The 57,671-nt window shown below is 71.4% G+C and carries 45 protein-coding genes and 1 pseudogene (2 of these 46 running past the window's edge); 17 read left to right on the forward strand and 29 right to left on the reverse strand.

Translation table 11 applies throughout. The annotated features are described in order from the left end of the window. Positions 1-435: the start of a hypothetical protein gene (locus ACFC96_RS18675; RefSeq protein WP_376613177.1), read on the reverse strand. It extends 936 nt beyond the left edge of the window; 435 of the gene's 1,371 nt are visible here — the first part of the coding sequence; its start codon is at positions 433-435; its stop codon lies beyond the left edge, outside the window. 91 nt (positions 436-526) lie between these two features. Then, positions 527-3,553, reverse strand: coding sequence for a glycoside hydrolase family 3 N-terminal domain-containing protein (locus ACFC96_RS18680; protein ID WP_376613179.1), 3,027 nt, complete (start codon positions 3,551-3,553; stop codon positions 527-529). Positions 3,554-3,831: 278 nt separating this feature from the next. On the opposite strand from ACFC96_RS18680, the pseudogene ACFC96_RS18685 reads away from it, so the two are divergent. Then, positions 3,832-5,310 (forward strand): annotated as a pseudogene (locus tag ACFC96_RS18685) (glycoside hydrolase family 30 beta sandwich domain-containing protein); the annotation flags it as partial. Positions 5,311-5,378: 68 nt separating this feature from the next. Here the strand turns inward: ACFC96_RS18685 and cimA are convergent. From cimA to ACFC96_RS18715, 6 genes are all read right to left on the reverse strand, one after another. Beyond that, positions 5,379-7,004 carry a citramalate synthase gene (gene cimA / locus ACFC96_RS18690; protein WP_376259255.1) on the reverse strand — a complete coding sequence of 542 codons (1,626 nt, stop codon included), beginning with the start codon at positions 7,002-7,004 and terminating at the stop codon, positions 5,379-5,381. A 294-nt stretch (positions 7,005-7,298) separates the two neighbouring features. Next, the gene (locus ACFC96_RS18695) at positions 7,299-8,615 is read right to left on the reverse strand and encodes an MFS transporter (RefSeq protein ID WP_376259256.1); all 1,317 of its coding nucleotides are present in this window, start codon (positions 8,613-8,615) and stop codon (positions 7,299-7,301) included. Positions 8,616-8,696: 81 nt separating this feature from the next. Beyond that, positions 8,697-9,695, reverse strand: coding sequence for a DUF2891 domain-containing protein (locus ACFC96_RS18700; protein WP_376227113.1), 999 nt, complete (start codon positions 9,693-9,695; stop codon positions 8,697-8,699). 98 nt (positions 9,696-9,793) lie between these two features. Next, positions 9,794-10,438: a pyroglutamyl-peptidase I gene (pcp, locus tag ACFC96_RS18705; RefSeq protein ID WP_376227114.1), complete on the reverse strand. Its 645-nt coding sequence runs from the start codon at positions 10,436-10,438 to the stop codon at positions 9,794-9,796. An 87-nt stretch (positions 10,439-10,525) separates the two neighbouring features. Then, positions 10,526-11,515, reverse strand: a complete 990-nt coding sequence (locus ACFC96_RS18710) for a DUF979 domain-containing protein (RefSeq protein WP_376259260.1) — start codon at positions 11,513-11,515, stop codon at positions 10,526-10,528. Next, complete coding sequence (locus ACFC96_RS18715) at positions 11,512-12,267, reverse strand: DUF969 domain-containing protein (RefSeq protein ID WP_376226666.1); 756 nt, start codon at positions 12,265-12,267, stop codon at positions 11,512-11,514. Before ACFC96_RS18715 ends, ACFC96_RS18710 begins: the two co-directional genes overlap by 4 nt. Positions 12,268-12,441: 174 nt before the next feature. Here ACFC96_RS18715 and ACFC96_RS18720 point away from each other — a divergent pair, with 174 nt between their 5' ends. Genes ACFC96_RS18720 through ACFC96_RS18730 form a run of 3 tightly spaced genes read left to right on the forward strand, consistent with a single transcriptional unit; the run spans position 12,442 to position 14,719 of the window. Then, the gene (locus tag ACFC96_RS18720; RefSeq protein ID WP_376613274.1) at positions 12,442-13,203 is read left to right on the forward strand and encodes a LamB/YcsF family protein; all 762 of its coding nucleotides are present in this window, start codon (positions 12,442-12,444) and stop codon (positions 13,201-13,203) included. Then, on the forward strand, positions 13,200-13,850 hold the full coding sequence (locus ACFC96_RS18725) for an allophanate hydrolase subunit 1 (RefSeq protein WP_376613181.1): 651 nt from the start codon (positions 13,200-13,202) through the stop codon (positions 13,848-13,850). Before ACFC96_RS18720 ends, ACFC96_RS18725 begins: the two co-directional genes overlap by 4 nt. After that, positions 13,847-14,719: a biotin-dependent carboxyltransferase family protein gene (locus tag ACFC96_RS18730; RefSeq protein WP_376613183.1), complete on the forward strand. Its 873-nt coding sequence runs from the start codon at positions 13,847-13,849 to the stop codon at positions 14,717-14,719. Before ACFC96_RS18725 ends, ACFC96_RS18730 begins: the two co-directional genes overlap by 4 nt. 48 nt (positions 14,720-14,767) lie before the next feature. On the opposite strand, the gene ACFC96_RS18735 is transcribed toward ACFC96_RS18730, so the two are convergent. From ACFC96_RS18735 to ureA, 4 genes are all read right to left on the reverse strand, one after another. Beyond that, positions 14,768-15,322 (reverse strand): TetR/AcrR family transcriptional regulator, encoded by a 555-nt coding sequence (locus tag ACFC96_RS18735; RefSeq protein WP_366119842.1) that lies wholly within the window; start codon positions 15,320-15,322, stop codon positions 14,768-14,770. Between the two features lie 76 nt (positions 15,323-15,398). Further along, a complete protein-coding gene (locus tag ACFC96_RS18740; protein ID WP_376259261.1) occupies positions 15,399-16,427 on the reverse strand; it encodes an agmatine/peptidylarginine deiminase in 1,029 nt (342 codons plus the stop codon). A gap of 10 nt (positions 16,428-16,437) precedes the next feature. Further along, positions 16,438-18,189 carry an urease subunit alpha gene (locus ACFC96_RS18745; RefSeq protein WP_376259263.1) on the reverse strand — a complete coding sequence of 584 codons (1,752 nt, stop codon included), beginning with the start codon at positions 18,187-18,189 and terminating at the stop codon, positions 16,438-16,440. Next, on the reverse strand, positions 18,186-18,875 hold the full coding sequence (gene ureA, locus ACFC96_RS18750) for an urease subunit gamma (protein ID WP_326711006.1): 690 nt from the start codon (positions 18,873-18,875) through the stop codon (positions 18,186-18,188). The genes ACFC96_RS18745 and ureA overlap by 4 nt, the downstream gene beginning before the upstream one ends. Before the next feature lie 157 nt (positions 18,876-19,032). Here ureA and ACFC96_RS18755 point away from each other — a divergent pair, with 157 nt between their 5' ends. Then, a complete protein-coding gene (locus ACFC96_RS18755) occupies positions 19,033-20,484 on the forward strand; it encodes a cytosine permease (protein ID WP_376613185.1) in 1,452 nt (483 codons plus the stop codon). Between the two features lie 61 nt (positions 20,485-20,545). On the opposite strand, the gene ACFC96_RS18760 is transcribed toward ACFC96_RS18755, so the two are convergent. Beyond that, positions 20,546-21,634 (reverse strand): branched-chain amino acid aminotransferase, encoded by a 1,089-nt coding sequence (locus ACFC96_RS18760; protein WP_376259266.1) that lies wholly within the window; start codon positions 21,632-21,634, stop codon positions 20,546-20,548. Between the two features lie 278 nt (positions 21,635-21,912). Further along, positions 21,913-22,962: a 3-isopropylmalate dehydrogenase gene (locus ACFC96_RS18765; protein ID WP_376259268.1), complete on the reverse strand. Its 1,050-nt coding sequence runs from the start codon at positions 22,960-22,962 to the stop codon at positions 21,913-21,915. A gap of 166 nt (positions 22,963-23,128) precedes the next feature. On the opposite strand from ACFC96_RS18765, the gene ACFC96_RS18770 reads away from it, so the two are divergent. After that, positions 23,129-24,715: a purple acid phosphatase family protein gene (locus tag ACFC96_RS18770; protein ID WP_376259270.1), complete on the forward strand. Its 1,587-nt coding sequence runs from the start codon at positions 23,129-23,131 to the stop codon at positions 24,713-24,715. 10 nt (positions 24,716-24,725) lie between these two features. On the opposite strand, the gene ACFC96_RS18775 is transcribed toward ACFC96_RS18770, so the two are convergent. Next, positions 24,726-24,866, reverse strand: a complete 141-nt coding sequence (locus ACFC96_RS18775; RefSeq protein ID WP_356285772.1) for a hypothetical protein — start codon at positions 24,864-24,866, stop codon at positions 24,726-24,728. Positions 24,867-25,118: 252 nt separating this feature from the next. Continuing rightward, positions 25,119-25,679, reverse strand: coding sequence for a GNAT family N-acetyltransferase (locus ACFC96_RS18780; RefSeq protein ID WP_376613187.1), 561 nt, complete (start codon positions 25,677-25,679; stop codon positions 25,119-25,121). Positions 25,680-25,731: 52 nt separating this feature from the next. Here ACFC96_RS18780 and ACFC96_RS18785 point away from each other — a divergent pair, with 52 nt between their 5' ends. From ACFC96_RS18785 to bla, 4 genes are all read left to right on the forward strand, one after another. Then, positions 25,732-26,637, forward strand: coding sequence for a CDP-alcohol phosphatidyltransferase family protein (locus tag ACFC96_RS18785; protein ID WP_376613189.1), 906 nt, complete (start codon positions 25,732-25,734; stop codon positions 26,635-26,637). Continuing rightward, positions 26,634-27,488 (forward strand): phosphatidate cytidylyltransferase, encoded by an 855-nt coding sequence (locus tag ACFC96_RS18790; protein ID WP_376613191.1) that lies wholly within the window; start codon positions 26,634-26,636, stop codon positions 27,486-27,488. The genes ACFC96_RS18785 and ACFC96_RS18790 overlap by 4 nt, the downstream gene beginning before the upstream one ends. Then, positions 27,485-28,681, forward strand: a complete 1,197-nt coding sequence (locus ACFC96_RS18795; protein ID WP_376613192.1) for a lysophospholipid acyltransferase family protein — start codon at positions 27,485-27,487, stop codon at positions 28,679-28,681. The genes ACFC96_RS18790 and ACFC96_RS18795 overlap by 4 nt, the downstream gene beginning before the upstream one ends. Before the next feature lie 86 nt (positions 28,682-28,767). Further along, entirely contained in the window at positions 28,768-29,670 is a 903-nt protein-coding gene (gene bla / locus ACFC96_RS18800; protein ID WP_376259279.1) for a class A beta-lactamase, read from the forward strand. A 93-nt stretch (positions 29,671-29,763) separates the two neighbouring features. On the opposite strand, the gene pruA is transcribed toward bla, so the two are convergent. Further along, entirely contained in the window at positions 29,764-31,395 is a 1,632-nt protein-coding gene (pruA, locus tag ACFC96_RS18805) for an L-glutamate gamma-semialdehyde dehydrogenase (protein ID WP_376259281.1), read from the reverse strand. Positions 31,396-31,427: 32 nt separating this feature from the next. Then, positions 31,428-32,354 (reverse strand): proline dehydrogenase family protein, encoded by a 927-nt coding sequence (locus ACFC96_RS18810; protein ID WP_376259283.1) that lies wholly within the window; start codon positions 32,352-32,354, stop codon positions 31,428-31,430. Positions 32,355-32,537: 183 nt separating this feature from the next. Here ACFC96_RS18810 and ACFC96_RS18815 point away from each other — a divergent pair, with 183 nt between their 5' ends. Beyond that, complete coding sequence (locus tag ACFC96_RS18815) at positions 32,538-33,755, forward strand: PucR family transcriptional regulator (RefSeq protein WP_376259284.1); 1,218 nt, start codon at positions 32,538-32,540, stop codon at positions 33,753-33,755. On the opposite strand, the gene ACFC96_RS18820 is transcribed toward ACFC96_RS18815, so the two are convergent. Continuing rightward, positions 33,744-34,334, reverse strand: a complete 591-nt coding sequence (locus ACFC96_RS18820; protein WP_376259286.1) for a TetR/AcrR family transcriptional regulator — start codon at positions 34,332-34,334, stop codon at positions 33,744-33,746. The two genes, ACFC96_RS18815 and ACFC96_RS18820, sit on opposite strands and share 12 nt — an antisense overlap. Positions 34,335-34,456: 122 nt before the next feature. Between ACFC96_RS18820 and ACFC96_RS18825 the strand changes: the two genes are divergently transcribed. Beyond that, complete coding sequence (locus ACFC96_RS18825; protein ID WP_376259287.1) at positions 34,457-35,992, forward strand: MFS transporter; 1,536 nt, start codon at positions 34,457-34,459, stop codon at positions 35,990-35,992. Between the two features lie 97 nt (positions 35,993-36,089). Here the strand turns inward: ACFC96_RS18825 and serA are convergent, their stop codons facing one another. The 6 genes from serA to ACFC96_RS18855 all read right to left on the reverse strand — a co-directional run bounded on the left by serA (position 36,090) and on the right by ACFC96_RS18855 (position 46,091). Continuing rightward, positions 36,090-37,715, reverse strand: coding sequence for a phosphoglycerate dehydrogenase (gene serA / locus ACFC96_RS18830; RefSeq protein WP_376259288.1), 1,626 nt, complete (start codon positions 37,713-37,715; stop codon positions 36,090-36,092). Positions 37,716-38,131: 416 nt separating this feature from the next. Further along, complete coding sequence (gene ilvC / locus ACFC96_RS18835) at positions 38,132-39,133, reverse strand: ketol-acid reductoisomerase (protein ID WP_376259290.1); 1,002 nt, start codon at positions 39,131-39,133, stop codon at positions 38,132-38,134. Between the two features lie 109 nt (positions 39,134-39,242). Then, entirely contained in the window at positions 39,243-39,767 is a 525-nt protein-coding gene (gene ilvN, locus ACFC96_RS18840; protein WP_100594986.1) for an acetolactate synthase small subunit, read from the reverse strand. A gap of 29 nt (positions 39,768-39,796) precedes the next feature. Beyond that, positions 39,797-41,638, reverse strand: a complete 1,842-nt coding sequence (locus ACFC96_RS18845; protein ID WP_376259291.1) for an acetolactate synthase large subunit — start codon at positions 41,636-41,638, stop codon at positions 39,797-39,799. Positions 41,639-41,881: 243 nt separating this feature from the next. Then, positions 41,882-44,710 (reverse strand): putative bifunctional diguanylate cyclase/phosphodiesterase, encoded by a 2,829-nt coding sequence (locus ACFC96_RS18850; RefSeq protein WP_376613194.1) that lies wholly within the window; start codon positions 44,708-44,710, stop codon positions 41,882-41,884. Between the two features lie 430 nt (positions 44,711-45,140). Continuing rightward, entirely contained in the window at positions 45,141-46,091 is a 951-nt protein-coding gene (locus ACFC96_RS18855; protein ID WP_376259295.1) for a 2-hydroxyacid dehydrogenase, read from the reverse strand. A gap of 98 nt (positions 46,092-46,189) precedes the next feature. Between ACFC96_RS18855 and ACFC96_RS18860 the strand changes: the two genes are divergently transcribed. Then, positions 46,190-47,188, forward strand: a complete 999-nt coding sequence (locus ACFC96_RS18860; protein WP_376259438.1) for an aldo/keto reductase — start codon at positions 46,190-46,192, stop codon at positions 47,186-47,188. A gap of 306 nt (positions 47,189-47,494) precedes the next feature. Next, the gene (locus tag ACFC96_RS18865) at positions 47,495-48,658 is read left to right on the forward strand and encodes a PQQ-dependent sugar dehydrogenase (RefSeq protein ID WP_376613196.1); all 1,164 of its coding nucleotides are present in this window, start codon (positions 47,495-47,497) and stop codon (positions 48,656-48,658) included. Positions 48,659-48,701: 43 nt separating this feature from the next. On the opposite strand, the gene ACFC96_RS18870 is transcribed toward ACFC96_RS18865, so the two are convergent. The 4 genes from ACFC96_RS18870 to ACFC96_RS18885 form a co-directional block, all read right to left on the reverse strand. Continuing rightward, complete coding sequence (locus tag ACFC96_RS18870) at positions 48,702-48,992, reverse strand: DUF6191 domain-containing protein (RefSeq protein ID WP_376613276.1); 291 nt, start codon at positions 48,990-48,992, stop codon at positions 48,702-48,704. Positions 48,993-49,087: 95 nt separating this feature from the next. Further along, positions 49,088-52,147, reverse strand: coding sequence for an AAA family ATPase (locus ACFC96_RS18875; protein WP_376613198.1), 3,060 nt, complete (start codon positions 52,145-52,147; stop codon positions 49,088-49,090). A 158-nt stretch (positions 52,148-52,305) separates the two neighbouring features. Then, positions 52,306-52,503, reverse strand: a complete 198-nt coding sequence (locus ACFC96_RS18880) for a hypothetical protein (RefSeq protein ID WP_376259301.1) — start codon at positions 52,501-52,503, stop codon at positions 52,306-52,308. Positions 52,504-52,710: 207 nt separating this feature from the next. After that, the gene (locus ACFC96_RS18885) at positions 52,711-53,316 is read right to left on the reverse strand and encodes a hypothetical protein (RefSeq protein WP_376259302.1); all 606 of its coding nucleotides are present in this window, start codon (positions 53,314-53,316) and stop codon (positions 52,711-52,713) included. A gap of 140 nt (positions 53,317-53,456) precedes the next feature. On the opposite strand from ACFC96_RS18885, the gene ACFC96_RS18890 reads away from it, so the two are divergent. The 3 genes in view from ACFC96_RS18890 to ACFC96_RS18900 are tightly spaced (at most 13 nt apart) and all read left to right on the forward strand, a layout consistent with a single transcriptional unit that may run on beyond the window. Next, positions 53,457-55,892, forward strand: a complete 2,436-nt coding sequence (locus ACFC96_RS18890) for an FHA domain-containing protein (RefSeq protein ID WP_376613199.1) — start codon at positions 53,457-53,459, stop codon at positions 55,890-55,892. Positions 55,893-55,905: 13 nt separating this feature from the next. Continuing rightward, positions 55,906-56,787, forward strand: coding sequence for a hypothetical protein (locus ACFC96_RS18895; protein ID WP_376613201.1), 882 nt, complete (start codon positions 55,906-55,908; stop codon positions 56,785-56,787). Beyond that, positions 56,784-57,671 carry the 5' portion of a serine/threonine-protein kinase gene (locus tag ACFC96_RS18900; RefSeq protein ID WP_376613203.1) on the forward strand. It continues 114 nt past the right edge of the window, so 888 of the gene's 1,002 nt are visible here — the first part of the coding sequence; its start codon is at positions 56,784-56,786; the stop codon falls past the right edge of the window. Before ACFC96_RS18895 ends, ACFC96_RS18900 begins: the two co-directional genes overlap by 4 nt.

Raw genomic sequence — 57,671 nt, forward strand, 5'->3', positions numbered from 1 at the left:
GAGCTGGCGGGTGGCGTTCTCGCCCTGGACGCTGGTCGTCAGGTTTCTGACCGCGTCCTGGGACATGACCCGGCTGTCGGCCCTGGCGTCGAACTTCTGGCCGAGGCGGACCGCGTAGACGCCGGTGATGCCGGTCTTGGTGCGCAGGTCGGTGAAGAGGTCCTGGGTGGGGAAGTCCGCGGGCAGCACCGCCACCATGACGGGCTTGTCCGCGTCCTTGATCTTCTTGGTGAGGGCGTCGGCGTCCCCGGCGGACAGCTGCGCGGAGGCGGCCGGGTCGACGTACACCGGGCCCTTCTTCAGGGCGTCGGCCGCCGTCGAGACGTCGGAGGCAGCCGCCTGGGCCCCCGGTGTCACCGCCGTCATGGCCCCCAGGGCGAGAAGTGAACCGGACAGGACGGATATCAGGCGCGATGCCCGACGGGTGGGCCTCATACCTCGACGCTAACCCAGGAGGGACCCGTATGCCGTACGTACCGCAAGGAGGGGCCCACCGGCTCGGCGGTGGGCCCCTCCCCGCGCCGTCTCACGCGGCGCGGTACGCCTCGGTCAGCTTCGCGACCGCGTCCGCGTAGCGCCCGGACAGGAGCAGGTGGTCCGCGTCGGCGAACGGCTCGGCGACCGCCGGCGTGATGTCCTGCCCCACCTTCTGCTGGACGAGCAGCCGCGCCTTGCCCACCACCGCGCGGCCGGCCTGTGCCGACCCGGTCTTCTGCGCCGCGGCGGCCGCGAGGGCGAGTGCCTTAAGGGTGAGCGTGCCGCCGCCCGGCGGGGTGCGCAGCGTCGTCAGTCCCCAGCCGAAGGGGAACTGCGGGTCGTACGACGTGTCCCCGACGTTGATCGGCAGCTGGGCCTGCGACTTCGGCCAGGTCACGGGGAGCTGCCCGGTGAAGGGCTTCGCCCCGTACAGGACGTCCGCGACGCCCTCGCCCTCCGTGCCGGGCAGCCAGGACGCGACGAGCGCGTCGATGTCGCCGAGCCGGTCGCCGATGAGCTGCGGGCGGCCGGAGACGATGAGCACCGCACACTTCATGGCGCCGCACACCTTGTCCACGGCGGCCTGGTCGGCGGGCGTGAGCTCCAGGTCGTTGCCGTTGCCGACGTCGCCGATCCCTTCCGCGTACGGGGTCTCGCCGACCACGACGACGCCCACGTCATAGCCGTCCGTGGGCGCGGAGGCGTCCTTGGAGTAGCTGATCGTGGCGCCCGGTGCGGCCTTCCTCATGCCCTCGAGGACGGTCGTGCCGTCGGTGATCTTTCCGGACGAGCCCTGCCAGGTGACGGTCCAGCCGCCGCTCTGGTTGCCGAGGTCGTCGGCGTTGGACCCGGCGACGTACACCTTCTGGCTCTTCTTGAGGGGGAGCACCCCGCCCGCGTTCTTCAGGAGGACCTGGGATTCGGCGGCGGCGGTCCGGGCGACGGCGCGGTGTCCGGCCGAGCCGATGGCGGCGGCCCCGCTGGTGTCGGCATACGGCTTCTCGAAGAGGCCCAGCTTGAACTTCTGGGTCAGGATGCGCGAGACGGCGTCGTCGATCCGCCGCTCACTGATCCGGCCCGCCTTCACCTCGTCGATCAGGGTCGTCCGGAAGTCCTTGTACGCGGACGGGACCATGATCATGTCGAGGCCGGCGTTGATCGACGTACGGACGTCGGACGCGTAGTCGCCGGGGAGCTGGTCGATGGCCTGCCAGTCGCTGATGACGAAGCCGTCGAAGCCCATGCGGTCCTTCAGGACTCCGTTGATCATGGCGGCGTCGGCGTGCATCTTCACCGGGCCCTCGTCGTCACCGATGATGTCGAGCGACGAGTACGAGGGCATGACCGTGCCGACCCCGCGGTCCACGGCCTCCTGGAACGGCGCGAGGTGCACCGCCTCCAGCTCCTGCCGCGTGACCTTGGTGACGCCCTGGTCGATGGTGTACGAGCCGGTGGTCGACGAGCCGTACTCCGTGCCGCCGTCGCCCACGAAGTGCTTGGCGGTGGCGAGCACCTTGTCGTCGCGGTCGAGGTCCTTGCCGTCGCGTGCCCCTTGGAGCCCCTGGACGACCGTCTCCATCTGCTTCACGAGGGCGGGGTCCTCGCCGAAGGACTCGTACGACCGGCCCCAGCGCTCGTCGCGGGTGACGCACAGACAGGGGGCGAAGTCCCAGGGGATTCCCGTGGCGCGGACCTCGGCGGCCGTGACCGCGCCCGCCTTCTCGGCCGTCCCGGGGTCGCGGGTCGCGCCGATGCCGATGTTGTGCGGCAGGACCGTGGCGCCGACGAGGTTGTTGTGGCCGTGCACCGCGTCCACGCCGTAGATCAGCGGGATCTGGAACCGCGTCGCCTGCGCCCGGAGCTGGAAGCCGTCGATCATCTTCGCCCAGGCCGCTGCCGTGTTCGGCGTCGGTGTCGAGCCGCCGCCGGAGAGCAGCGAGCCGAGGTCGTACGCGGCGATGTCGCCGCCCGTGCCGACCGCGTTGCGCTCGGCCTGCGTCATCTGGCCGGCCTTCTCCTCCAGGGACATCCGGGAGAGCAGGTCGGCGACGCGCCGCTTCACGGGGAGCCCGGTGTCGAGGTAGGGCAGGCCGTGGGCGTCGATCACCACCTGCGGGGTCTCGGCGGGCGCCTTGGCGCCGGTGACCGTCAGCTTCAGGGGGATCGTCTCGGCGGGCTCGGCCGCCTTGTCCTTGAGAGTCGGTACGGACACTGTGTGCGTGGCGCCCGACGCGGTGCCGGCCGGGAAGGTGAACTCGCCCTCGACCGGCGTGTAGTCCGTGCCCGCGCCGGCGCTGCCGCCCGCGCTCTCGTACGCGACCGTGACCGGCTCGGCGAGCGGGGCGGAGCCGGTGGTGGCGACGGAGATCCGCACGCCGGCCGTGCCGCCCTCCTTCACCGGGTAGACGGCGGCGCCGGTCAGGACCTTCGTGGTCAGGGCGGGGTCGGCCTTGCCGTACAGCTCCACCCCGTCCATGGCGAAGGTGCCGGGCGTGCCGGTGGGCAGGGTGAGCGCGTAGCCCCACATGTCGGTGAGGCCGAGGTTCTGGTCGATGCCGCCGACGGGCTGGTAGTCGGTGCGGTAGGCGAAGTCGGTGAAGGGGATCTCGACCTGGTGCCAGCCGGTCCACTCGTCGGTGAACGAGGTCGTCCACAGCTCGGACGCCTCGCCGTTCGCGCCTCCGTCCTTGATCTCGAAGTTGACCCGCTTGCCGCTGTTCCTGCCGTCCCACCAGAAGCGGATGCCCTTGTGAGCGGACCAGTCGTGGCCGGGCTCGTTCGCGGCGAAGTCGTGGGTGAAGCCGCCGTAGCCGCTGATGTCGTACGTCCCGGAGAGGACCTTGTCCCCCTCGGGGGCGTCGTCGCGCGCCGCGAGCTCCAGCCTGGGCGGGTCGTCGCTGTCGCCGCCCCAGGTGAAGATGCCCTCCGCGGGCTGGGACGCGAACGGGACCTCGCCCTCGAATCGGTCGACGGGCACCGGCGGCGGTTCCTCGGCGCCGGTCGCCGCGCCTGCCGACGCGAGCGGAAGCAGCCCCGTGAGCAGGGCTGCGGAGACGAGCAGGGCGGTTCTTCGCATGGACTTCCCTTCGGCCGGTTCGGGTACGCGCCGCCCCCTGTGGGGGTGACGGGAGTCCCCGGTGAAGCTCATGACTTAGCTCACGCCGTGAGTTAACTGGCGCCCCGTGAACCCGTCAAGACTTCACGTCAGAACCGGTGCACATCCAATTGCCTTGGGCCTCATGGCAGTTGAGCATTCATTTTCTGAACGCGCACCCCCTTGACTCCCGTTCGCAGCCGTCATTTACTCACGCCTCGCACGCCGCATCTCCTCCCCCCACAGAAGGGCGGCGCACCATGAGAACCCCCAGAGGACTCCGCTCGGGCCCGCGCCGGGCGGCCCGGCTGCTCGCCGCGGGACTGCTCACGACCGCGGGCCTGACCGGGCTCGTGGCCTCGCCCGCGCAGGCCGCGGGCGAGCCGGTCACGGCCTGGCTGACCACGACGGACGACGCCGGCGGACGCCATGTCGTCCGCGGTCTCGAACAGCAGGCCCCGTTCGCCTTCCAGTCGGGCACGGGCGGCGGTGGCGAGAACATCACCGTCGACGAGAACGCCCGCTACCAGACCTTCACCGGCGGCGGCGCCTCGTTCACGGACACCGCCGCGTGGCTGATGAACAGCAGCGGCGCCCTGTCACCCGCCACACGCGACGCGACGATGCGCAAGCTGTTCTCCCCCACGGACGGCATCGGCCTGTCGTTCCTGCGCAACCCGATGGGCGGTTCCGACCTGGCGCGTTACGGCTACACGTTCGACGACGTGCCCGCCGGCCAGACCGATCCCGGCCTGTCCGGGTTCTCCATCGCCCACGACCTCGCGGACGTCCTGCCCCTCACGAAGCAGGCCCGGCTGCTCAACCCGAAGGTCACCGTGATGGCGTCGCCGTGGACCGCCCCCGCCTGGATGAAGGACAGCGGACAGCTCAACGGCGGCTGGCTGAAAGCAGAGGACTACGGCACCTACGCCTCGTACTTCGTGAAGTACCTCCAGGCGTACCGGGACCAGGGCGTCCCGGTCGACTACGTCAGCGCGCAGAACGAACCGACGTGCTGCGGGGGTTACCCCTCGATGAGCTGGAACGCCTCGGGGCTCGCCTACTTCACCAAGAGCGAACTGCTGCCGAAGCTGGCGGCCGCCGGCCTGACCACCAAGGTCCTCGCGCACGACTGGAACTGGGACACGTACGACGGCTACGCGGCGCAGACCGTGGACGACGCGGCGGTGCGCGCACACCCGAACTTCGGCGGGATCGCGTGGCACGGCTACGGCGGTGACGTCGCCGAGCAGAGTGCCATCCACGACCGCTACCCGCAGCTCGACGCCTTCGGGACCGAGCACTCGGGCGGCACGTGGATCGCCGACCAGCAGCGCGAGGACATGCTCAACATCGTGGACTACACCCGCAACTGGGCGAAGTCGGTGACCAAGTGGTCGCTCGCCGTGGACCAGGACATGGGCCCGCACAACGGCGGCTGCGGCACCTGCACGGGCCTCGTGACCGTGCACAACGGTGACGGGCGCAGCGGACAGGTCGACTACACCGTCGAGTACTACACGATGGGACATCTGACGAAGTTCGTCCGGCCGGGCGCCCAGCGCATCGCCTCGACCGGCAGCTCGGCCGTGCCGAACGTCGCCTGGCGCAACCCGGACGGCTCGAAGGCGCTCATCGCGTACAACGGCGGCACGTCCGCGAAGACGGTGACCGTCGACTGGGGCGGGCAGCACGCCACTTACTCGCTGCCCGCGAAGACCTCGGCGACCTTCACCTGGTAGCGGACCGGCGACAGAAGGCCGGAGGGGCCGACCACGGCCCCTCCGGCGTCCGCACCTGTGCTGCCCTACTCGACCGGCTCGACCCCGGCCCGCAGAAGCCCGTACGTGTAGGCGTCCTCGAGGGCGCCCCACGACGCGGCGATGACGTTCTCGGCGACGCCGACGGTGGACCACTCACCCGCGCCGTCACTGGTGGAGATCAGCACGCGGGTCGTGGAGGACGTGCCGTGCTTGCCCTCCAGGATGCGGACCTTGTAGTCGACGAGCTCCAGCTTGGCGAGCTGCGGGTAGATCCGCTCCAGGCCGACGCGCAGGGCGCGGTCGAGGGCGTTGACCGGACCGTTGCCCTCGGCCGTGGCGACGATGCGCTCACCCTTGGCCCACAGCTTCACGGTCGCCTCGTTGGCGTGGCTGCCGTCGGGGCGGTCCTCGACGATGGCGCGCCACGACTCGACGCGGAAGTAGCGCCGGGCGCGTCCCTCGGCCTCCTCGCGCAGGAGGAGTTCGAAGGAGGCGTCGGCCGCCTCGTACGTGTAGCCCTTGAGTTCGCGCTCCTTGACACGCTCCACGACGCGGCCGACGAGCTCGCGGTCGTCGGAGATGTCGACGCCGAGCTCCTTGCCCTTGAGCTCGATGGACGCGCGGCCCGCCATGTCGGAGACGAGCATGCGGATGCGGTTGCCGACCAGGTCCGGGTCGATGTGCTGGTAGAGGTCCGGGTCGACCTTGATCGCCGAGGCGTGCAGGCCCGCCTTGTGGGCGAATGCGGAAACCCCCACGTACGGCTGATGCGTGGAGGGCGTGAGGTTGACGACCTCGGCGATGGCGTGGGAGATGCGGGTCATCTCGCGCAGGGCGCCCTCGGGGAGGACCTTCTTGCCGTACTTGAGCTCCAGGGCGGCGACGACCGGGAAGAGGTTGGAGTTGCCGACGCGCTCGCCGTAGCCGTTGGCCGTGCACTGCACGTGGGTCGCGCCCGCGTCGACGGCGGCGAGGGTGTTGGCGACGGCGCAGCCGGTGTCGTCCTGGGCGTGGATGCCGAGGCGGGCCCCCGTGTCGGCGAGGACCGTGGCGGTGATCGCCTGGACCTGGGCGGGCAGCATGCCACCGTTCGTGTCGCACAGGACGACCACATCGGCGCCCGCCTCGTGCGCGGCCGTGACGACGGCCTTGGCGTACGTGGGGTTGGCGCGGTAGCCGTCGAAGAAGTGCTCGCAGTCGACGAAGACGCGACGGCCCTGCTCGCGCAGGTAGGAGACGGTGTCGCGGACCATCTCCAGGTTCTCTTCGAGCGTGGTGCGCAGGGCCAGTTCGACATGGCGGTCGTGCGACTTGGCGACCAGCGTCACGACCGGGGCGCCGGACTCCACGAGTGCCTTGACCTGCGGGTCCTCGGAGGCCTTGGCGCCGGCGCGGCGGGTGGCGCCGAACGCGACGAGCTCCGCGTGCTTGAAGTCGATCTCCTGCCGGGCGCGGGCGAAGAACTCGGTGTCGCGGGGGTTGGCGCCGGGCCAGCCGCCCTCGATGAAGCCCACGCCGAAGTCGTCCAGGTGCCGGGCGATGGTCAGCTTGTCCGCGACGGTCAGATTGATGCCCTCACGCTGAGCGCCGTCGCGCAGCGTGGTGTCGAAGACGTGGAAGTCGTCGTCGACGCGGGAAGCGGGGTAATGGTCGTCGGTTGCGTCCGTCATGCTGATCTGGCTCCTGTGTCGGATCTCGGTCTACCGGAATGACCGGCTCCACCGTCCCCCTATGATCCCTCGCGCTCCGGTCCTGGTGTGAGGTGGGCCAGGAAACGAAAAAACCCCTCGCGGGTGCGAGAGGTCTGCGCGCGGGTCGAGACGACGATGTCCGCCCGTACGTGGTCGTACGTGGCGGTCACTGCGGACCGGCGCGCCTGCTGCCAATAATCATGGCGAACGAGAGCACATCGGCAGTGTGCCACAGCCCGGGCGTGGCCCGGACCGTGGTCTCACGATGTGGGCTCAGACCGCTCCGGCCGCGCGCGGCTCGGTGTCGGGCGCGGCGACCGCGACCCGGTTCAGGTCGATGTCCCTCGTCTCGCGCATCGTCAGGTAGACGATCAGCGAGACGGCGGCGCACCCGGCGACGTACCAGTAGAAGCCCGACTCCACGCCCGCGTCCTTGAACCACAGGGCCACGTACTCCGCCGTGCCGCCGAAGAGCGCGTTGGCGATGGCGTACGGGAGGGCGACGCCGAGGGCGCGGATGCCGGTCGGGAACAGCTCGGCCTTCACGCACGCGTTGATCGACGTGTAGCCGGTGACGACGACGAGGGCGAGCAGGGCGAGGCCGAGGGCCGGCCAGAAGGAGCCCGCGTGCTTGAGCATCGTCATGATCGGCACGGTCAGGAAGGTGGAGCCGACCGCGAAGGTGATCAGGAGCGGACGGCGGCCGATCCGGTCCGAGAGCCGGCCCGCGAGCGGCTGGATGCAGGCGAAGACGATCAGCGCGCAGAACGAGACGAGCGTCGCGGTCTCCTTGCTCAGTCCGGCTGAGTTGGAGAGGTACTTGGTGAGGTACGTCGTGTACGTGTAGTAGGCGACGGTGCCGCCCATCGTCAGGGCCATCACCAGGAACGCCTCGCGCTTGTGCGCCCACAGCGCCGTGAGGGTGCCCTTGCGGTCGGCGCCCGCGTCGTCGGCGGACTCCTCGTAGACGTCGGTCTCCAGCATGTTGCGCCGCAGATAGAAGATGATCGCGGCGCCGAGCGCGCCGATGACGAACGGGATGCGCCAGCCCCAGCTGTGCAGCGCGTCGTCGGACAGGGTGCGCTGGAGGACGATCTGGAGGCCGAGGCCCACGATCTGACCCGCGGTCATGGAGACGTACTGGAAGCTGGACGCGAAGCCGCGGCGGCTCGGGTCGGACGCCTCGGTCAGGTAGGTGGCGCTGGCCGCGTACTCGCCGCCGACCGAGAGGCCTTGCAGCAGGCGGGCGATGAGCAGGACGACGGCGCCGCCGTACCCGGCGACCGCGTAGGTGGGCGCGATCGCGATGAGGACGGCGGACGCCGACATCAGTGTGACGGTCAGGGTGAGCGCCGCTTTACGGCCCTTGCGGTCACCCACCCTGCCCAGCAGCCAGCCGCCCACGGGCCGCATGAAGAAGCCGACGGCGAAGATGCCGGCCGTGTTCATCAGCTGTGCCGTGGGGTTCCCGTCGGGGAAGAAGGCTCCCGCGAAGTACGTGGCGAAGCTCGCGTACACGAACCAGTCGAACCACTCGACCATGTTCCCGGCCGACCCGACCAGGATCTTCTTCCATTGCTCTCGTCCCATGGGCGGCCACGGTGCCGGAACGCCTCACTCCATGACAAGGGTGTAACGCGCAACGATCATGCGTACTTGTGTTCTTTGTGGTCACGCCTCAAGGGCGAGCACGGCAAAGGTGGCCAGCCAGTGGTCGGTGGTGAAGTCGCCACGCTCCACGGCGGGCAGCCCGGCCTCGAGATGGGCGTCCGCCGCCTCCGTGAGGCGCGTGCGGACCGGCCCGTCCGGGAGCGCCCCCGCGATGCCGCGCAGGGCGGCCGCCCTGCTGAGGGCGAGGCCCAGCAGGTGACCGATCTGCGGGTCGGCGTGGTCGGAGACGACCGGGACCTCCAGGAGGGGGCAGGGCGCGCCGGCGCGCAGCGCGGGCAGGAACCGGTCCAGCCAGGGCTCGAACTCCGGCCCCGTCAGCACCCGTCGCATCGCGTCGGCCTCGGTGAGCGCCGGGGAGAGGAAGTCCTGCCCCGACGGCTCCCAGTGGGCGGGCGCGTCGTGATCACCGGCGAACCAGGAGCGCAGCCGGTCCCGTACGGCCCCGACGGTGGCCGCGGGCAGCCCCGCGCGCTCGCCCGCGTCGAGGACGAGACCCAGCGCGAAGGCGCTGTTGGGGTGATTGCCGTGGCGTACGGGATACGTCGCCTTGGGCAGCCATTCGTTCAGCAGCAGATCGACGGCGGTGACGGCGGGGGCGAGCGCGTCCGCCCAGCGGTCGCCGTCCGGGCCGCCGAGGGCACGGCACTCGGCGGCGAGCGCAATCAGCCAGGCCCAGCCGTAGGGGCGCTCGAAGGTGGGGCGGTTCCGCAGATAGGCGGCTTCCGTGGCGAGGTTGGCGGGGGTGAGGTGCCGGTCGAGTACGCCGGTGACCTCGGCGACCTGGGCGGGGTCGGGCAGGCTCCGCCTCAGGAGCCGGACGAGCAGCCAGTGCATGTGGACGGACGAATGCCAGTCGTAGGCACCGTAGAAGGCGGGGTGCAAGGTACTCGGACGGGTCTCTTCGTCGGCCGAAGTGACCAGATGAGCAGGGAAGTTGGGATACTCGCGGGTGATGTTGCCCGTGGCGAGGCGGGCGAATTCCGCGGCCTGGACGGTCATGGGGAGAGCTCCTCGTAGGTGGGGTTCGGCTGCGGGGGCGCCCCGTCGGGGGCGTGGGGAACTGCGCGCTCGGGCACGGACGACTCGCGGCCGCACGTTCAGTGCGTGGCCCCCTCCGTCACCCGCAGGTCCTGTGTCGTGGCCGCCGCGGCGAGCAGCAGCGCCCGCAGACCGTGGGCCACCGTCACGGCGGGCAGCGCGGCGGCGGTGCCGTCGGGGACCTGCTCCGGCGCCCACGGCACATGGACGAACCCGCCCCGCACACCGGGGAGTTCGGTCGCGATGAGGTGGGCGAGGCCGTACGCCACGTGGTTGCAGACGAACGTGCCCGCCGTGTTGGAGACGGCGGCCGGCACCCCGGCCTCCCGCATCGCGGCCACGCACGCCTTGATCGGCAAGGTGGAGAAGTACGCGGCGGGCCCGCCCTGGACGACCGGCTCGTCGACCGGCGCCGCGCCCGCGTTGTCGGCGATGCGGGCGTCGTCGACGTTGACCGCGACCCGCTCGACGGTGACGCCCGCACGGCCGCCCGCCTGGCCGACGCACACGACCAGGTCCGGTCCGCTCTCACGGACGGCTCGGCGCAGGGCGGCCACGGACTCACCGAAGACGCAGGGGAGTCGAACCGCGGTGACGGTGAGGCCGGCGGGCGGCTCGGCGGCGACCAGGGAGGCCGCCTGCCAGGAGGGGTTCACGCTCTCGCCGCCGAACGGCTCGAAGCCGGTGATGAGGACGCGGGTCATCTGTGTCGACCTTTCTGGGACATGGCGCACGTTCCTGGACGGGGAACAGGTCCTGGACGGAGCCGGTTCCTGGGCGGGGACCAGTCCCTAGAAGGCGAACAGGGCCATGATCACGATGTTGCAGACGAGCAGCGCGAGCCCCGTCGGCAGCTGTGCCTTGATCGGGCCGTACTGGTCCTTCAGTTCGAGGAGCGACGCCGGGACGATGTTGAAGTTGGCGGCCATCGGCGTACAGAGCGTGCCGCTGAAGCCCGCCAGCATGCCGATCGCGAGGACGGCCGCCTCGTTGCCGTGCATCTGCTGAATGAGGACGGGCCAGCCGATCGCGGCCGTCATCACGGGGAACGCGGCGAAGGCATTGCCCATGATCACGGTGAACAGGAACATGCCGACGCAGTACGCGATCACGGCGAGGTACTTGGAGTTGTCGGGCAGGACGTCGTTCACCAGCGTGCCGACCTGGGTGCCGACGCCGGCGACCGCGAAGATCGAGCCGAGCACCGCCAGGAGCTGCGGAAGCAGCAGGGCCGAACCCATGGCCTCCAGCATGGAGCGGCCCGAGTGGATCGGAACGGAGATCTTCTTCTCGCCGGTGACGAACATGCCGACCGCGAGCGCGACGATGCAGCCGAGACCCAGGCCGATGAGTGTGGCCTTCCCCGTCTCGAACAGGCCGGACTCGTCGAGGACGGACGCGCAGACGATGGCGACGAGCGGGATCGTCAGGGCGGGGATGAAGAGCTTGCTGCCGAGCCGGGCCGCGGAGGCCTGGCGCTGCTCGTCGGTGGTGGTGACCGGGACACCCTTGCCGATGAAGTTGAATCCGGCCAGCACGATGAGGGCGAGGACGGCGACGCCGAGGGGTTCGGCGGGCAGGGTCCAGCTCGCCGAGCCCGGCGCCGTCGCGTTCAGTTCGGCGTTCACGACGCCGGTGCCGTAGGGGAAGGTGAGCCCGAGCAGTCCCCAGAACGCGGCGGACGTCCACCGCTTGGGGTTGGTGCGGTCGGCCGCCATCTGCACGGCCATGACGACGAAGATGAGTCCGATGAGCCAGTAGAGCCACTCGACCTTGATCACTTGCCGGCCTCCTCGGACCCGTTGCGCGTGCGGGACGCCGTGGCCTGGTGCGGCAGCGGCAGCTCGTTCTCGGCGGCGTGGAGGGCCATCTCGCGCTCCAGTTTCCGGTCCAGGAGCAGGAGCCGGGCGCCATGGATGATCAGGGCGCAGACCGCGAGCGGGATCGCCCACAGCGCCAGCTCGGTCGGTTCGAGCTGCTGGTGGTACGTCGAGTTCACGAACCCGGTGATCAGCAGGATCGAGCCGATCGCGATGAAGCAGTCCTCGCCGAAGAAGACGCCGACGGTGTCGGACGAGGCGGAGTACGAGCGGACCTTCTCGCGCAGCCGGTCGGGGAGCGGGCCGCCGGTGGTGCGTTCGGCGGCGGCCTCGGCCATGGGCGCGACGAGCGGGCGCACGGTCTGCGCGGGGCCGCCGATGCTGTTGAGCCCGAAGGCCGCGGTGACCTGGCGGATCAGCAGGTACACGGCGAGAAAGCGGCCGGCGCTGAGCTTGCCGAGGCGGCCGATGAGGGTGCGGGCCTGCTCGCGCAGGCCGTATCGCTCGAGCAGGCCGATCACCGGCAGGACGATGGCGAAGACGGTGACCGAACGGCTGTCGGCGAAGGACCTGCCGAACGCCGCGAGGACTTCCTGCGGGTCGAGCTTGCCGAGCAGTCCGGTGACGATTCCGGCGACACCGACCACTAGGACGGGGTTGCGGCGCGTGACAAATCCGAGGATCACCACGAGCACGCCGAGAAGAACGATCATGCGGCGGCCTTCTTCAGAGCATGAGGGGGCACGGACCGGATCAGGTGCGTCCGGTTCCACGGGGGTCTCCGGACCGTAAGGGATTGTTCAACGATCGAACAAGGGGTCTGAGATGTCCGTGACCAAATCAACCTCTTGTCGAATCGTTCAACAATCCCCTACGTTACGAACGTGATCCAGGACCTCATCGACCTCAACGCCGACCTCGGCGAAGGCTTCAGCCGCTGGACCCTCACCGACGACGAGGCCCTGCTCTCCGTGGTGACCAGCGCCAACGTCGCCTGTGGATTCCACGCGGGCGACCCCTCGGTGATGCGCCGCGTCTGCGACCTCGCGGCCGCGCGCGGCGTACGCATCGGGGCGCAGGTGTCGTACCGCGACCTGGCCGGCTTCGGGCGGCGGGCGATGGATGTGCCCGCGGACGAGCTGGCCGCCGAAGTGGCCTACCAGATCGGCGCGTTGAGGGTGTTCGCCGAGGCGGCCGGGGCCGAGGTGGCGTATGTGAAGCCGCACGGCGCGCTCTACAACCGGACCGTCCATGACGCGGAGCAGGCGGGCGCCGTGGTGACGGGGGTCCGGCTCGCGGGCGGTTCGCTGCCCGTGCTCGGACTGCCCGGCTCCCGGCTGCTCGCCGCCGCGGCGGACGCCGGTCTCACGCCGGTGCCGGAGGCCTTCGCCGACCGCGCCTACACCCCCCGGGGCACGCTGGTACCCCGGAGCGAGCCGGACGCCGTGGTCTGCGACGAGGACGCGGTGGTGCGCCGCTCCGTGGCGTTCGCCGTCGAGCGCGCCGTGGACACGGTGGACGGTACGCGCGTCTCGGTCGCCGCCCGCTCCCTGTGCCTGCACGGCGACACCCCCGGCGCGGCCCGGCTCGCGGTCCGGGTGCGCCACGCGCTCGAAAAGGCCGGCGTCAAGGTCGGGGCGTTCGCATGACGGCCTCGTCGCCCTCGATGGTGGTGCGGCCCGCCGGGCGGCACGCGCTGCTCGTGGAGCTGCCGGACGCCGGTCGCACCGGTGCGCTCCACGCCGAGCTGCTCCGTCGCCGCGCCGCCGGGACCCTGCCGCCCGTCGCCGAGATCGTGCCCGGCGCGTGCACGGTCCTGCTCGACGGGGTGGGCGACCCCGAGCTCCTGGCCCGTCGGCTCATGACCTGGGACATCCCGTTGCACGCTCCCGAGGAGGGGGCCGTCGTCGAGATCCCGGTGGTGTACGACGGCCCGGACCTCGCCGGGGTGGCGGCCCGCTGGGGCGTCCCCGAGGACGAGGTCGCCGCCCGCCACTGCGCCCACACGTACCGCGTCGCGTTCTGCGGCTTCGCCCCCGGCTTCGGCTATCTCACGGGTCTGCCCGCCGAGCTGCACGTACCGCGCCACGCGACCCCGCGCACCCGCGTCCCCGCCGGCGCGCTCGCCCTCGCGGGCCCCTACACCGCCGTGTACCCGCGCGCGACCCCCGGCGGCTGGCAGCTGATCGGCACCATGCCGGACCCGGCGCCGCTGTGGGACCCGTCCCGGGAGGCGGCGGCCCTCCTGACGCCGGGCACCCAGGTGCGTTTCGTCGCCGATGGAGGCCGCGCATGACCGCCAAGATCACCCTGGTACGGGCCGGGGCCCTCACGACGATCCAGGACGCGGGCCGAACCGGCCACGCCCACCTGGGAGTTCCGCGCTCCGGCGCCCTCGACGCGCCCGCGATGCGGCTCGCCAACCGGCTGCTCGGCAACGCCGGGGACGCCGCCGTCCTGGAGACCACGCTCACCGGTTGCGCGCTGCGGCCCGACCGTCCGGTCACCGTCGTCGTCGGCGGCGCCCCCTGCGCGGTGACCCTGGACGCCAGGCCGGTCGCGTGGGGTGTCCCGGTGCGGGTGCCCGCGGGTGCGGTCCTCGACGCGGGGCCGGCGGTCCACGGCGTGCGCTCCTACGTGGCCGTGGCCGGCGGGATCGCCGTCGAGACCGTGCTCGGCAGCCGCTCGACGGACCTCCTGTCGGGCCTCGGTCCCGCTCCCCTGCGCGACGGCGAGGTGCTGCCCGTCGGCGAGGCGGCTCCCTGCCCGCCGATGCCGTCCGCCGCGCCCTGGCCGGCCCCGCCCCGCGAACTGACCCTGCCCGTGCGGCTCGGCCCCCGCGCCGACTGGTTCACCGCCGAGGCGCTGCACACGTTCACGACCGCCACGTATCGCGTGTCCGCGCACAGCAACCGCATCGGCCTGCGCACCGAGGGTCCCTGCCTGGCAAGGGAGTTGTCGGGTGAGCTGCCCAGCGAGGGCATGGTGCTCGGCGCGGTGCAGGTGCCGCCCGACGGCCGCCCGGTGGTCTTCCTGCACGACCACCCGACGACCGGTGGCTACCCCGTGGTCGCCGTGGTCGCGGAGGCCGCCCTGGCCGGGGCGGCCCAGGCCGCCCCGGGGACACCCGTCCGCTTCACACTGCGGCAGGGGCTCTCCCGCTGACCGCACCGGGCAAGGGACACAGGAGCCCGGTCCGACCCCGACGCCCGGTCAGGAGTCCGTGGGAGTCAGCGCCTCGTCCAGGAACTCCCTCACGTGGGAAAGGATCTGGGCCCGGTCCGTGCCGCGCAGGCCGATCGCGACATGGATGGAGAACCCGTCGAGCAGCGCCCGCAGCCGGGAGGCGAACCGGTCGGGGTCGAGCGGCGGGAGCTCGCCCCGCGAGGTGCCCTCGGCGAGCAACGCGACGAGGTCCCGGTGCCAGGCCAGCTCGATCGCGGCCTGCCGCTCGCGCGCGTCGCCGTCGGCCTCGGCGTTCTGCGAGCGGTTCCAGACCTCCAGCCACAGCGTCCAGTGCGGGTCGCCCTGGGCGTCGGGGACATACAGGTCGACGTAGGCGTCGAGACGCTCGCGGACCGTGCCGCCGCCGGAGAGCAGCCGGGCCCGCTCCGCGCCCAGGCGGCCCTCGCTCCACTCCAGGGTCCGCAGGAGCAGCTCGTCCTTCGAACCGAAGTAGTAGAGAAGGTGGCCGCTGCTCATGCCGACCTCACGGCCGAGCGCGGCCATGGTGAGCTTCTCCAGGCCGCGCTCGGCGATCATCTCCATGGCTGCGGCGAGGACCTCTTCGCGCGGAGGGGCGTTCTTCCGGCGGGCCTGGGCCACGGGGACTCCTGCGGGTCTTTCAGTGTGCGGGCGTGATCTCGGGTTGCTGCTGGGTGATGCAGTGGATGCCACCACCCCCGGCGAAGATCGTACGGGCGTCCACGAGCTGGACGGTCCTGCCCGGGAAGAGCCGGCGGAAGATCCCGGCCGCGACCTCGTCGTTCGGGTCGTCGAAGGAGCACAGGACGACGCCGTCGTTGCACAGGTAGTGGTTGATGTACGAGTAGTCGACCCAGCCCTCGTCGTCCTTGAGGACGGTCGGCGCGGGGACCTCGACGACCTCCAGGGGCCGGCCCTTGGCGTCCGTCTCACCCTTGAGCTGGGCGATGAGCTGCTTGCTCAGCTCGTGGTCCGGGTGGGCGGGGTCCTGCTGCGAGTGGACCAGGACGACGCCGGGCGCGGCGAACGCGGCGACGATGTCGACGTGACCGCGGGTGCCGTAGACGCCGTAGTCGCCGGCGAGGCCGCGCGGCAGCCAGATCGCCTTGGTGGTGCCGATCCGGGCGTGGATCTCCTGTTCGACCTCGGCCTTGGTGCGGCCCGGGTTGCGGTCGGGGTCGAGCTGCACGGTCTCGGTGAGGAGCACGGTGCCCTCGCCGTCGACGTGGATGCCGCCGCCCTCGTTGACGAGGGAGGAGGAGTGGACGGGGACGCCGGCGAGGTCCGCGATGTGGCGGGCTATCTTCGCGTCGTGCTCCCAGACGGCCCAGTCCTGGGCGCCCCAGCCGTTGAACGTCCAGTCCACGGCGGCGAGCCGGCCGTCTCCGACGACGAACGTGGGGCCGATGTCGCGCATCCAGGCGTCGTCGAGGTCACGCTCGACGAGGTCGATGTCGTCGCCGAGGAGCGCGCGGGCCGAGTCGCTCTGGCCCGGGGCGACGATCACGGTCACCGGCTCGAAGCGGCGCACGGCGCGGGCGACGGACGCCCAGGCCTCGCGCGCCTCGGCCAGCTCCTCGTCGTTGGTGAAGGTCGGGTTGGGGCTCGGCCAGGCCATCCAGGTGCGCTCGTGCGGGGCCCACTCGGGGGGCATGTGGAAGCTGCTCATGAGCGGGTCCTCACAGGAAGTAGAGACGGTTCAGGGAGACGGAGTCGGCCGGTTCCGAGCGGACCGGGTCGCCGTCGAGCGTGACGAGTCCGGTGGCCTGGTCGACGTCGATGGAGCCCGTGCGCGAGTTGAGGCGCAGGTCGGCGGGGCCGATGCCGCGGGTGCCGCGGACGGCGACGCGGCGGCGGCGGGTGGGCATCTTGTCGTTGCCCTGGTCGAGGGCGGCCTGGGCGACGAAGGCGACGGAGATGTCCGCCGCGGTCGCGCCGTGCGCCCCGAACTGCGGCCCCAGGACGAGGGGTTCGCAGGTGTCGGTGGCCGCGTTCGGGTCGCCGACGACGCCGTACGCGGGGAAGCCTGACTTCAGGACGAGCTGCGGCTTCGCACCGAAGAACTCGGGGCGCCACAGCACGATGTCGGCGAGCTTGCCGGCCTCGATGGAGCCGACCTCGTGGGAGAGGCCGTGCGCGATGGCGGGGTTGATCGTCAGCTTCGCCATGTAGCGCAGCACGCGCGCGTTGTCGTCGTACTCGCCGTCGCCGGCCTGCCCGTCCCGGGCAAGAAGGGGCCCGAGTTCGGCCTTCATCTTCCCGGCCATGGCGAAGGTCCTGCGCACGGTCTCACCGGCGCGGCCCATGCCCTGCGCGTCCGACGAGGTGATGCCGATGGCGCCCAGGTCGTGCAGGACGTCCTCGGCACCCATCGTCCCGGCGCGGATCCGGTCGCGGGCCATGGCGGCGTCGCCCGGCAGGTCGGTCTTCAGGTCGTGGACCGAGACGATCATGCCGTAGTGCTCGGCGACGGCGTCGCGGCCGAAGGGCAGCGTGGGGTTGGTGGACGACCCGATGACGTTCGGGACGCCCGCCATCTTCAGCACGTTCGGCACGTGTCCGCCGCCGCAGCCCTCGATGTGGAAGGCGTGGATGGTGCGGCCTTCGAGGACCCTGAGGGTGTCCTCGACGGACAGGCACTCGTTCAGGCCGTCGCTGTGCAGGGCGACCTGGACGTCGTGCTCCTCGGCGACGCGCAGCGCGGTGTCGAGGGCACGGGTGTGGGCGCCCATGTCCTCGTGGACCTTGAAGCCGGACGCGCCGCCCTCGGCGAGCGCCTCGATCAGCGGGGCGTCGTGCGAGGACGAACCCCGGCCGAGGAAGCCGATGTTGACCGGCCAGGCGTCGAAGGCGTTGAACGCGTGGCGCAGCGCCCAGGGCGAGTTGACGCCCACGCCCCACACGGGCCCGAACTCCTGGCCGATGATCGTGGTCACGCCCGAGGCGAGCGAGGCCTCCATGATGCGCGGCGACAGCAGGTGCACATGGGTGTCGACGGCGCCCGCGGTGGCGATGAGGCCCTCTCCGGACACGATGGACGTGCCGGTGCCGACGACGACGTCGACCCCGTCGAGGGTGTCCGGGTTGCCGGCGCGCCCGATGGCGTGGATCCGTCCCTCGCGGATGCCGATGGAGACCTTCCTGATCCCCTGCACGGCGTCGATCACGAGGACGTTGCTGATCACGACGTCGCAGGTCTCGCGGACGGCGGCGGCCTTGAGGTGCAGCCCGTCGCGGGCCGTCTTGCCGAACCCGGCGAGGAACTCGTCGCCGTACGCCTGCGCGTCGGACTCGACGCGGACGGTCAGGCCCGAGTCGCCGAGGCGGACGCGGTCACCGGCGCGGGGGCCGTGCGTGGCGGCGTACGCGTGCGGGTCGATGTGCCGGCTGCCCGGCGCGCAGTGGTCGCTGTGCTTGGTGGGCCTGCTCATGCGCCCGTTCCCTTCACTCCGAGATATCCGCAGGCGGCTGCCCTGCGCAGGGCCTCCTCCTTGGCGCCCGGCGCGTCGAGCGGGCCGTCGACGAGCCCGGCGAAGCCGATCGCGACGCGCGCGCCGCCGATGGGCACGAGGCCCACCTCGGCGCTCTCCCCCGGCCCGAACCGCACCGAGGAGCCGGCGGGGACGGCGAGCCGCATGCCGTACGCGGCCGCGCGGTCGAAGTCGAGCCGCGGGTTGGCCTCGAAGAAGTGGAAATGGGAGGTGACGGAGACGGGGACGCTCGACGTGTTGGTCGCCGTGAGCGTCACCGTGGCCGGCGGGTCGCTGTGCTCGGGGCCCGGGAGCAGCGCGCCCGGTGCCTCGTCGCCCAGCGATGAGCCGATCGGGTCGCTGACCACGGCGAGCCGGGACCCGTCGTCGAAGACGGCCTCGACGTGCACCTCCGTCACGACGTCGGAGACGCCGGGGAGCACATCGTCGGGGCCGAGGACGGAGCGCGCCGCCTCGATGGCCTCGGCGAGCCGCCGGCCGTCCCTGGCCGCCTCGCACACCGTGTCCGCGATCAGGGCCGTCGCCTCGGGGACATTGAGCCGCAGGCCCCGGGCCTTCCTGGCCCTGGCCAGCTCGGCGGCCCCGAACAGCAGTAGCCGATCGCGTTCCGTGGGGGTCAGACGCACGCCACCACACCTCCCGTACAGGTTTAGAGCTTCACTCTAACCATAGGATTCACAACTCGGAAACATTGACGTGCCAGCTTGTGATGAGTCACATTGAACGCTGCTCTAAAGTGCCTGACGCGACCGATGCAACGACGCAGAGATCAGGGGTCCCCCCATGGCGATAGAACAGCGCGGTGTCGACACCATCCCCGATGAGGAGCGCACCAGCGGTCCCCGGGACATCGTCTCGATCCTCCTAGGCTCGAACCTCTGCCTCGGGGTGATCGTCTTCGGCTGGCTGCCCGTGTCGTTCGGACTCGGCTGGTGGGCCTCGGTCACCTCCGTGATCGCGGGCACGCTCCTCGGCACCGCGCTCACCGCCCCGCTCGCCCTCGTCTCCCTGCGCACCGGCACGAACCTCTCCACGTCGTCCGGCGCCCAGTTCGGCGTCCGCGGCCGCCTCGTCGGCTCGATCGTCGGCCTGCTCCTGTCGCTCGGCTACACGGCGCTGACCGTGTGGATCGGCGGCGACGCGATGACGGGCGTCCTGCACCGCCTGTTCGGCGTGCCCGAGTCGGGCCTCACCTACGGCGCCGTCTACGCGCTCCTGGCTGCCGCCACCGTGATCGGCGCGGTCTACGGCTACCGCGTCCTGCTGCGCCTCTCGCGCGTCCTGGCCGTGGGCATGACCGCGCTCCTGGCGCTCGGCGTCGTCGCGTACGCCCCGCACTTCACGACGGCGCCGCTGCCGGGCGCGGGCGGTTACCTCCTCGGCTCGTTCTGGCCGACGTGGCTGCTCGCCCTCGTCGCGGCCGGCCTGTCGGGCCCCATCGCCTTCATCACGCTCCTCGGCGACTACACGCGCTACGTGTCGCCGGCCCGTCACTCCCAGCGCAGCGTCCTGCGCGCCACCTGGCTCGGCCTGATCGTCGGCCTGCTCACGCCCCAGCTGTTCGGCACGTTCACCGCGTACGCGGCCCGCGCCGCCCTCGACTACGCGGGCTCGCTCGTCTCCGCCTCGCCCACCTGGTACCTGATCCCGCTGCTGCTCGCCGCCTCCGCGGGCTCGGTCGGCAACGCGGGCCTGATGCTCTACTCCATGGGCCTCGACCTGGACGCGATCCTGCCCCGCGCCTCCCGCACGGCCGCGACCTACACGGTCGCCGGCGTCGCCACGGTCTGCGTCTTCGTCGGCCACTTCGCGTGGGCCGCACAGGACGCCATGACGTCGTTCGTCCTGCTCCTGACCGCGATCGGCACCCCCTGGGCCGTGATCACCCTGATCGGCTTCGTGCGCTGCCGCGGCGTCTACGACGCGGACGCGCTCCAGGTCTTCAACCGGCGCTCGCGCGGCGGCGTCTACTGGTACCGGGGCGGCTGGAACCCGCGCGCCACCGCGTCCTGGGCCCTGGGCGCGCTCGTCGGACTGCTCGCGGTGTCCCTGCCGTCGTACGAGGGCCCGCTGCTCTCCCTGACGGGCGGCGTGGACTGCAGCTTCCTGCTGTCGGGCCTGGTCGGCGGGGCTGCGTACCTGGCGCTGACGGCGCGTGAGGTGCGCTCGGTACGCGTCAGGGCCGCCACGGACAAGAAGTCCGAGGCGGCCCTGGTCACGAGCGGCGAAGGCTGAGCGCAGGTCTTCCGTTCGGGTCGGGCCGTATCGGCTCCCGGCACGACCCGAACGAGAGGCCCTAGCCGAGCTGGTGCATCCAGCCGTGCTTGTCCGCGCTCGTGCCGCGCTGGATGTCGAGCAGCGCCTCGCGCAGCTTCAACGTGACCTCGCCGGGCTCGCCGCCCGACTGGGTCCACTGCGCGCCGGCGCGCTTGACGGTCCCGACGGGCGTGATGACCGCCGCGGTGCCGCAGGCGAAGACCTCGGTGAGCGTGCCGTTCTCGGAGTCGGCCTGCCACTGGTCGATGGAGACGCGTCCCTCGACGGACTCGTAGCCCAGGTCGCGGGCGACCGACAGAAGCGAGTCACGGGTGACACCCGCGAGGAGCGAGCCGGTCAGCTCGGGGGTGACGATCTTGTCTCCGTACACGAAGTACAGGTTCATGCCGCCCAGTTCCTCGACCCACTTGTGCTCGACGGCGTCGAGGTAGGCGACCTGGTCGCAGCCCTCGGCGGCGGCCTCGGCCTGGGCGAGGAGGGACGCCGCGTAGTTGCCGCCGGTCTTGGCGTCGCCCATGCCGCCGGGGACGGCGCGCACGCGGTCCTCGGACAGCCAGATCGACACGGGCTTGACGCCACCGGCGAAGTAGGCGCCCGCGGGCGAGGCGATCACGACGAAGAGGTACTCGTTGGCGGGCTTCACGCCCAGGCCGACCTCGGTCGCGATCATGAAGGGGCGCAGGTAGAGGGACTCCTCGCCGCCGTGTGCCGGGACCCACGCGATGTCCTGCCGGACCAGCGCGTCGCACGCCTCGAGGAACGTCTCGACCGGCAGCTCGGGCATGGCCAGGCGGCGCGCCGAGGCCTGGAAGCGCTTGGCGTTCATCTCGGGACGGAAGGTGGCGACGGAGCCATCGGGCCGGCGGTAGGCCTTGAGACCCTCGAAGATCTCCTGCGCGTAGTGCAGGACGTTCGTCGCCGGGTCGAGGGAGAGCGGTCCGTAGGGCACCAGCTGCCCGTCGTGCCAGCCGCGGCCCTCGGTCCACCGGATCGTCACCATGTGGTCGGTGAAGTGGCGGCCGAATCCGGGGTTGGCCAGGATCGCCTCGCGCTCCGCGCCGGACAGCGGGGTCGAGGAAGGCTTGAGCTCGATCGTGGGCGTCGTCATGGTTGCGTGTCCTTCACCGGTTGTGTGTGACGGACCGCTGTCACGCTCGCGCAGCTGGAAGCACGAACTTCCCAACTACTTGGTCGTCCGAGCTTTTGCGTTCACCGCGGCCCCACGTCCGATTATCGCTCGTGGGGTCCAGTGGACGAAAACAGCCCGTACGGGTACAGCGTGAGGTGCGGCCCAGGGGTTGATGGTGGCACCCGGGGACCGCAAAGGTGAAGCCGCCGGGTGCGGATGCGACCCGGCGGCTGCTTAAGTGCATTAAGCGCGGCGGGTCAGCCGGCTACTCGTCCGGCGAGCGCGTCGCCGATCTCGTCGGTCGACCGCACGGTGGTGCCGCGCTCGGCCAGGTCGGCGGAGACGGCGTCCTCGATGCGGGCGGCCTCGGCCTCGTAACCGAGGTGACGCAGCAGGAGTGCCACGGACAGGACCGTGGCCGTGGGGTCGGCCTTGGCCTGGCCGGCGATGTCGGGGGCCGAGCCGTGGACCGGCTCGAACATCGACGGGAACTCGCGGGACGGGTTGATGTTCCCGGATGCCGCGACGCCGATACCGCCGGAGACGGCGGCGGCGAGGTCGGTGATGATGTCGCCGAAGAGGTTGTCGGTGACGATCACGTCGAAGCGCTCGGGGTCGGTGACGAGGAAGATCGTCGCCGCGTCCACGTGCAGGTAGTCCGTGGTGACCTCGGGGAACTCCGTGGCCACCTTGTTGAAGATGTTCGTCCAGAGGTGGCCCGCGAAGGACAGCACGTTGTTCTTGTGGACCAGCGTGAGCTTCTTGCGGGGGCGGGCCTGGGCGCGGGCGAAGGCGTCACGGACCACGCGCTCGACACCGAACGCCGTGTTGACGGAGACCTCGGTGGCGACCTCGTGCGGGGTGCCGGTGCGGATCGAGCCGCCGTTGCCGGTGTACGGGCCCTCGGTGCCCTCGCGGACCACGATGAAGTCGATCTCCGGCTGACCCTTGAGGGGCGTCGCCACACCCGGGAGCAGCTTGCTCGGGCGGAGGTTGACGTGGTGGTCGAAGAGGAAGCGGAGCTTGAGCAGGAAGCCGCGCTCGAGGACGCCGGACGGGACCGAGGGGTCACCGATCGCGCCGAGCAGGATGGCGTCGTGCTGCTTGAGCGCCTCGACATCGGCGTCGGTGAGGGTCTCACCGGTCGCGTGGTAGCGCCTGGCGCCGAAGTCGTATTCCTTGGTCTCCAGCTTCACATCCTGCGGGAGGACGGCGCCGAGGACCTTGAGCCCCTGGGCCACGACCTCCTGGCCGATGCCGTCACCGGGGATCACTGCGAGATTGAGGATGCGAGAGCTAGCCGACATACGGGCACCCTACTTCGGCGTCCCATGGGATGACACTCACTGTCCGCCATTCGGACAGGCCCCGCGCGGGCCGCCCCGTCGCCGGCCGTACGGGCCGCCGTTCGGTCGATTTATGTTCACCCGCAGGTATGGCCCTTGTTGGTTGTTACTGGGAAGTTCTCTTCTCATGGACACACCCGACGTCGGCATCCCCGAGCAGCTGGCCCGCCGCCTGAGCATGCCGGAGCAGCACGAGTACCTGCGGGCCCGGTTCAGCAGGCGGCGCGCCCTGACCGGGACCGCGGCGAGCCTGGGCGGCCTGACCCTCCTGGGCGGCTCGGCCTCCACGGCGTACGCGACGCCGTCCACCGCCGCTCCCGTCCGCTCGGCGGCCGTGCGGGTCGACGGCTCCCTCGTCGCGCCCTTCGCCCGCCACCTCGCCTTCGGCGCCGATCCGAAGACGCAGATGCGGATCTCCTGGCAGGTGCCGTTCGCGGTGCGAAGGCCGTTCGTACGGGTGGGCCTCACACCCTGGGACCTCAGCCGGAAGATCGAGGCGGAGGTGCGCGCGCTGCACACCCCGAGCCTGTCGAAGAAGCTCCCGGCGGTCGAGCAGCACTACCTGCACGCGGCCCTGGACGGCCTGGCCCCCGGGACGACGTACTACTACGGAGTGGGCCACGACGGTTTCGACCCGGCCTCCGCGGAGCGCATCGCGACGATCGGCTCCTTCCGCACGGCGCCCGCGAAGGCGGAGAAGTTCGTCTTCACGGCCTTCGGCGACCAGGGCGTCAGCTATGACGCGCTCGCCAACGACCAGTTGATCCTGGGCCAGAACCCCTCGTTCCATCTGCACGCGGGTGACATCTGCTACGCCGACAGCAGCGGGCACGGCAAGGAGTCGGACACGTACGACGCGCGCGTGTGGGACCAGTTCCTCGCGCAGACGGAGTCGGTCGCGAAGTCGGTGCCGTGGATGGTGACGACCGGCAACCACGACATGGAGGCCTGGTACTCCCCCAACGGGTACGGCGGCCAGTCGGCCCGCTGGACCCTGCCGGACAACGGCCCGGACCCGCGGAACGCGCCGGGCGTCTACTCCTTCGTGTACGGGAACGTGGGCGTCGTCGCGCTCGACGCGAACGACGTCTCGTACGAGATCCCCGCCAACAAGGGCTACACGGACGGTAAGCAGACCGCGTGGCTGGCCGAGCGGCTCGGTGAGCTGCGCGCGCGCAAGGACATCGACTTCGTGGTGGTCTTCTTCCACCACTGCGCGTACTCGACGTCGACGCACGCCTCCGACGGCGGGGTGCGCGCCGCGTGGCTGCCGCTGTTCGCCGAGCACCAGGTGGACCTGGTGATCAACGGGCACAACCACGTGTACGAGCGCACGGACGCCATCAAGGACGGAGAGGTGGGCAAGCCGGTGCCGGTCGGCGCGTCGACCGATCCGACGCGCGACGGCATCGTGTACGTCACCGCGGGCGGCGCCGGCAAGGACCTCTACGGGTTCGGCATCGGGGTCGGGGACAGCTACGAGGGCCATGTCCACGACCGCGAGTCGATCGTGACGTTCCACTGGACGAAGTCACGCCTGCCGGACCCGGACACCGTGGAGTGGTCCCGGGTGCGGTACACCGGCTTCTCGTTCCTCGCGGTGGAGGCGGAGACCGGCGGGGCGGGTGTGACACCGACACTGAAGGTCTCCGCACTGGCCGAGAGCGGCGAGCGCATCGACTACTTCGAGATCAGGCGCGGCACACAGCCGTAGGGGCGGGGCCCTAGCGGCTCTCGTGCCCCGTCTCTCCGCCGTTGTCCCTGCGGTCGAGGGCTCGCTGCAGGGCGGCGGCGGCGTTCTTGCGGTCTGAATCGGACGGCGATGCGTGACGGACTCGGCGGCGGACGGGCGTCGCTGTGGCCATGAGAGATCGACTCCTTGAGATCACATGGGATTTCGAGGCGCCGGAAGAGGCGGGGAGCCTGGAGCCGCAGGGGTTGCCTGCCTTCTGCTCGGCTCACGACCGCCATTCGCTGGATCGAGCGAGACGTTCGGCTCCTACAAAGCTAAGCGAGGACCCCGCTTCTGTCTCCACAATTACTCGGACTTCCTACTATCTGAGACGGCACGCACGTGGGCGGGGGACGTCACGCAGGCGTCAGCCGGCGTTCCGGGCTCAGAGAATGTCGCCGCCCCGCCAGTCGAAGAGCAGCGCCTGGGCCGGGTCGAGCGCGGCGGTGACGCGGCGCAGGTACGGCGCGCTCTCGTCGTCGGGCAGCGGCACCGGCCCGTCGGGGCCGTACGCGGCGAAGGCGCCCTGCCACTGCTCCCAGCCGCGCGCCCGGTAGAGCCCGGCCCCGTCGGGCGACGCCGACAGCGCGCCCAGTTCGTAGGCGGCGTCGATCACCCGCTCCAGGGCCGCCATCACCTGACCGCCCAGACCGCTCCTGCGCGCGTCGGCACGGACGGCGACGCCCTCGACGTAGCCGGTGCGCAGCGGGCGGCCCGCGTGCGCGACCCTGCGCTGCACCACGGAGCCGTGCGCGACGAGGTCACCGGCGCTGTCGCGCACGAGCGCGTGCACGCCTCCGACGGTGTGGTCCCAGTCGTCGTCGCTGAAGCCGCCGTCGAAGGCGTCGTCCAACAGGGCGTGCACCGAACGGAGTTCGGCTCGCGTGAGGTCGGCGGTGTGTGCGGTGCTCAGCGTGGTCACCGGGACACCGTACTCACGCCCCATTTGAGTACGCGTGCCGATTTCACGCCGCGTCCGCGGCGGCACAGTCGTCCTCATGAACGGCCTCTACGCTCTCAAGCCCTGGTACGCGGGCCGGCTCTCCGGCCTGCGCCGCGCGCTCGCCGCGCGGCGGGTCTCGCCCGACACCCTGACGGCGGCCGGTGTCGTGTGCGCCGCGGGCGCGGCGGCCGCGCTCGCCTGGCTGCCGGCGCCGGCGGCCGCGCTGCCCGTGACGGTGCTGCTCGCCGGGCGGCTCGCCTTCGCGAACCTGGACGGCGCGCTCGCCCGCGACACCGGCCGCACGACGCGGCGCGGCGCGCTCCTGAACGAGCTGGGTGACCGCGCGGCCGACCTGCTCGTCGTCGCGGGTTTCCTGCCGCTGGCCCCCCTGTGGCTGGTGGCCGCGGCGGCCTTTGCGACGACGCTGCCCTCATGGGTCTCGCTGGCGGGCGCGGCGGCGGGTGCGCCCCGGCGCAACGGCGGCCCGGTCGGCAAGACGGAGCGCTGCCTCCTCGCGGTCGTGGCCGCGGCCTCGGGCTGGGCGGTACCGGTGCTCGCGGCCGCCGCGGCGGGCTCCGCGGTGACGGCGGTGGTGCGGGCGGTGTGGGTGTGGCGGGCGCTTGGGCAGCCCGAGACGACTGTGGCTGCTGTGGCTATCGAGCGGGCTGTCTCTACAGACAAGCGCGTGGCGACAGAGAGGGACAGGGCTACAGAGAGGGCCAGGGCTACAGAGACGGCTGCGGAGAGCGAGAAGCCTGTGGTGCGGGGGGCGGATCCCGCGTCCCCGGCCGGCCGACGCCGCCCGTCCCCGCCCCCGCCCTCCTCCCCCACGCTCGGCTCCCTTCCCTCCGAGCACGGTCGGAGCCTCCCCCTCGACCCCGGCGAGGTGTCGGGCGGCATCACGCACACCCGCCCGCAGTCCCCCGCGGACCGCGGCACTCAGCTGCGGGGCACCCGATGAGCGCCGTGTTCGTCGCCGGCGAGGTGGCCGGGCGGGCCGTCCCGGTCGTGGCCGGGGTCCTCGGGGCCGGTGGCGTCGCCGTCGCCTCGCTGCCGTCCCGGGTACGGATGCGGGCCGAGCTGCGCAGGCGGTGGCGGACCTGGGCGCTGTCCGCGCCGCTGTTCATCGGGGCCTTCTTCGTGGGCCGCGCGGGCGCGTTCGCGCTCGCGGCCGGGCTCGGCGTGGTCGCCGTGGGCGAGTACGCGCGGATGGTGGACCTGCCCCGCGCCGAGCGGACCGTACTGGCAGCCGCGGCAATCGCCCTCCCCGGAGCGGAACTTGCCGGGCCCGACCCCCGCACGACGGGAGCGCTTCTCGTGCTCGCCGTCCTCGCGGCGGTCTGCGCGGGCGACGCCGAGCAGGGCTTCACACGCGCGTCACACACACTCTTCGGTCTCCTGTGGATCCCGGTCTCGCTCAGCGGCCTCGTGCTGCTCGGCGACACGGCGCTCGCGGTGGGGGTCGCGGTGGCCTTCGGCGACGTGGGCGCGTGGTGCGGCGGTACGGCGCTCGGCCGGCGCGGGCCGCTCGCGCGGCGCCTGTCACCGCTGTCCCCCAACAAGACGTGGGCGGGCGTGGTCGGCGCGGCCGCGGCAACTGCCGCCGCGCTCGCGGCAGTCGGCGCGTTCACACCGGTCCTGTGGGCGGCCGTCCTCGCCGGCTGCGTCCTCGGCGATCTCGTCGAGTCGATGGTGAAGCGCGAGGCGGGCGTGAAGGACGCGGGCAGTTGGCTGCCCGGCTTCGGCGGACTCCTCGACCGTATCGACTCACTCCTCGTGGCCCTGCTCCTCGTGATGGTGGTGACCCTGTGACGACGACCGTGACCGCCGCGGCCCGGGTGCGCCCGGCCCGTGCCGCCGCCCGCCTTCGCCACGCCCTGTGGTGGCTCGTCCTCACCCTCACCGGCGGTGTGGAACGCCGGGGCCGGCTCCCGCGCGGCGGCTGCGTCGTGGTCGCCAACCACCGCTCGCACGCCGACACCGCGGCGCTGCTCGCCGCGCTCGACGCGTCGCACGCGCCGGCGATCGGTGCGGCGGCCGACTACTGGTTCGCCTCGCCCTGGCGCGCCCGGATCTGCAGCCGCCTCGCCGCCGGGTTCCCGGTGCGGCGCTCGGGCGGGGGCATGGACGACCTGCTCGGCATGGCGGACACGCTGCGCGCGGGCCGGGCCGTGGTCCTCTTCCCCGAGGGCACGCGCGCGCGTGCGGGTGAGTTCGGGTCGTTCCACCGCGGCGCGCTGGTCCTGGCGGAGCACGCGCGCGTGCCGGTCGTGCCGGTCGGGATCGCGGGCACGGACCGGCTCCTGCCCAAGCACGGCAGGCTGCGCCCGTCCCTGGTCCGGGTGCGGATCGGCGAGCCGCTCCCGTACACGGCCACTCCGGAGGAGGCCCGCCGAGCGGTCGCGGCGCTGCATGACCGTACGGTCGCGGAGCCGCTGCGGGACTCCCGTGTCCGCAGGGTCCTGGCCCGCGTGATCAGCGCGCGGCTCGGGCTGCTCCTGGGCTTCGCATGGGCGTTCGCGGAGGCGCTGAGCTGGCCCCTGATGCCGGAACTGTTCCTCGCGGTGGCGTGCGTGGCGGTGCCGCGCCGGGCCCTGAAGCTGTCCGTCACCGCGCTCGCGGGCAGCCTCGCGGGCGGCCTGCTCGCGCTCCAACTGGCCTCCATGGGCGCGACGTTGCCCGCGCCGCTGACGACGGACCGCATGCGGGCGGAGGTCCGTCACGAGCTGTCCGTCGAGGGCGCGTCGGCAGTACGCCACCAGCCCTGGAACGGCATCCCCTTCAAGGTCTACGTGCAGGAGGCGGGCCGCGCGGCCGTCCCCGTCACGGACTGGCTGTCCGAGTCGGCACGTGCCCGCGGTTCGCGCACGCTCACCGTGGGGCTCGCGTTCGGCGCGTTCGGCTTCCTGGTCCACCGGCTGCGCAGGCTCTACGGGCTCTATCTGGTCCTGCTGTGCGGCGGTTTCGCGACCGGTCTCTCGCTCGTCGTGGCGGGCTGGAGCTGACGCGAACGGCCACAGCGGGCCACGCCGCGCCACGAACCAGGTGATGACAGCGGCGTCCCCGAGTCCGCTCACGTACCTTCGAGATCATGAACTTACCTCCCGCCCGCAGGACCCTCCTCGCCGCCGCGTCCCTGACGCCCGTCCTCCTCTCCGTGCCCGGCACCGCGAGCGCGGCGCCCTCCCCCGAGGCCGGCGGCGACGCCCGGCGCCGGCTGAGCGAGCTGGAGGCGGGCTACCCCGGCCGCATCGGGGTGCACGCCCTGCACACCGGCACCGGCGCCGTCCTCGCCCACCGCGCGCACGAACGCTTCGCGATCGCCTCGACGTTCAAGGTGCTGGCCGCCTCGGCGATCCTGCGCAGGGCGCGCGAGCAGGAGCCCGGGCTCCTCGACGTACTGATCCGCTACGGACGCGACGACCTCGTGGCCGCCTCGCCCCGCACCGAGCTGCACCTCGAAACCGGCATGACGGTGCGCGAGCTGTGCGACGCCGCCCTCACCTACAGCGACAACACCGCGGCCAATCTGCTGATGCGCCGGATCGGCGGCCCCGCCGGCGTCACCGCGTTCGCCCGCTCGCTCGGCGACACCGTGACCCGGCTCGACCGGTGGGAGACCGACCTCAACACGAACCTCCCCGGCGACCGGCGGGACACCACGACGCCCGCCGCCATGACCGAGGACCTGCGCGCGCTGGTCCTCGGCGACGCCCTGCACCCGCTCGACCGCGGCCAGCTGATCCGGTGGCTGGTGGAGAACACCACCGGCGACAAGCGGATCCGCGCGGGGCTCCCGCCGGGCTGGCGGGTCGGCGACAAGACCGGGTCACCCGCCTACGGCGGGGTCAACGACGTGGCCGTGGCCTGGCCGCCGGGCGGCGGGGCTCCCCTGATCGTCTCCGTGTACACGACCCGGCTCGACCCGGACACCCCCGGCGAGGACCGGATCGCCGCCGACATCACGCGCGTCGCTGTGGACGCACTGCTCTGACCCCGGACACGACACCGCCTCCGACCGGGGTGGGGCCCTGGTCGGAGGCGGGGGCGGGTGGGGGCGGCCCGTGCGGGCCGCCCGGGGTGGGCGTCAGCCCATGTGCGGGTAGCCGTACTCGGTCGGCGGGACCAGCGTCTCCTTGATGGCGCGGGTCAGGGTCCAGCGCTGGAGGTTCTGCGGGGCGCCGGCCTTGTCGTTGGTGCCGGAGGCGCGGCCGCCGCCGAAGGGCTGCTGGCCGACGACGGCACCGGTCGACTTGTCGTTGATGTAGAAGTTGCCCGCGGCGTAGCGGAGCTTCTCCATCGTGTAGGCGGCCGCGGCACGGTCGTTGGAGATGACCGAGCCCGTCAGGGCGTAGTCCGACGCCGACTCCATCTGGGTCAGCATCTCGTCGTACTTGTCGTCCTCGTAGACGTGGACGGCGAGGAACGGGCCGAAGTACTCGGTCTTGAAGACCTCGTTCTCCGGGTCCGCGCACTCGACGACGGTCGGGCGCACGAAGTAGCCGACCGAGTCGTCGTAGGTGCCGCCCGCGACGATGGTGCAGGAGTCGTCGGCCTTGGCGCGGTCGATGGCCGCCTTGTTCTTGGCGAACGCGCGGTCGTCGATGACGGCGCCGATGAAGTTCGACAGGTCGGTGACGTCACCCATCTTGATGCCGTCGACCTCGGCCGCGAACTCCTCCTTGAAGCCGGAGTTCCAGATGGAGGCCGGGATGTACGCCCGCGAGCTCGCGGAGCACTTCTGGCCCTGGAACTCGAAGGAGCCGCGGGTCAGGGCTGTCTTGAGGACGGCGCGGTCGGCGCTCGGGTGGGCGACGACGAAGTCCTTGCCGCCGGTCTCGCCGACGAGACGCGGGTAGGTGCGGTACTTCGCGATGTTCTCGCCGACCGTCTTCCACAGGTGCTGGAAGGTCGGGGTCGAGCCGGTGAAGTGGATGCCGGCCAGGTCGCGGTGGTTGAGGGCGACCTCGGAGACCGCGATGCCGTCACCGGTGACGAGGTTGATGACGCCCTTGGGCAGGCCGGCCTCTTCGAGGAGCTGCATGAGCAGCACGGCGGCGTGGGTCTGCGTCGGGGACGGCTTCCAGACCACCACGTTGCCCATGAGGGCGGGGGCGGTGGGGAGGTTGCCCGCGATGGCGGTGAAGTTGAAGGGCGTGATCGCGTAGACGAAGCCCTCGAGCGGGCGGTGGTCCATACGGTTCCACACACCGGTGGAGTTCGCCGGGGGCTGCTCGGCGAGGATCTGGCGCGCGTAGTGCACGTTGAAGCGCCAGAAGTCGACGAGCTCACAGGGGGTGTCGATCTCGGCCTGCTGCGCCGTCTTCGACTGGCCGAGCATCGTGGACGCGGCGAGGGTCTCGCGCCACGTCGTGGAGAGCAGCTCGGCGGCGCGCAGGATGATCGCCGCGCGGTCGTCGAAGGACATCGCGCGCCAGGCCGGGGCGGCGGCGAGCGCGGCGTCGATCGCGTCCTGCGCGTCCTGCTGCGTGGCCCCACGGCCCGTACCGATGACGGCCTTGTGGTTGTGCGGCTGGACGACGGTGAACTCGTCACCGCCACCGAGGCGCTTGACGCCGCCGATGGTCATCGGCAGCTCGATCGGGTTCTCGGCAAGCTCCTTGAGCTTGATCTCGAGGCGCGCCCGCTCGGGGGAGCCGGGGGCGTAGCCGTGCACCGGCTCGTTGACGGGAGCGGGGACCTGGGTTACAGCGTCCATGAGTCTCAGAACTCCTTTGAGAGGGGTGGGGCTCAGCCCTTGGTGAGGATGGAGCGGGCGAAGAAGAGCAGGTTGGCGGGCTTCTCCGCGAGGCGGCGCATGAAGTAGCCGTACCAGTCGGTGCCGTACGCGGTGTAGACGCGCATCCGGTGGCCCTCGGCGGCGAGCCGGAGGTGCTCGTCGCTGCGGATCCCGTACAGCATCTGGAACTCGTACTCGTCCAGCTTGCGCCCGGCGCGGCGGGCGAGCTCCTGGCTGATGGAGATGAGGCGCGGGTCGTGGGACCCGATCATCGGGTACCCGTCGCCCTCCATCAGAACCTTCAGGATGCGGACGTACGCCTTGTCGATCTCGCCCTTGTCCTGGTAGGCGACGGAAGCGGGCTCCTTGTAGGCGCCCTTCACGATGCGCACGCGGCTGCCGGCGGCGGCCAGGCGGCGGGCGTCGTCCTCGGTACGGAAGAGGTAGGCCTGGATGACGCATCCCGTCTGCGGGAAGTCCTTCCGCAGCTCCTCGTGGATGGCGAACATCGAGTCGAGGGTGGTGTGGTCCTCGGCGTCCAGGGTGACCGTGGTGCCGATCGCGGCGGCGGCCTCGACGACCGGGCGGACGTTGGCGAGGGCCAGCTCGTGGCCGCCCTCCAGCGCTTGGCCGAACATCGACAGCTTGACGGACATCTCGGCCTTGGTGCCGAGGCCCAGGTCCTTGAGGCGCGCGATCAGCTCGAGGTAGGCGTCGCGCGCGGCGGCGGCCTGCTCGGGGGTGGTGATGTCCTCGCCGACCACGTCGAGGGTGACTTCGAGGCCCTTGCCGCAGGCGTCCACGACGATCGGCACGACGTCGTCGACGCCTTCACCGGCGATGAACCGGTCGACGACCTGCTTCGTGCCGGGGGCTGCCGAGATGAAACGGCGCATCCTGTCGCTGCGCGACGCGGCGAGAATCACGGGACCCAGCACGGGGCACCTCCACGGAGAGTACGAACGAGGGGCCGTATCGGTGTAAACGAATTGAATCGCAACAGACCGGTACGGCACGGAGAACCACCGTGAAATCTAAGGATGACTCCGATCCAGTGCCATCGACAGCTGTCACGCATCTGTGGCCGCCACCTCAGACATTTGTCTGAGGAGCGCGGAGGGGTGCGCGAGAATGGCGGGGTGAAGGGCGACTACCAGGAACTGGTCGACGAGATCTCGGCGCTGCTCAGCGCCCCGGCGACGCTGGAGAACCGGGATTTCGGGCTGATCGCGTTCGGCGCGCACGACAGCGACAGCGATTTCGACGAATCGACGCTGGATCCCGTCCGCACCCGCTCGATCCTGACCCGCCGCTCCACCGCGGCGGTGCGCACCTGGTTCGAGGGCTTCGGCATCGCCCGCGCCACCGGGCCCGTCCGCATCCCGCCGACCCCGGAGGCCGGGGTCTACCGGGGCCGTATCTGCCTTCCGGTACGCCATCGGGGTGTCGTCCTCGGCTATGTGTGGCTGCTCGACGACGATCCGGGGCCGACCGAGCAGCAGCTGACCGCCGCGATGGAGGTGGCGGGCCGCATCGGTGCGCTGCTCGCGGACGAGGCGCAGGCGGGCGCCGACCTGACCCGCGAGTTCCGCGAGGTGCTCACGGCCGAGCGCGGCTGGCAGCGGGACATGGCGGTGGCGGCCCTGCGCACGGCGCTCGGCTCGCGCGCGGACGGGCTGCACGCGGTGGTGTGCGTCGCGCCGTGGCCTTCCCCGAGCTCTCGGCTTCGCTCGAGCGGGGAAGGCCCCTACGCCGACCCGGACGACGCGCCGTCCTTCCGGACGATCCCGGCGGCCGACGCGCTGTGCACCGTGCCGTGGGGCGCGGCCGGGCAGGCGCTGGCCCTCCTGGTGCGGCTGCGTTCGGCGGACGCGCTCGGGCCGGCCATGGCGGCGACGGCGAAGCTGCGGGAGCGCGCCGGTACGGCGGTCGTCGCGGCGGGGTTCGGGGGCGCGCGGCGCGAACTGGGTGACCTCGGGGCCGCCTGGCAGGAGGCGACGGCCGCGGCGCGTGCGGCGCTCGCCGAGCCTCGTCTCGGCCCGGACGCGCACTGGGCGGCGATCGGCCCGTACCGCCTGCTCACCGCGCTGCCTCCGGACACGGCGCACGACCCGGTCCTGGCCCCGCTCCTGCTGCCGGCCAACCGTCAACTGGCCCGCACCGCCGAGGTGTTCCTCGACTGCGCGGGCCAGGCGGGCCGTACGGCGGCGGAGCTGGGCATCCACCGCCAGACCCTCTACTACCGCCTGTCCCGCGTGGAGCAGCTCACCGGGCTCGACCTGGACGACGGAGAGGACCGGCTGCTGTTGCACATGGGGATCAAGGCGTCACGCCTGTGACGCCTGTGACGCGCGCATCGCGTCCAGCAACAGCCTCAGGCCCTCGGTGAGTTCGTCGGCGCTGGGCGAGTAGTCCGCGTCGAAGGTGTGCTGGGCGACGAGCCCGAGGACCAGCACCGAGAAGAGCTTCCCGAGGGTGTGCACGCTCGGGTGGTCGGCGGGCGGCTCCTCCCCCATGACCATGCCGATGAAGCCGCGGCCGGCCTCGTGCTGGGCCTGCGCCAGCTGCTCGCGCACGACCGGCATCTTGTCGCCCATCGTCACGAGCTCGATGCTCAGGTGCCAGATCGACCCGGGCTTGCCGAGGCTGTCGGTGATGCCGGCCATCACGGCCCGGAACCGCTCCAACGAGCCGGGCGCGCCGGGCAGTTGACCCACCGCGCTCCAGTCGTCCGAGGCTCCTTCGGCCAGCGCCACGTACGCCTGCGCGAGCAGCGCGTCCTTCGAGCCGTAGTGGTAGCCGATCGACGCCAGGTTGGTCCCCGACTCCTTGACGATGTCGCGCGCCGTCGTGCGCACGAACCCCTTCTCCAGAAGGCAGCGCTTGGCGCCTTCGAGCAGATCCTCGCGATGTCCCATGCGGCCACCGTACCCCCGTTTCATACGGATGTCCCATACGGGCGTCCCATACCGCCGTCTCACACAAGCGATCTATACGTTCGTACTAGACAAGCGTGTAAGACGTCCGTACAGTCCTCCTCATGACGAACTCACCGAGCACCAACTCCCGTGCGGGGCGCCGTGAATGGACGGCTCTCGCGGTCCTGATGCTTCCGCTGCTCCTCGTCTCGATGGACGTCTCCGTCCTCTACTTCGCGATCCCCTCGATCAGCGCGGACCTCGAACCCACCGGCACCCAGCAGCTGTGGATCTTCGACATCTACGCGTTCGTGCTCGCCGGCCTGCTGATGACGATGGGCTCCCTCGGTGACCGCATCGGCCGACGCAAGCTTCTGATGATCGGCGCCACCGCCTTCGGCGCCGCCTCCGTCTGCGCGGCCTACGCGAACAGCGCGGAAATGCTGATCGCGGCCCGCGCGATCCTCGGCATCGGCGGCGCGACCCTGATGCCCACGACGATGGCCCTGGTGCGCAACATGTTCCGCGACGACAAACAGCGCGCGACGGCCATCGGCATCTGGTCCGGCGTCATGACCGGCGGCATCGCGCTCGGCTCGGTGATGAGCGGCGTCCTCGTCGAGCACTTCTGGTGGGGCTCGGTCTTCCTCGTCAACCTGCCCGCGATGGCCCTGCTCCTGCTGCTCGCCCCGGTCCTGCTCCCCGAGTTCAAGGACCCGCGGCCGGGCCGCTTCGACATCCTGAGCGTCCCGCTGTCGATGGCCGCGGTGCTCCCCCTCGTCTACGGCATCAAGGAGATCCCCTCCGAGGGCTTCGAGCCGCTCTACGTCGCCTCGATCGTCGTCGGCCTCGTCTTCGGCGCCCTGTTCGTACGCCGTCAGCGCACCGTCGAGTCACCGATGATCTCGCCGGCCCTCTTCCGGGGCCGCGGCTTCGGCCCCGCCGTCACCCTCAACCTCATCTCGGCCTTCGCGATGATGGGGTCGGCGTACTTCACGACGCAGTACCTCCAGGCCGTCCTCGGCAAGAGCGCGCTCGAAGCGGCGCTGTGGGCGCTCGCGCCGACCGTGTTCATCGGTCTCGCGGCCCCCGTCGCGACGGTCCTCGTGCAGCGGGGCGTGCACCGCGGCTCCGTCGTCACGGCCGGCTTCCTCACCAGCGCCTGCGGCTACGGCCTCCTGACCCTGACCGGCACGGACTCCCTGTGGACCGTCCTGGCCGGAGCGGGTGTACTCGCCTCCGGCGCGGTGATCGTGGGCTCGCAGCTGACCGACCTGGCGCTCGGCGCGGCGCCCGCGGAGAAGGCGGGCGCGGCGTCGTCCCTGCTCGAGACGGGCCAGGAGTTCGGCGGCGCCCTCGGCATGGCCGTCCTGGGCTCGATCGGTACGGCGGTCTACCGCCACCGGATCGGCGACGCTCCGGCCGAGGCGAAGGAGACGCTGGGCGGAGCGCTCGCGGTGGCGCAGCACCTGCCGGGCCGGGCGGGCGACGCGCTCCTGGCGTCGGCCCGGGAGGCGTTCACGAGCGGCATGCACTTCGCCGCGCTGGCCGGCGGGGTGGTCCTGCTGGGGGCGGCGGTACTGGCCCTGCGGGGCCTGCGCGGGGTGGCCGCGCCGCAGCCGCAGGAGCGGCGGGAGCCGGAGCGGGCGACGGCCTGACCTCCTTCCCGACCCGCCTCTTCCGTTCGGGTGGGGGAGAAAAAAGAAGGGCCCGGGCCACCGAAAGGGTGACCCGGGCCCCGCCATGTACCAAGAACTAGTCCGCCAGGTTCACGGAGCGCGCCGACGTGGCGCCGATCTCCTCGCCCAGCTCGCTGAGCACCCCGGCGGGAACCGTGTCGTCGACGGTCAGGACGGCCAGCGCCTCGCCGCCCACGTTCGCGCGGGCGACCTGCATGCCGGCGATGTTGATGCCCGCCTCGCCGAGCACGCGGCCCACGGTGCCGACGACACCGGGACGGTCCTCGTAGCGCAGGACGACCATGTGGTCGGCCAGGGCGAGATCCACGTCGTACTCGCCGACGGCGACGATCTTCTGGAGGTGCTTGGGGCCGGCGAGCGTGCCGGAGACCGAGATCTCCTCGCCGCCGGTCAGCGTGCCGCGCACGGTGACGACGTTCCGGTGGTCCGGGGACTCGGAGCTCGTGGTGAGGCGGACCTCGACGCCGCGCTCCTGCGCGAACAGCGGAGCGTTCACGTACGACACCGTCTCGTCGACGACGTCCTCGAACACGCCCTTGAGAGCGGAGAGTTCGAGCACCTTCACGTCGTGCTGGGTGATCTCGCCGTAGACCTCGACGTCGAGGCGGGCCGCGACCTCGCCCGCGAGCGCGGTGAAGATCCGGCCGAGCTTCTCGGCGAGCGGCAGGCCCGGCTTGACGTCCTCGGCGATGACGCCGCCCTGGACGTTCACCGCGTCCGGCACGAGCTCACCGGCGAGCGCGAGCCGCACGGAGCGGGCGACGGCGATACCGGCCTTCTCCTGCGCCTCGTCCGTGGAGGCACCGAGGTGCGGGGTGGCCACGACCTGGTCGAACTCGAACAGCGGGGAGTCCGTGCAGGGCTCCTTGGCGTACACGTCGAGGCCGGCGCCGGCGACGCGGCCCTCCTTGAGCGCCGAGTACAGCGCCGCCTCGTCGACGATCCCGCCGCGCGCGGCGTTGACGATGCGGACGGCCGGCTTGACCTTGCGCAGCGCGTCGTCGCCGATGAGGCCGACCGTCTCGGGGGTCTTGGGGAGGTGCACCGTGATGAAGTCGGAGACCTCGAGCAGCTCGTCGAGGGTGAGGACCTTGACGCCCATCTGGGCGGCGCGCGCGGGCTGCACGTACGGGTCGTACGCGACGACCTTCATGCCGAAGGCGGACATGCGCTGCGCGACGAGCGCGCCGATGCGGCCGAGGCCCACGACGCCGAGGGTCTTCTCGGCCAGCTCGACGCCCGTGTACTTGGAGCGCTTCCACTCGCCCGCCTTGAGGGCCTGGCTGCCCTGCGGGATGTTGCGCGCGGTGGCGATGAGCAGACCGCAGGCGAGCTCGGCGGCGGTCACGATGTTGGAGGTCGGCGCGTTGACGACCATCACGCCGGCCTTGGTGGCGGCGGAGACGTCGACGTTGTCGAGGCCGACACCGGCTCGGGCGACGACCTTCAGCTTCTTCGCGGCGGCGATCGCCTCGGCGTCGACCTTGGTGGCCGAACGGATCAGGATCGCGTCGACGTCGGCGATGGCCGGGAGCAGCTCGGCCCGGTCGGCGCCGTTGCACTGGCGGATCTCGAAGTCAGGGCCAAGAGCGTCGACGGTCGCGGGAGACAGCTCTTCCGCGATGAGTACGACGGGTTTGCCGGTTGCAGCAGTGCTCACGTGAGTCCTCACAAGTCCCATTGCGGACGGCCGTCCCGACGGCCGCAGGCGGTGGAGGGGTGTCAGCGGCGCCGGGGAAGTGCGGGTGCGTTCCCGCGTCGTTCGGTGCGTGCTCTCGGTGTGCCGGACGAAGGCTCTCGTAGCGGGGCTACTCGTGCCTTTGGCCGGTCCGGCGAGAGTGCGTGCCGGGCGGCGTGGGGACGCGCTTGCACTTCTTCGATGTCGCTGTGCCGCGTGGTAGACGCACGACGCTGTGGGCCCGACGCGAATGTGTTCAGCAGTCTAGTGGCGCTTCGGGGGTGGTCTTGCGCCTCCGTGGAAGGATCACCCGTCCGTGGCTGGACGGGGTGGACAACCAGGTTGACGCGAGAGCGCCGCGGGCCGTCCACCTCGACGAGGGGGCCGGGGCATTCGCCCCGGCCCCCTCGTCGCAAGGCTTACGCCTCGTCGTTGTCCACCCAGCTCATGAGCTTGCGGAGCTCCTTGCCGGTGGTCTCCAGGAGGTGGTTCTCGTCCTGGGTCTTGTACTCGTTGTACTTCTTCAGGCCCGAGTGGTACTCGTCCATCCAGTTCTTGGCGAACGTGCCGTCCTGGATCTCGGCGAGGACCTTCTTCATCTCGGCCTTGGTGGCGTCCGTGATGATGCGCGGGCCGGTGACGTAGTCGCCCCACTCGGCGGTCTCGGAGATCGACCAGCGCATCTTCTCCAGGCCGCCCTCGTACATGAGGTCGACGATGAGCTTCAGCTCGTGGAGGCACTCGAAGTACGCGATCTCCGGCTGGTAGCCGGCCTCGGTCAGCGTCTCGAAGCCCGCCTTGACCAGCGCGGCGGTGCCACCGCACAGGACGGCCTGCTCACCGAACAGGTCGGTCTCGGTCTCCTCGGTGAAGGTCGTCTTGATGACGCCGGCGCGGGTGCCGCCGATGCCCTTCGCGTAGGAGAGGGCCAGGGCGAAGCCGTTGCCCGTGGCGTCCTGCTCGACGGCCGCGATGCACGGAACGCCGCGGCCCTCTTCGTACTGACGGCGCACCAGGTGACCCGGGCCCTTGGGCGCGACCATCGCCACGTCCACGTTGGCCGGGGGCTTGATGAAGCCGTAGCGGATGTTGAGGCCGTGGCCGAAGAACAGTGCGTCGCCGTCCTTCAGGTTGTCCTTGATGGACTCCTCGTAGACCTGGGCCTGGATCGGGTCCGGGACCAGGATCATGATGACGTCGGCCTCGGCGGCGGCCTCGGACGGCGTCACCACGCGCAGGCCCTGCTCCTCGGCCTTGGCCTTGGACTTGGAGCCCTCGTGCAGACCGACGCGGACGTCGACGCCGGAGTCACGGAGCGACAGCGCGTGGGCGTGGCCCTGGCTGCCGTAACCGATCACCGCGACCTTGCGGCCCTGGATGATGGACAGGTCGGCATCGTCGTCGTAGAACAGCTCGGCCACTGGATTTTCTCCTTGGTGTGCAGGTGTTGCGTCCCACCGTACGGCGGGATTGCGGAGGGAAGTTTTCGGGTCTCGGTATACGAGAGGGCGCTCGCAGGCGCCTGGGGGCTCAGGCCGTGCGGTCGAGCGCCCGCAGGCTCCGGTCGGTGATGGAGCGCGAGCCGCGGCCGACCGCGATGGTGCCCGACTGGACGAGCTCCTTGATGCCGAAGGGTTCCAGCATCTTGAGCATCGCCTCCAGCTTGTCGCTGGAACCGGTGGCCTCGATGGTGACGGCCTCCGGGGAGACGTCCACGGTCTTGGCGCGGAACAGCTGGACGATCTCGACGATCTGCGAGCGTGTCTCGTTGTCGGCGCGGACCTTGGCGAGGACGAGCTCACGCTGGACGGCGTGGCCCTGCTCCAGTTCGACGATCTTCAGGACGTTGACCAGCTTGTTGAGCTGCTTCGTGACCTGTTCGAGCGGCAGGTCCTCGACATTCACCACGATGGTGATGCGGGAGATGTCGGGGTGCTCGGTGACGCCGACCGCCAGGGAGTCGATGTTGAACCCTCGGCGGGAGAACAGCGCGGTGATCCGGGCGAGGACACCTGGCTTGTTCTCGACCAGGACGGAGAGCGTGTGCTTGGACATGGCTCTTGGTCTCTCTTTCGCTCTCGGTCTCAGTCGTCTTCGTTGTCGCCGAAGTCGGGGCGGACCCCGCGGGCGGCCATGACTTCGTCGTTGGAGGTGCCGGCGGCGACCATCGGCCACACCATGGCGTCCTCGTGGACGATGAAGTCGACGACGACGGGGCGGTCGTTGATGGAGTTGGCCTCTTCGATGACCTTGTCCAGGTCCTCGGGGCGCTCACACCGGATGGCGTAGCAGCCCATGGCCTCCGACAGCTTGACGAAGTCGGGGACGCGGGTGCCCTTGTTGGCCTGGACGTCGTCCGGGCCGCTGTGGAGCACCGTGTTGGAGTAGCGCTGGTTGTAGAACAGCGTCTGCCACTGGCGGACCATGCCGAGGGCGCCGTTGTTGATGATGGCGACCTTGATCGGGATGTTGTTGAGCGCGCAGGTGGTCAGTTCCTGATTGGTCATCTGGAAGCAGCCGTCGCCGTCGATCGCCCAGACGGCGCGGTCCGGCATGCCGGCCTTCGCACCCATCGCGGCGGGCACCGAATAGCCCATCGTTCCGGCGCCGCCGGAGTTGAGCCAGGTGGCGGGCTTCTCGTACTGGATGAAGTGCGCGGCCCACATCTGGTGCTGGCCGACACCCGCGGCGAAGATCGTGTCCTCGGGCGCGAGCTGGCCGATCCGCTCGATGACGTTCTGCGGCGAGAGCGAGCCGTCCTCGGGCTGGTCGTAGCCCAGCGGGTAGGTGTCGCGCCAGCGGCTGAGGTCCTTCCACCAGGCGCTGTAGTCGCCCTTGTGGCCCTCGCTGTGCTCCTTCTGCACGGCCTGGACCAGGTCGGCGATGACCTCGCGGGCGTCGCCGACGATCGGCACGTCGGCGACGCGGTTCTTGCCGATCTCGGCCGGGTCGATGTCGGCGTGGACGATCTTCGCGAACGGGGCGAAGCTGTCCAGCTTGCCGGTGACGCGGTCGTCGAAGCGGGCTCCGAGGGCGACGATCAGGTCGGCCTTCTGCAGCGCGGTGACGGCGGTGACCGCACCGTGCATGCCCGGCATTCCCACGTGCAGCGGGTGGCTGTCGGGGAATGCGCCGAGCGCCATCAGGGTGGTGGTGACGGGCGCTCCGGTGAGTTCCGCGAGGACCTTCAGCTCGGCCGTGGCGTGCGCCTTGAGCACACCGCCGCCGACGTAGAGGACCGGCCGCTTCGCGGCGGTGATCAGCTTCGCGGCCTCGCGGATCTGCTTGGCGTGCGGCTTGGTCACCGGGCGGTAGCCGGGCAGGTCCTGCGTCTGCGGCCAGGAGAACGTCGTCTGCGCCTGCAGGATGTCCTTCGGGATGTCGACGAGGACCGGGCCGGGGCGACCGGTCGAGGCGATGTGGAACGCCTCCGCGATCGCCTTCGGGATGTCCTCGGCCTTGGTGACGAGGAAGCTGTGCTTGGTGATCGGCATCGTGATGCCGACGATGTCCGCCTCTTGGAAGGCGTCCGTGCCGATCGCGTTGGACACGACCTGACCGGTGATCGCGACCAGCGGCACCGAGTCCATGTACGCGTCGGCGATCGGCGTCACCAGGTTCGTGGCACCCGGACCCGAAGTCGCCATGCACACACCGACCTTGCCGGTGGCCTGCGCGTAACCCGTGGCCGCGTGACCCGCACCCTGCTCATGCCGGACGAGGACGTGACGGACCTTCTCGGAGTCCATCATCGGGTCGTACGCGGGAAGGATCGTGCCGCCGGGAATGCCGAATACGGTGTCGACCCCGACCTCCTCGAGCGAACGAATGAGGGACTTCGCCCCCGTGACGTGCTCGACGGGGGCGGACTGCTGTCCTCGGGGCCGCGGCTGCGGATGGTGGGCCCCGGTGGCCTGCTCGGTCATCGGCATTCTCTTCTCGATGCTGAGGGTTTTTGCGAGGTTTGTACGGTGTTCGGTTACTGGATTACACGCGCTGGTGCAACAAAAAACCCCTCGTGCCGTGAGGCAAGCGAGGGGAGCGCGCCGGGTGCGGTCGCTGGGATCCGGTGTTCCGACCGGTGGGTCCCAGCTTCAGCCGACGCGCTTTCCAAGTACGAGAATTCGGGTGCGCATGGCATTGACCCTCCCCCCGGCACACAGTGCGTGTCAAGTAGGTGGGACGGGAGTCTCATTATGTGAGCGCAGCAGGGTCGCCCGGCCGACCGGTGACGGCACGCCCGCGAACACCGGCTCGGCCGGACCGCTGGGCATCGGGTAGTTCCCCGAGGCCAGCGCGTGGCGCAGCCGGTACTCGTCGAGCGGCCCGGAGAAGGCCATTCCCTGTCCATGTGTGCACCCCATGGCGCGCAGTGCGACGACCTGCTCGGGCAGGTCGACGCCGTCCGCCACGGAATGCAGGCCGAGGTCACGGGCGATGCGCAGCAGACCACTGGTGATCTTGTGCAGGCGGGCGGATTCCACCACCCCTTCTACAAGGCTGCGGTCGAGTTTCAGTACATCGACAGGGAGCCTGCGCAGCGCCGTGACGGCCGCGTATCCGTTGCCGAAGCCGTCCAGGGCGATCCGCACGCCGAGCCTGCGCAGCGCGGTGAGACGGCGCTCCAGTTCGTCCAGGGGGACCCTGGGGTCGCTGTCGGCCAGTTCGATGACCAGCGCGCCGGAGGGCAGTCCGTGCCGGGTCAGGAGCGCCTCGACGGAGCCGAGGGGCAGCGACCGGTCGAGGAGCCTGCGGGCGCCGATCCGGACGGCCACGGGCACGGCATGACCTCTGCGGCCCCGCTCGGCGGCCTGCTCGACGGCCTCCTCCAGCATCCAGCGGCCGAGCTCGGCGGTGCGCTCGCCCTCCTCGGCGGTGCGCAGGAACTCGGCGGGCGTGAACAGGATGCCCTGGGTCGAGCGCCAGCGGGCCTGCGCCGCGACCGACGCGATCCGGCCCGTGTCGAGGGAGACGACCGGCTGGTGCAGCAGGGCGAACTCGCCTTCGTGCAGGGCGGCGCGCAGACGGGTGGCGAGCTCCGCCTTGCGGACGACGTCGGCCTGCATCTGGGGCGCGTACAGCTCCACCCGGCCCTTGCCCGCGGCCTTCGCCCGGTACATCGCCAGGTCCGCGTTCCGCAACAACTCGCCTGCGGATACGTCGGGTTCGGCGAAGGCCACGCCGATGGAGGCGGCCACCCGGACATCGTTGCCGTCGATGGCGTACGGCTGTGAGAGCGTGACCCTGAGGCGGTCCGCCAGCTCGTAGATGTGCTGCTCACGCGCGGTGTCGTCGCGGCTGCCGTCGCCGACGATCAGCGCCGCGAACTCGTCGCCTCCCAGGCGGGCGGCGGTGTCCCCGGAGCGCACGGATTCGGCCAGTCGCCGGCCGGCCTGGACGAGGAGTTCGTCGCCCGCCTGGTGACCGATGGTGTCGTTGACCTGCTTGAAGCCGTCGAGGTCGATGAAGAGGACGGCCGTACCGCGATCGGTGGCGCGGCGGCCTCCCAGCGCGTGGCCGACCCGCTTGGTGAACAGGGCGCGGTTGGGCAGGTCGGTGAGCGGGTCGTGCTCGGCGTTGTGCTGCAACTGAGCCTGCAGACGCACCCGTTCGGTGACGTCCCGGCTGTTGAGGATGAGGCCGCCGTGGTGGCGGTTGACCGTCGACTCCACGTTCAGCCAGGTGCCGGTGCCGGAGCGGAAGCGGCACTCGATCCGGGTCGTGGGCTCCTCGATCTGGCTCGCCGCGAGGAAGCGGCGCACTTCGTGGACCACGCGCCCGAGGTCCTCGGGATGGATGATCGAGGCGAGCTCGGATCCGACGAGCTCCTCGGCATCGCGTCCGTAGACCCCGACGGCGGCCGGGCTGACGTATCTGAGGACGCCGTTCGGAGCGGCGATCATGATGACGTCGCTGGAGCCCTGCACCAGGGAGCGGAAGTGGTTCTCCTTCTGCGCCAGCTCCTGGGTGAGGGTGATGTTGTCGAGGAGCATGATGCCCTGGCGGACGACGAGGGCCAGGACGACCGTGCAGGCCGTCAGGAGGACCACACGGTCGACTCTGTGGCCGTTCAGGACGTTGTAGAGAATCCCCAACGTGCAGACGGCGGCGGCCAGATAGGGCGTGAGCGCGGCGAGTGATCCGGAGATGGGGCGGGTGACCTGGTACCGCACGAACGCCGGTCCTTCCCCGTGCTCCCCGCGCCGCGCCCCCACCCACGGCGCGGACGCGAGCAGCAGCGAGCCGGCGAACCAGCCGGCGTCGAGGATCTCCCCCGAGTGATAACTCGCGTGGAGCAGGGGCGAGGTGAACAGGGCGTCGCACATGACGGTCAGGGCGAGCGCGCCGATCGCGGTGTTCACCGCCGTGCGGTTGCCGGACGAGCGCCGGAAGTGCAGCGCGAGCACCATGCTGACCAGCACGATGTCGAGGAGCGGGTACGCGAGGGAGAGCGCGGTGCGGGTGACGCTCTGCCCCTCGAACCGCGCGGCGTGTGCGAGGGCGAGGCTCCAGGACAGCGTGATCAGGGAGCCGGCGATGAGCCAGGAGTCGAGCGCGAGACACACCCAACCCGCCTTGGTGAAGGGGCGCTTGGCGAGGACCAGCAGTCCGACGATGGCGGGCGGGGCGAAGCACAGGAAGAAGAGATCGGCGAGGCTCGGGGTCGGCACCGGACGCTGGAGGACGACCTCGTACCAGCCCCACACCCCGTTCCCCAGGGACGCCATGGCGGAGGAGACCGCGAACAGGATCCAGGCCGGTCGAAAGCGAGTGCGCCGACGGCGTGCGTACGCGAAGTTCGACACGGCGGCGACCGCGGCGGCGGCGCTGAGTCCGAAGTCACCCATGAACAGGGCGAGCCGGTCGGATCCCCAGCCGAGCACGGATCCCGTGGCGTACCCGGCGCACAGGAGGGCGAGCACGAGCTGTGAGGCGAGCCCGGCCCCTCCGCCCTGGAACAGGCGGCGGCCGGTGATCACGGCTCCGGGGGCGCTCACGGAATGACTCCGGTCCGTGCCGCCCCCGTGCCCCCGCTTCCGTGAGCTGCCTGCTGAGGCCTTCTGCGCCCGCCGTTCCTGTGGCGCACGCCCCTGCGGCTGCCGTGGCAGCCGGGTCGGATCGTGCGGATCGGGGCGCGCGCGAGTCGTCGCCGGCGGCCCCGCCGCGTCGGATCGTTCGCCCATAGGCCATGCATCGCCCGTCGCCCCCTCACAGTCCGGTTGTCCGTCCCCCGCGCCGAACTCTCCACGGCGCTAGCCCAGTCGGGACGATACACCAGACTCGTCACTCAGGGACATAGCATATCTACTCTCCGTGACGACCAGGGAGGATGTGCGCACAGAGAGCATCCGGGCGGGCGCGGAGTGTGTACGAGGGCACGTGATGCCGGGCCGGGAGGCGGCGGACGGACCTCTCCGGAGCCCGCCCTCAGTCCGTCGTCAGGACGACGTTCTCGAGCGGTTCTCCCGCCGCGAACCGGGTCAGCTGCGCGGCGAGCAGACGCTTGGCCCGCGGCCAGAAGGCGGATGTGGAGCCGCCGACGTGCGGGCTGACGAGCACTCCGGGAGCGTGCCACAACGGGTGCCCCTGGGGCAGGGGTTCGGGATCGGTGACGTCGAGAGCGGCGGTGATCCGGCCGCTCTTCAGTTCGGCCAGGAGCGCCTCGGTGTCGACGACGGCCCCGCGCGCGACATTCACGAGGAGGGCGCCGTCCTTGAGTCGTGCCAGGAAGGCTGCGTTCGCGAGACCTCGCGTCGCCTCGTTGAGCGGCGTCGAAAGGATCACCACGTCCGCCTCGGGAAGCAGCGCGGGCAGTTCGGTGAGCGGATGCACAGGGCCGCGCGCGGTCGTGCGGGCGGAGCGTGCGACGCGCACCACCCGCGCGCACTCGAAGGGAGCGAGCCGGTCCTCGATGGCGGATCCGATCGACCCGTACCCGATGATCAGTACGTTCTTGTCGGCGAGCGCCGGATAGAAGCCAGAGCGCCACTCCTCGCTCTCCTGTCCTCGCACGAACCCGGGGATGCCCCTCAGGGACGCCAGGATCAGGGCGAGGGTGAGCTCGGCGGTGCTCGCCTCGTGCACGCCGCGCGCGTTGCACAGTTGCACGCCCGACGGGAGCGCACCGAGGCCTCCCTGTACATGGTCGACGCCGGCGGAGAGCGTCTGCACGGCCCGTACGGACGTCATCTGCGCCATGGGGCGTACACCGACGTCCGCGCCCTTCATGTAAGGGACCACGTAGAAGGCGCAGTCGGCCGGATCGGCGGGAAACTCGGGGCCGCCGTCCCAGAAGCGGTAGTTGAGCCCCTCGGGAAGCCCGGGGACCTCGTCTGCACGGAACGGGAGCCAAACGTCGGCGGATACCTCAGCACTCATGGTCAGGAGGCTAATGGGAGGTGGGCTGTGCGCGGGGGGCCGGGTCCCAGAGGTTAGTTTGGGTGCCTCTCGAACACGCAGAGGGAGGCTACTTCCAGGTGGAGCGCAGGACGATCGGGGCGGCAGCGCTCGAGGTGGGCGCGATCGGGCTCGGGTGCATGCCGATGAGCTGGGCCTACACCGGCTCGCGACAGCGGGGCGACGAGTCCGTACGCACTGTGCATGCCGCGCTGGACCGGGGGTCGACCCTGCTGGACACGGCGGACATGTACGGGCCGTTCACGAACGAGCTGCTGCTCGGACGGGTCCTGAAGGAGCGCCGGGGCGACGCCTTCGTGTCGACCAAGTGCGGGCTGCTCGTCGGGGAGCAGCACATCGTCGCCAACGGCCGGCCCGGGTATGTGAAGCGGGCCTGCGACGCGTCGCTTCGGCGGCTCCAGACCGACACGATCGATCTGTACCAGCTGCACCGGGCCGACCCCGAGGTGCCCGTCGAGGAGACGTGGGGCGCCATGGCGGAGCTGGTGGGCGCGGGGAAGGTGCGGGCGCTCGGGCTGTGCGCGGTGGGAGCGCGGGCGACGCGGCGGGGCAGGGCCGGGCTGCATGCGGGAACGATCCGGCAGCTGGAGCGGGTGCAGCAGGTGTTCCCGGTGAGCGCGGTGGAGGCCGAGCTCTCGGTGTGGTCGCCGGAGGCCCTGGAGGCGCTGCTGCCGTGGTGCGAGGCGCGGGGCGTGGGATTCCTCGCGGCGATGCCGCTGGGCAACGGCTTCCTCACGGGCACGCTGACGCCGGGGCAGGGCTTCGAACCGGACGATCTGCGGGCCCGGCATCCCCGGTTCACCGCGGAGATGATGGCGGCCAACCAGCCGATCGTGGCGGGCCTGCGCCGGATCGCCGCGCGGCACGGGGAAGCGGTCACTCCTGCGCAGGTGGCGCTGGCCTGGGTGCTGAGCCGCGGGCGGCACGTGGTCCCGGTGCCGGGTGCCAAGCGGGAGCGGTGGGCGGCGGAGAACGCCGCGGCCGCGGAACTACGGCTCACGGAGCGTGATCTGTCGGAGATCGGGGAACTGCCGCGAGCCCGGGGGTCTTGGGACTGAGAGGGGAGCTCGGGGCAGGCCGGGAGCTCGGGGGCGGAGAGCTCCGGGGCGGGGCACTCTGAGGGCGGGGTGCTCTGAGGGCTGAGAGGGGAAGTTCTGAGGGCTGGGGCTGGAAGTTCCGGGGGGCTGATGGGGGCTCTGACGGCTGGGACCGGGAGAGCGGCGGGCGGGAGTGAGTTACTCCGAACGCGTCGGAGTCGATCGGGAACCTGCGGGGTGGCTGCGGTGTATGAACAAGAGAACCGCAGCGCAGAAGAGCCGCCCGGTCCGCAGCGTCGAGGGGATCCGATCGTGCAACGTCCAGGTGTGCAGCCCGTGTTGGCCGTGTTGGCCTGTGCCTCGATCCTGTTCACGGCGGGGTGCTCCTCGGGTGCCGACGGTCCGCCGGACGGTCGGCACAGCGCCTCCGCCGGCTCGTCCGAACCTTCCGGTAACGCGGGGGGCGACACCGGTCCCGTGAAGGGTTCGGTGAAGGTCGTGCGCACGGTCGCCGAGGGCCTGAATTCCCCCTGGGGCCTGGCTCCGCTGCCGGGCGGCGGCCTGCTGGTGTCCTCGCGGGACGAGGCGACGATCACGCGGGTCGACACGAAGACGGGCAAGAAGACCGAGGTCGGCACCGTGCCCGGGGTGGTCCCGGCCGGCGAGGGCGGACTGCTCGGCCTGGCCCTCTCCCCGTCGTTCGCCTCCGACCACTGGGTCTACGCGTACTTCACCGCGAAGTCGGACAACCGCATCGTGCGCATGCGGTACGACGCGAAGAAGCCGCCGGGTGATCAGCTGGGCGCGCCCGAGACGGTGTTCAAGGGCATCCCGAAGGGCACGAACCACAACGGTGGGCGCATCGCGTTCGGCCCGGACAGGCTGCTCTACGCGGGCACGGGTGAGACGTACGTGAAGAAGTATGCCCAGGACAAGAAGTCCCTCGGCGGCAAGATCCTGCGGATGACCCCGGACGGCAGACCGGCCCCCGGAAACCCCTTCGGCGACTCCGTGGTCTATACGTACGGCCACCGCAATGTGCAGGGGCTCGCCTGGGACAAGGACAAGCGGCTGTGGGCCTCGGAGTTCGGCCAGGACACATGGGACGAGCTCAACCTGATCGTGCCGGGGGACAACTACGGCTGGCCCGACGTCGAGGGCAAGGGCGGCAGGCCCGGCTTCCACGACCCGGTGGCCGTGTGGCACACGTCCGAGGCGTCGCCGAGCGGCATCGCCTACTCGGAGGGCTCGATCTGGATGGCGGGCCTGAGAGGCCAGCGGCTGTGGCGGATCCCCCTGAAGGGGGCTGGGCCGGCGGCCGAGCCCCAGGCCTTCCTCGTCGACGAGGCGACCGACCAGGGCACATACGGAAGGTTGCGCACGGTGGTCGCCGCGGACCGGAACAAGCTGTGGCTGACGACGAGCAACACGGACTCGAGAGGCACGCCCCGGAAGGGCGACGACCGGATCCTGGAGCTGGAGGTGTCCTGAAGGGCGGGGCCCGCCGGGTCCCCGGCGGGAGCGGAGCCGGCGCTCAGGTCTCGCCGTCGGAGGGAGCGGGGACGGCGAGGTCGGGCGCGTCCGCCTCGGGGGCCGGCTCCCTCGGCTCCGCTTCGTCCGTCACGTCCGTCACGTCCGTCACGTCCTTCGCGTCCGCCGGGTGAGGTGGTGTCTGGGCGGGGACGCGGACCACCACCGTGCCGGAGGTGAGGTCTATGGGGCCGCGCCCCGGGTCGCCGTCGTTGAGATCGACGCGGGTCAGCTCCAGCCGTTTGCGCTCCTCGTTGGTGTTCTTGCGACCGGGCGAGAACAGCTCCTCGAACATGTTGAACACGGCGCCTCCGGGTGGCCGAGACCTCCGTCCAGCGTACGACAGCGCGAAATTTCACCCTTCGTGACGATCCCATTGCGGTCTGCGACTCAGCCCGTCGGAGCGAACAGTCTCAGGCGGTGGGCCAGGGCGGCTGCCTCGCCGCGGCCGGCGACGCCCAGCTTGGCGAGGATGTTGGAGACGTGGACGCTCGCCGTCTTCGGGGAGATGAAGAGCTCCTCGGCGATCTGACGGTTGCTGCGTCCGGCGGCGACGAGGCGCAGGACGTCGCGTTCGCGGCTGGTCAGGCCGAGTTCCTCGGCGGGGTCGACGGGGGTCCGGGGGCGTGGCGCGGCGGGGTTCAGGGTGAGCCGGGCACGCTGGGCGAGGAGGGCGACCGCCTCGGTGAGCGGGCGCGCTCCGATGTGGTCGGCGACGGCTCCGGCGAGCCGCAGCAGTTCCGTGGCCCGCTCCCTCTCGTCCTCGAACGTGGCGGCTGCCACGAGGAGGGACTCCGCCGCGCGGAAGCGGACACGGGCGAGGTCGTGGGGGCGGTCGAGCGACTCGAAGGTGGTGAGGGGATGGGACCAGTCGTCAGGGGTGTCGCGGCCTTCGGCGCGCAGGAGTTCGGCGCGGACCCACTGTTCGTGGGCGAGCCAGACGGGCATGGGGGTGGCCAGGTGCTTGGCGGCGGTGCGGATGCGGTCGACGGCTCCGGCGCGGCCGGGCTCCGCGGCCGGCAGGCCCCGCGCGTCGGCCTCGGCGACGGCGGCGGCGACGAGGAGGGGCCAGGCGTATCGCTGATTGCTCGGCGGGATGCCCTCGGCGACGACACGGGCGAGTTCGGCGCGGGCGTCGAGGAGTCCCTGGGTGCCGCCGGCGGCGGCCGCGATGCCTACGGCGAGGGCCGACAGGGGCAGCGCGTACTGGGGCATGGTGTCGTGGGTGCCGTAGGTGGCGCGGGCCGCGGCGAGCTGGGCGGACGCCTCGGCGTGGTCGCCGCGGCCGAGCGCGACGGTCGCGCGGCGGAGGGCGGCCGTGCCGCGGGGCTTGGCGCTCAGGGCGGAGGACCGCAGGGCCGTGTCGACGACGGCGTCGGCCTCGGTCCAGCGGCCCAGCGAGGTGAGGGACTCGGCCATGTTGGTCAGGACCCAGCCCTCCGAGTCGAGGAGGCCGTACCGGCGGCACAGGTCCATGCCCGACTCGGCGACGGCCACGGACTCGAGGGAGCGGCCCGCGCTCTCCAGAGAGGAGGCGAGATTGATGTGGACGCGACCGACCTGCGGGACGAGGCCGATCTCGACGACCCGGTCGCGCACGGCGTACATCTCGGCCAAGCCGCGGTCGGCCTCCCCCGCGTCGACGAGGAGGCCGCCGAGAGTGAGTCTCGCGTTCAGTTCGATGTCCTCGGCCTTGACCATGCGGGCGTATTCGACGGCCCGTTCGGCGGCGGCAAGGGTCTCCTCACCGGGGTTGTGGAGCATGCCCCAGGAGGCGACGTTGGTGAGGACCTCGGCGTGCACCTCGGACGGCGGCAGTCCGCGTACGAGTTCCTGGGCGGTGGCGATCTCGGCCCAGCCGTCGCCGCGGCCGAGGGACGGCACGAGGCGGGAGCGCTGGATCCAGAACCAGGCGGCGCGCAGGGGGTCCTTCTCGTCGTCGGCGTCGTCGATGAGGCGCAGGGCACGCTTGGTGATCTTGAGGGAGCGTTCACGTTCGCCGCACAGCCGGCCGGCGACGGCGGCCTCGGCCATCAGGTCGAGATAGCGCAGCGGGGTGGTGGCGGGGTCGCAGCCGCAGGGCGGGTAGACCTCGGTGTAGTCGACGGGGCGCAGTGCGGCGCGGACGTCCTCGGGGGCCTCGTCCCAGAGGTTCATCGCCCTTTCCAGGAGCCGCAGTTGCTCGGAGTAGGCGTGCCGGCGGCGAGCCTCGACGGACGCGTCGAGGACGGCGGGCAGGGCCTTGGCCGGGTCGTGTGCGTGGTACCAGTAGCTCGCGAGGCGCGTGACGCGTTCGTCGGCGCGGACGAGCGAGGGGTCCGCTTCGAGTGCCTCGGCGTAACGGCGGCTGAGGCGGGAGCGTTCGCCGGGCAGGAGGTCGTCGCCGACGGCCTCGCGGACCAGGGAGTGGCGGAAGCGGTAGCCGTCCCCGTCGGGGGTGGCGAGCAGGATGTTGGCGCCGACGGCGGCGCGCAGGGCTTCGATCAGTTCGTCCTCGCCGAGCCGGGCGACGGCGGCGAGCAGCGCGTACTCGACGGTGGAGCCGCCCTCGGCGACGATCCTGGCCACGCGCTGGGCGTCGTCGGGAAGGCCCTCGACGCGGACGAGGAGCACGTCGCGCAGCGTCTCGGACAGGCCGGTGCAGCAGCCCTCGCTGGTGGCGACGGCAAGTTCCTCGACGAAGAACGCGTTGCCGTCGGAGCGCTCGAATATGTCGTCCACCTGGGCCTGTTCGGGCTCGGCGGCGAAGATCCCGGCGACCTGGCGGGCCACCTCGTCGCGGCTGAACCGGTCGAGTTCGAGGCGGGTGACGGTGCGCAGACGGTCGAGTTCGGCGAGGAGCGGGCGCAGGGGGTGGCGGCGGTGGACGTCGTCGGCGCGGTACGTGGCCACGATGACGAGGCGGCCGCTGCGCAGCGTACGGAAGAGGTAGGAGAGGAGGTGGCGGGTGGAGGCGTCGGCCCAGTGGAGGTCCTCCAGGACGACGAGGACGGTGCGGTCCGCGGCGACGCGTTCCAGGAGACGGGCCGTCAGCTCGAAGAGCCGGGCCATGCTCTCCTCGCCGTGGCGTCCGTCGCGTCCGGTCGGCGCGGGGGAGAGTTCCGGCAGGAGCCGTGCCAGCTCGGTCTCCTGTCCGGCGGCCGCCGCGACGAACTCTTCGGGCAACTGTCGGCGCAGGGCGCGCAGAGCCGTCGAGAAGGGGGCGAACGGAAGCCCGTCCGCGCCGATCTCTACGCATCCGCCGAGCGCGACGACGGCGCCCTCGCGTCCCGCGGCGAGCGCGAACTCCTCGACGAGACGGGTCTTTCCGACCCCCGCCTCCCCGCCGAGCAGCATGGCCTGCGGCTCCCCCGTGGTGGCACGGGCGAGCGCCTTGTTGAGTACGCCCAGTTCGCCGGCGCGACCGACGAACACCGGGCTGACGCACCTGGTCTCCACAGGGGCGAGCATCGCACAGGGGTCCGACGCAGCGGCACCCGTTATCGCCGAGGGCGGAGTGGGGCGCGGGTGAGTGACCTCGATCCGGCTGTCGGCCGCGCGTGCGTCGGAACCGACGTGGAAAGGGAGGACCACACCCGTGTGGCCCTCCCCCGGCTCTGCCCTCATCGTCAGGCCGCACGTGCGAAACGCGAGCGGCCCGAGCGCGGACTGTTCACCCGGCCCTCCGCGTCCTGGCCGGCAGAGGAGGCGCGGCGCTCCGCGCGCCGGCTGCGCCGGGCTTCACGGGCCTCGCGGACCAGCCGGCTGTGCTCGGCCCTGCGGATGAGTTCGGTGGCGCGGACCTGGTGGATCTCGTACGCGTACATCTGGTGCTCCCTGGTGGCGAGTGGGTTTCGGCTTCGCTTTCTGCGATGCCTCAACACTCGTCTCCCAGGGGGGTCCGCCACATCGGGAGAGTGCCGCATGTTGCGGGTACGGGGTGCCTTAGACGTACCTCAGAGGACCTCAGACCGGTCTGAGGCACCCCCGACCCGGCCTGAGGCACCCCCGACGCACGTCTCAGGAAGCAGGAGTCAGGAAGAGGTCGAGGGGAGCGCCATGAGGATGTCGGTGTACTTCGCCACGGCGAGCAGCAGACCGAGGACGCCGAGGGAGACACCCGCCCAGGCGACCGACTTGATCCACACGGCCTGCGGCCTGCCCGGGGCGCCGAACGCGGGCCTGGCCAGGACGACCGCGCCGACGATCAGCGCGAGGAGCGCGAAGATACCGCCGACCAGGGCGGTGGCGTGCCATGAGTCGCCGTAGACCTCGGAGACCTGCTTGGCGACGCTTGCGCTCTGCGAGGTCTGGAGCTGGCCGATCAGGGACTCGCGGGCCGAGGCGACGGTCGCGACCCAGCTGCCGCTGAGCGCGACGACGCCGAGTGCCGCGGAGACGACGGCGCCGGCGCCCTGCCCCGCACCGGAGGAGTCCTCCGCGGGCGCGGCGGTCGCGAACGGCTCGTCGTCGAGATCCGCGTCCGTGTCCTCGACGGCGTCGGCAGCCTCGGCGGCGTCGGTACCTTCGGCCTCCTTGGTGACCTCGCTGACCTCAGGAGTCTCGGCGGCAGTTTCCGTGGTCTCGGCGGTGGTGGACTCAGGGGTCTCGGTCGTCTCGTCATCAGTCTTCGTAACCATGCACCGCACCGTACGGACGGAGTCTGAGAGCTCTCTTAACGAGCTGAGGCCGGGCTGAGACCGGCCTGTGCCGGGCCTGTGTGCGGCCGGAGCGCTCGCCCGATCAGGCACACACCAGTACACATCGATAGAATTCGGACATGGCAGAGCGGCCCGTCGCCCCGACTGCGCCCGAGCTTGTGCTCGAAACCGATGCCGGACCCACGGTGATGAGCCCGAGCAGGGACTACCACGTCGGTCGCGACCCCCTGAGCGACATCGTCCTCGACGACGCCCGCGTCTCATGGCACCACGCAGTGCTCCGGCCCGTCGACGACCATTGGTCTCTGGAGGACGAGGACAGTACGAACGGCACGTACACCGGGGGCCGGCGCATCCACGAGTCCGGGGTGGGACCGGGCACGGTCATCAGATTCGGTCACCCCGCGGACGGGCCGCGCGCCGTACTGGTCGGCCACGAGCCACCGCCGCCACCGCCCGAACCCGTGACGGATCACCTGTCGGATCAGGTGCCGGACCGCATCCCTGATCACGTACTTGATCAGGTGTCAGCGACGACCCGCGCCCCCGAACGGCCCTCCGCCGTCTCCATGCCCGGCGCGACCGGCACGTTCCGGCGGCCGACGACCGTGCGGCCGCTGCCCGCCCGCACCGTGCACATCGGCCGCAGCCCCGACAACGACCTCGTGGTCGACGACCTGATCGTCTCCCGCCGCCACGCGGAGCTGCGGGCGCAACCCGACGGCACGTACGAGATCGTCGACCTCGGCTCGCACAACGGCACCTACCTCAACGGCACGCCGGTCTCCCGCGCGCGGGTCTCGCCCGGGGACATCGTGGGTATCGGCCACTCCGCGTTCTGCCTGGTCGGCGACACGCTGCAGGAGTTCGTCGACACCGGCGAGGTCTCGCTCGACGTCCAGGACCTGGCGGTCACCGTGGACCGGGGCCGCAAGACGCTTCTCGATCACGTCTCGTTCCCGGTCGGCGAGAAGTGCCTGCTCGCCGTCGTGGGCCCGAGCGGCGCGGGCAAGTCCACGCTGCTCAACGCGCTGACCGGGCTGCGCCCCGCCGACCGGGGCACGGTCCTGTACGACGGCCGCGACCTGTACCGCGACTACGCCGAACTGCGCCAGCGCATCGGGCTCGTGCCGCAGGACGACATCCTGCACTCGCAGCTGACCGTGCACCGGGCCCTCGGATACGCGGCCGAACTCCGCTTCCCGCAGGACACCGAGAAGTCGGAACGGCGCGACCGCGTCGACGAGGTCGTCCGCGAGCTGGGCCTCGAGCAGCGGGCGAGGCAGCCGATCCACAGCCTCTCCGGCGGTCAGCGCAAGCGCGTCAGCGTCGCCCTCGAACTGCTCACGAAGCCGTCACTGCTCTTCCTCGACGAGCCGACCTCCGGGCTCGACCCGGGCATGGACCGCTCGGTGATGCACATGCTGCGCGGCCTCGCCGACGACGGGCGGACCGTCATCGTCGTCACGCACAGCGTCCTCAGCCTGGACGTGTGCGACCGGCTGCTGGTCCTCGCCCCCGGCGGGAGGATCGCGTTCTACGGCCCGCCGGGGGACGCGCTCGGGTTCTTCGGCTTCGAGGAGTGGCCGGAGGCGTTCGAGGCGTTCGAGAACGACCGCGACCGCGGCTGGGCGCAGGACTACAGCACGTCCCCGTTCCACCGTCGGTACATCGTGAACTCCACGGCGCAGCCCCGGCTGACGACCACTCCCGCGAAGGAGGTGGCCCCGCCGCCGAGGACACGGAGCTGGGGCGCGCAGCTGCGGACGCTCGTGCGCCGGTACGCGGCCGCGCTGAGCGCCGACCGGACCTTCCTCGCCATCATGATCGCGCTGCCGTTCGTCATGGGTGCGATGGTGCGTGCGCTGGCCGGCAGCCGTCTCACCCCGGAGTCGGCGATGAACGCGCTGCTCCTGCTGTGTGTGGGCGGTGTGCTCACGGGGGCCGCCAACGCCGTGCGCGAGCTGGTGAAGGAACGGGTGATCTACCAGCGGGAACGTGCCGTCGGGCTGTCCAGATCCGCGTATCTGATGTCCAAGGTCGTCGTCCTCGGCACGATCACGGTGCTCCAGGCCATTGTGCTGACGCTCGTCGGGCTCGTCGGTGTCGACCTCGACGCGCCAGGCGGCAAGGGGGTGTTGATGCCTCCGCTGGTGGAGATCACGCTGACGGTGGCGCTCCTGTCGTTCACGGCGATGATGCTCGGTCTGCTCGTGTCCGCCCTGGTGCGCAAGGAGGAGGTCACCATGCCGCTCCTGGTGCTCCTCGCGATCATCCAGGTCGTGTTCTGCGGCGCGCTGCTCCAACTGCACGGGGTGCCCGGCATCGAGCAGTTGTCGTGGCTGGTCCCGTCGCGGTGGGCGCTGGCCGCGATGGCGGGCACGGTGGGTCTGTCCCGGATCGTGCCGGGGAAGCTGACGAGCGACCCCCTGTTCGAGCACGCCACCGGGGTGTGGCTGCTCGACATGGGGATGCTGGTCGTGCTCTCGGCCGTCTTCGGGTTCGCCGTCGCGCGTCTGCTGCGCCGGCACGAGCCCGCCATCATGCGGAAGTAGCGAAGAGGCGCCCATGGCGACACCGGAGTTCCGCCCCACCCATGTCGTGCCCCCGGACGGGATGCCCGCCTGGGAGGAGCCGGACGTGTCCCGGCCCACGCAGCCGCTCGACCCGCTGCTCCCCGTCGAACTGGTCGAACGGCGCGCGGACTGGGGCCGGATCGTGTGCGCCAACGGCTGGTCGGCATGGGTCGACGGTCGCCTGCTCGTCGCCGTGCCGCGCGACCCGCCGGAGGCCGGAAAGCCGATGGCCCGCACGGCGGATCCGCGCCCGCTGATGGCACGCGTCGAGGAGGCCGCGGGCCAGTACCGGCGGGCGGCACAGGAACTGGCCGAGGAGCGCATCGACCGGGAGACGTTCCAGCGCCGCACGCAGGGGCTGCGGGTGGGGATGGTCGTCGACGGCGAGGCCGTGTGGCTGTACGACGCCGAGCACGAGCGGTGGGTGTACTGCGACGGCACGCAGCTGAGTACGTACGCGGCGGGGGCAGGACCGGGACGGCCGAGCGCGGCGACTCCGGCGCCCGCGGCCGAGCCCGCAGCGGCTCCCGCACCGGCCGCGGCCCCGGAACCCACGCGCATCGTGGACCCGGAAGAGGCCGCCGCATCGGGCCCGCACGGCACGCCCCCCAGCCCGGACGAGAGCACCGACGGAACACCCCCCGCCCCGGAACCCACGCGCGTCGTGGACCCGGGAGAGGCCGCCGCATCGGGCCCGCACGGCACGCCCCCCAGCCCGGACGAGAACGCCGACGGAACACCCCCCGCCCCCGAGCCGACACGCATCGTGGACCCGAAGGAGACGAACGGCCACGGCCCGGCGGAGCGCGGCGCCCGGGACCCCTCCGCCTCCGCCCCCGTACGGGACGCCCCCAGGCCCGGTGACCGGCGATGACGGACGATCCGCAGTTGCCCGTCGGCCGTGCGTCCGATCTGCTCGGACGGCAGATCGCCGGGTACCGCGTGGAGAGCGAGATCGGCCGGGGCGGCATGGCCGTCGTCTACCGGGCGTTGGACCTGCGTCTCGACCGCACGGTCGCGCTCAAGCTGCTCGCCCCCGAACTCGTCCGCAACGACACCTTCCGTAAACGGTTCACGCACGAGTCGCGCGTCGCCGCCGCGATCGACCATCCGCACATCGTGCCCGTCTTCGAGGCCGGCGAGACCGAGGGCATCCTCTACATCGCCATGCGCTTCGTCGCGGGCCAGGACCTGCGCGCGCTCATCGATCGCCAGGGTCCGCTGCCCGTGGCGACGGCGGTACGGATCGCCGCGCAGGTCGCGTCCGCGCTCGATGCCGCCCACGACCACGACCTGGTGCACCGGGACGTGAAGCCGGGCAACATCCTGGTCGCCGCGGGAACGGACAGCGACCACCCCGAGCACGTGTACCTCACCGACTTCGGCCTGACGAAGAAGTCGCTGTCGCTGACGGGGTTCACGTCCGTGGGCCAGTTCGTCGGCACACTCGACTATGTGGCGCCCGAGCAGATCTCCGGCCGGCCGGTCGACGGCCGGTGCGACGTCTACAGCCTCGCCTGTGTCGTCCAGGAGACCCTGACCGGCCTGCCGCCGTTCCAGCGCGACGACGACATGGCGCTGCTGTGGGCCCACCAGTTCGACCCGCCGCCGCCCGTGACCGGGCTGCGCCCGGATCTCCCGGCGGCGATGAACGACGTACTCGCCAAGGCGCTGGCGAAGAGCCCGGACGACCGCTACGACTCGTGCCTCCAGTTCGTGGCGGCCCTGCGCGCGGCGGCCCGTGGCGGCGCCCGGGAC

This window comes from Streptomyces sp. NPDC055955, assembly GCF_042270245.1.
In the GTDB taxonomy this organism is placed as follows: Bacteria; Actinomycetota; Actinomycetes; order Streptomycetales; family Streptomycetaceae; genus Streptomyces.

What these genes read in the sequence shown, in the direction of transcription:
- ACFC96_RS18845 (WP_376259291.1), bottom strand. Translation starts at nt 41,638, where the DNA reads ATGACCGAGCAGGCCACCGGGGCCCACCATCCGCAGCCGCGGCCCCGA.
- ACFC96_RS18715 (WP_376226666.1), bottom strand. Translation starts at nt 12,267, where the DNA reads ATGATCGTTCTTCTCGGCGTGCTCGTGGTGATCCTCGGATTTGTCACG.
- ACFC96_RS18760 (WP_376259266.1), bottom strand. Translation starts at nt 21,634, where the DNA reads ATGACGACGCCCACGATCGAGCTCAAGCCTTCCTCGACCCCGCTGTCC.
- ACFC96_RS18825 (WP_376259287.1), top strand. Translation starts at nt 34,457, where the DNA reads ATGACGAACTCACCGAGCACCAACTCCCGTGCGGGGCGCCGTGAATGG.
- ACFC96_RS18790 (WP_376613191.1), top strand. Translation starts at nt 26,634, where the DNA reads ATGAGCGCCGTGTTCGTCGCCGGCGAGGTGGCCGGGCGGGCCGTCCCG.
- ACFC96_RS18680 (WP_376613179.1), bottom strand. Translation starts at nt 3,553, where the DNA reads ATGCGAAGAACCGCCCTGCTCGTCTCCGCAGCCCTGCTCACGGGGCTG.
- ACFC96_RS18785 (WP_376613189.1), top strand. Translation starts at nt 25,732, where the DNA reads ATGAACGGCCTCTACGCTCTCAAGCCCTGGTACGCGGGCCGGCTCTCC.
- ACFC96_RS18870 (WP_376613276.1), bottom strand. Translation starts at nt 48,992, where the DNA reads ATGTTCGAGGAGCTGTTCTCGCCCGGTCGCAAGAACACCAACGAGGAG.
- ACFC96_RS18745 (WP_376259263.1), bottom strand. Translation starts at nt 18,189, where the DNA reads ATGAGCAGGCCCACCAAGCACAGCGACCACTGCGCGCCGGGCAGCCGG.
- ACFC96_RS18695 (WP_376259256.1), bottom strand. Translation starts at nt 8,615, where the DNA reads ATGGGACGAGAGCAATGGAAGAAGATCCTGGTCGGGTCGGCCGGGAAC.
- ACFC96_RS18890 (WP_376613199.1), top strand. Translation starts at nt 53,457, where the DNA reads ATGGCAGAGCGGCCCGTCGCCCCGACTGCGCCCGAGCTTGTGCTCGAA.
- ACFC96_RS18755 (WP_376613185.1), top strand. Translation starts at nt 19,033, where the DNA reads ATGGCGATAGAACAGCGCGGTGTCGACACCATCCCCGATGAGGAGCGC.
- cimA (WP_376259255.1), bottom strand. Translation starts at nt 7,004, where the DNA reads ATGACGGACGCAACCGACGACCATTACCCCGCTTCCCGCGTCGACGAC.
- ACFC96_RS18775 (WP_356285772.1), bottom strand. Translation starts at nt 24,866, where the DNA reads ATGGCCACAGCGACGCCCGTCCGCCGCCGAGTCCGTCACGCATCGCCG.
- ACFC96_RS18885 (WP_376259302.1), bottom strand. Translation starts at nt 53,316, where the DNA reads ATGGTTACGAAGACTGATGACGAGACGACCGAGACCCCTGAGTCCACC.
- ACFC96_RS18875 (WP_376613198.1), bottom strand. Translation starts at nt 52,147, where the DNA reads ATGCTCGCCCCTGTGGAGACCAGGTGCGTCAGCCCGGTGTTCGTCGGT.
- ACFC96_RS18880 (WP_376259301.1), bottom strand. Translation starts at nt 52,503, where the DNA reads ATGTACGCGTACGAGATCCACCAGGTCCGCGCCACCGAACTCATCCGC.
- ACFC96_RS18730 (WP_376613183.1), top strand. Translation starts at nt 13,847, where the DNA reads ATGACCGCCAAGATCACCCTGGTACGGGCCGGGGCCCTCACGACGATC.
- serA (WP_376259288.1), bottom strand. Translation starts at nt 37,715, where the DNA reads ATGGGACTTGTGAGGACTCACGTGAGCACTGCTGCAACCGGCAAACCC.
- ACFC96_RS18820 (WP_376259286.1), bottom strand. Translation starts at nt 34,334, where the DNA reads ATGGGACATCGCGAGGATCTGCTCGAAGGCGCCAAGCGCTGCCTTCTG.
- ACFC96_RS18765 (WP_376259268.1), bottom strand. Translation starts at nt 22,962, where the DNA reads ATGTCGGCTAGCTCTCGCATCCTCAATCTCGCAGTGATCCCCGGTGAC.
- pruA (WP_376259281.1), bottom strand. Translation starts at nt 31,395, where the DNA reads ATGGACGCTGTAACCCAGGTCCCCGCTCCCGTCAACGAGCCGGTGCAC.
- ilvN (WP_100594986.1), bottom strand. Translation starts at nt 39,767, where the DNA reads ATGTCCAAGCACACGCTCTCCGTCCTGGTCGAGAACAAGCCAGGTGTC.
- bla (WP_376259279.1), top strand. Translation starts at nt 28,768, where the DNA reads ATGAACTTACCTCCCGCCCGCAGGACCCTCCTCGCCGCCGCGTCCCTG.
- ACFC96_RS18770 (WP_376259270.1), top strand. Translation starts at nt 23,129, where the DNA reads ATGGACACACCCGACGTCGGCATCCCCGAGCAGCTGGCCCGCCGCCTG.
- ACFC96_RS18740 (WP_376259261.1), bottom strand. Translation starts at nt 16,427, where the DNA reads ATGAGCAGCTTCCACATGCCCCCCGAGTGGGCCCCGCACGAGCGCACC.
- ACFC96_RS18780 (WP_376613187.1), bottom strand. Translation starts at nt 25,679, where the DNA reads ATGGGGCGTGAGTACGGTGTCCCGGTGACCACGCTGAGCACCGCACAC.
- ACFC96_RS18895 (WP_376613201.1), top strand. Translation starts at nt 55,906, where the DNA reads ATGGCGACACCGGAGTTCCGCCCCACCCATGTCGTGCCCCCGGACGGG.
- ACFC96_RS18735 (WP_366119842.1), bottom strand. Translation starts at nt 15,322, where the DNA reads ATGGAGATGATCGCCGAGCGCGGCCTGGAGAAGCTCACCATGGCCGCG.
- ACFC96_RS18855 (WP_376259295.1), bottom strand. Translation starts at nt 46,091, where the DNA reads ATGAGTGCTGAGGTATCCGCCGACGTTTGGCTCCCGTTCCGTGCAGAC.
- pcp (WP_376227114.1), bottom strand. Translation starts at nt 10,438, where the DNA reads ATGACCCGCGTCCTCATCACCGGCTTCGAGCCGTTCGGCGGCGAGAGC.
- ACFC96_RS18725 (WP_376613181.1), top strand. Translation starts at nt 13,200, where the DNA reads ATGACGGCCTCGTCGCCCTCGATGGTGGTGCGGCCCGCCGGGCGGCAC.
- ACFC96_RS18700 (WP_376227113.1), bottom strand. Translation starts at nt 9,695, where the DNA reads ATGACCGTCCAGGCCGCGGAATTCGCCCGCCTCGCCACGGGCAACATC.